Origin of the sequence: Micromonospora sp. WMMD1102 (genome assembly GCF_029626265.1) — a bacterium.
Lineage (GTDB): Bacteria > Actinomycetota > Actinomycetes > Mycobacteriales > Micromonosporaceae > Plantactinospora.
In genome coordinates this window covers 4,806,862-4,863,354 of sequence record NZ_JARUBN010000001.1, presented here as the reverse complement: position 1 = coordinate 4,863,354, position 56,493 = coordinate 4,806,862, and the positions used below count along the sequence as shown (strand labels likewise).

Annotated in this window: 53 protein-coding genes and 2 pseudogenes (2 of these 55 cut by a window edge); 26 read left to right on the top strand and 29 right to left on the bottom strand. The window is 71.8% G+C overall.

The genetic code is table 11. From position 1 onward, the window contains the following. Positions 1-131: the final stretch of an HAD family hydrolase gene (locus tag O7626_RS21755; RefSeq protein ID WP_278062974.1), read on the top strand. 514 nt of this gene lie to the left of the window's left edge; only the last 131 of its 645 coding nucleotides appear in the window; its start codon lies off the left edge, out of view; the stop codon is at positions 129-131. A 266-nt stretch (positions 132-397) separates the two neighbouring features. Next, positions 398-1,348 carry an RIO1 family regulatory kinase/ATPase gene (locus tag O7626_RS21750; protein ID WP_278062973.1) on the top strand — a complete coding sequence of 317 codons (951 nt, stop codon included), beginning with the start codon at positions 398-400 and terminating at the stop codon, positions 1,346-1,348. Between the two features lie 4 nt (positions 1,349-1,352). Here O7626_RS21750 and O7626_RS21745 read toward each other — a convergent pair whose 3' ends face one another. After that, positions 1,353-1,598 carry a DUF2630 family protein gene (locus O7626_RS21745; protein ID WP_278062972.1) on the bottom strand — a complete coding sequence of 82 codons (246 nt, stop codon included), beginning with the start codon at positions 1,596-1,598 and terminating at the stop codon, positions 1,353-1,355. Between the two features lie 292 nt (positions 1,599-1,890). On the opposite strand from O7626_RS21745, the gene O7626_RS21740 reads away from it, so the two are divergent. Both O7626_RS21740 and O7626_RS21735 read left to right on the top strand, forming a co-directional pair. Next, positions 1,891-2,535 (top strand): hypothetical protein, encoded by a 645-nt coding sequence (locus tag O7626_RS21740; RefSeq protein WP_278062971.1) that lies wholly within the window; start codon positions 1,891-1,893, stop codon positions 2,533-2,535. Between the two features lie 6 nt (positions 2,536-2,541). Continuing rightward, entirely contained in the window at positions 2,542-3,498 is a 957-nt protein-coding gene (locus O7626_RS21735; protein ID WP_278062970.1) for a nucleoside-diphosphate kinase, read from the top strand. 34 nt (positions 3,499-3,532) lie between these two features. On the opposite strand, the gene O7626_RS21730 is transcribed toward O7626_RS21735, so the two are convergent. The 5 genes from O7626_RS21730 to O7626_RS21710 all read right to left on the bottom strand — a co-directional run bounded on the left by O7626_RS21730 (position 3,533) and on the right by O7626_RS21710 (position 11,009). Then, a complete protein-coding gene (locus O7626_RS21730; RefSeq protein ID WP_278062969.1) occupies positions 3,533-4,315 on the bottom strand; it encodes a TIGR03089 family protein in 783 nt (260 codons plus the stop codon). A 256-nt stretch (positions 4,316-4,571) separates the two neighbouring features. Beyond that, positions 4,572-7,376, bottom strand: a complete 2,805-nt coding sequence (locus tag O7626_RS21725; protein WP_278062968.1) for an aconitate hydratase — start codon at positions 7,374-7,376, stop codon at positions 4,572-4,574. Between the two features lie 157 nt (positions 7,377-7,533). Further along, entirely contained in the window at positions 7,534-9,153 is a 1,620-nt protein-coding gene (locus O7626_RS21720; RefSeq protein ID WP_278062967.1) for a PfkB family carbohydrate kinase, read from the bottom strand. Between the two features lie 99 nt (positions 9,154-9,252). Then, positions 9,253-10,740 carry a PfkB family carbohydrate kinase gene (locus O7626_RS21715; RefSeq protein ID WP_278062966.1) on the bottom strand — a complete coding sequence of 496 codons (1,488 nt, stop codon included), beginning with the start codon at positions 10,738-10,740 and terminating at the stop codon, positions 9,253-9,255. Between the two features lie 56 nt (positions 10,741-10,796). Further along, entirely contained in the window at positions 10,797-11,009 is a 213-nt protein-coding gene (locus tag O7626_RS21710; RefSeq protein WP_278062965.1) for a hypothetical protein, read from the bottom strand. 54 nt (positions 11,010-11,063) lie between these two features. Here O7626_RS21710 and O7626_RS21705 point away from each other — a divergent pair, with 54 nt between their 5' ends. After that, positions 11,064-11,708, top strand: coding sequence for a hypothetical protein (locus O7626_RS21705; RefSeq protein ID WP_278062964.1), 645 nt, complete (start codon positions 11,064-11,066; stop codon positions 11,706-11,708). Beyond that, positions 11,705-12,394 carry a cellulose-binding protein gene (locus O7626_RS21700; RefSeq protein ID WP_278062963.1) on the top strand — a complete coding sequence of 230 codons (690 nt, stop codon included), beginning with the start codon at positions 11,705-11,707 and terminating at the stop codon, positions 12,392-12,394. Before O7626_RS21705 ends, O7626_RS21700 begins: the two co-directional genes overlap by 4 nt. Before the next feature lie 114 nt (positions 12,395-12,508). Here O7626_RS21700 and O7626_RS21695 read toward each other — a convergent pair. After that, positions 12,509-12,982 (bottom strand): annotated as a pseudogene (locus O7626_RS21695) (NUDIX domain-containing protein); the annotation flags it as partial. Positions 12,983-13,045: 63 nt separating this feature from the next. Beyond that, positions 13,046-13,321, bottom strand: coding sequence for a hypothetical protein (locus O7626_RS21690; RefSeq protein ID WP_278062962.1), 276 nt, complete (start codon positions 13,319-13,321; stop codon positions 13,046-13,048). Between the two features lie 31 nt (positions 13,322-13,352). On the opposite strand from O7626_RS21690, the pseudogene O7626_RS21685 reads away from it, so the two are divergent. Both O7626_RS21685 and O7626_RS21680 read left to right on the top strand, forming a co-directional pair. Continuing rightward, positions 13,353-13,952, top strand: a pseudogene (locus tag O7626_RS21685) (transposase); the annotation flags it as partial. 297 nt (positions 13,953-14,249) lie between these two features. Continuing rightward, a complete protein-coding gene (locus O7626_RS21680) occupies positions 14,250-14,837 on the top strand; it encodes a hypothetical protein (RefSeq protein WP_278062961.1) in 588 nt (195 codons plus the stop codon). A gap of 311 nt (positions 14,838-15,148) precedes the next feature. On the opposite strand, the gene O7626_RS21675 is transcribed toward O7626_RS21680, so the two are convergent. Next, a complete protein-coding gene (locus O7626_RS21675; RefSeq protein ID WP_278062960.1) occupies positions 15,149-16,783 on the bottom strand; it encodes an ABC transporter substrate-binding protein in 1,635 nt (544 codons plus the stop codon). A 265-nt stretch (positions 16,784-17,048) separates the two neighbouring features. Between O7626_RS21675 and O7626_RS21670 the strand changes: the two genes are divergently transcribed. Then, positions 17,049-17,984, top strand: coding sequence for a winged helix-turn-helix domain-containing protein (locus O7626_RS21670; protein WP_278062959.1), 936 nt, complete (start codon positions 17,049-17,051; stop codon positions 17,982-17,984). A 163-nt stretch (positions 17,985-18,147) separates the two neighbouring features. Here O7626_RS21670 and O7626_RS21665 read toward each other — a convergent pair whose 3' ends face one another. From O7626_RS21665 to O7626_RS21655, 3 genes are all read right to left on the bottom strand, one after another. Then, positions 18,148-18,630 (bottom strand): hypothetical protein, encoded by a 483-nt coding sequence (locus O7626_RS21665; RefSeq protein ID WP_278062958.1) that lies wholly within the window; start codon positions 18,628-18,630, stop codon positions 18,148-18,150. Between the two features lie 20 nt (positions 18,631-18,650). Further along, positions 18,651-20,384, bottom strand: a complete 1,734-nt coding sequence (locus O7626_RS21660; RefSeq protein WP_278062957.1) for a RyR domain-containing protein — start codon at positions 20,382-20,384, stop codon at positions 18,651-18,653. A gap of 153 nt (positions 20,385-20,537) precedes the next feature. After that, positions 20,538-22,082 (bottom strand): aminopeptidase P family protein, encoded by a 1,545-nt coding sequence (locus tag O7626_RS21655; protein WP_278062956.1) that lies wholly within the window; start codon positions 22,080-22,082, stop codon positions 20,538-20,540. A 216-nt stretch (positions 22,083-22,298) separates the two neighbouring features. Here O7626_RS21655 and asnB point away from each other — a divergent pair, with 216 nt between their 5' ends. After that, entirely contained in the window at positions 22,299-24,257 is a 1,959-nt protein-coding gene (gene asnB, locus O7626_RS21650; RefSeq protein ID WP_278066253.1) for an asparagine synthase (glutamine-hydrolyzing), read from the top strand. A 98-nt stretch (positions 24,258-24,355) separates the two neighbouring features. On the opposite strand, the gene O7626_RS21645 is transcribed toward asnB, so the two are convergent. Then, positions 24,356-25,417: a lytic polysaccharide monooxygenase gene (locus O7626_RS21645; protein ID WP_278066252.1), complete on the bottom strand. Its 1,062-nt coding sequence runs from the start codon at positions 25,415-25,417 to the stop codon at positions 24,356-24,358. Between the two features lie 453 nt (positions 25,418-25,870). On the opposite strand from O7626_RS21645, the gene O7626_RS21640 reads away from it, so the two are divergent. The 4 genes from O7626_RS21640 (at position 25,871) to O7626_RS21625 (ending at position 29,583) form a co-directional block, all read left to right on the top strand. Continuing rightward, positions 25,871-26,833: a PfkB family carbohydrate kinase gene (locus O7626_RS21640; RefSeq protein ID WP_278062955.1), complete on the top strand. Its 963-nt coding sequence runs from the start codon at positions 25,871-25,873 to the stop codon at positions 26,831-26,833. A gap of 104 nt (positions 26,834-26,937) precedes the next feature. Next, positions 26,938-27,849, top strand: coding sequence for a MerR family transcriptional regulator (locus O7626_RS21635; protein WP_278062954.1), 912 nt, complete (start codon positions 26,938-26,940; stop codon positions 27,847-27,849). 502 nt (positions 27,850-28,351) lie between these two features. Next, positions 28,352-28,687 (top strand): helix-turn-helix transcriptional regulator, encoded by a 336-nt coding sequence (locus O7626_RS21630; RefSeq protein ID WP_278062953.1) that lies wholly within the window; start codon positions 28,352-28,354, stop codon positions 28,685-28,687. Next, entirely contained in the window at positions 28,675-29,583 is a 909-nt protein-coding gene (locus tag O7626_RS21625; RefSeq protein WP_278062952.1) for a hypothetical protein, read from the top strand. Before O7626_RS21630 ends, O7626_RS21625 begins: the two co-directional genes overlap by 13 nt. A gap of 21 nt (positions 29,584-29,604) precedes the next feature. Here O7626_RS21625 and O7626_RS21620 read toward each other — a convergent pair whose 3' ends face one another. Genes O7626_RS21620 through istA form a run of 3 tightly spaced genes read right to left on the bottom strand, consistent with a single transcriptional unit; the run spans position 29,605 to position 32,017 of the window. Then, positions 29,605-29,865 carry a hypothetical protein gene (locus O7626_RS21620; protein WP_278061704.1) on the bottom strand — a complete coding sequence of 87 codons (261 nt, stop codon included), beginning with the start codon at positions 29,863-29,865 and terminating at the stop codon, positions 29,605-29,607. Beyond that, positions 29,865-30,626, bottom strand: a complete 762-nt coding sequence (gene istB / locus O7626_RS21615) for an IS21-like element helper ATPase IstB (protein WP_013289162.1) — start codon at positions 30,624-30,626, stop codon at positions 29,865-29,867. Before istB ends, O7626_RS21620 begins: the two co-directional genes overlap by 1 nt. Beyond that, positions 30,623-32,017 (bottom strand): IS21 family transposase, encoded by a 1,395-nt coding sequence (gene istA, locus O7626_RS21610; RefSeq protein WP_278066157.1) that lies wholly within the window; start codon positions 32,015-32,017, stop codon positions 30,623-30,625. The genes istB and istA overlap by 4 nt, the downstream gene beginning before the upstream one ends. A gap of 327 nt (positions 32,018-32,344) precedes the next feature. On the opposite strand from istA, the gene O7626_RS21605 reads away from it, so the two are divergent. Both O7626_RS21605 and O7626_RS21600 read left to right on the top strand, forming a co-directional pair. Continuing rightward, positions 32,345-33,325 (top strand): hypothetical protein, encoded by a 981-nt coding sequence (locus O7626_RS21605; protein WP_278062951.1) that lies wholly within the window; start codon positions 32,345-32,347, stop codon positions 33,323-33,325. 598 nt (positions 33,326-33,923) lie between these two features. Further along, entirely contained in the window at positions 33,924-34,298 is a 375-nt protein-coding gene (locus O7626_RS21600) for a hypothetical protein (protein ID WP_278062950.1), read from the top strand. Positions 34,299-35,083: 785 nt separating this feature from the next. Here the strand turns inward: O7626_RS21600 and O7626_RS21595 are convergent. Both O7626_RS21595 and O7626_RS21590 read right to left on the bottom strand, forming a co-directional pair. Continuing rightward, entirely contained in the window at positions 35,084-35,914 is an 831-nt protein-coding gene (locus tag O7626_RS21595) for an MBL fold metallo-hydrolase (RefSeq protein WP_278066251.1), read from the bottom strand. Between the two features lie 8 nt (positions 35,915-35,922). Continuing rightward, positions 35,923-36,402 (bottom strand): thioesterase, encoded by a 480-nt coding sequence (locus O7626_RS21590; protein ID WP_278062949.1) that lies wholly within the window; start codon positions 36,400-36,402, stop codon positions 35,923-35,925. A 246-nt stretch (positions 36,403-36,648) separates the two neighbouring features. On the opposite strand from O7626_RS21590, the gene O7626_RS21585 reads away from it, so the two are divergent. Then, positions 36,649-37,455, top strand: a complete 807-nt coding sequence (locus O7626_RS21585; protein WP_278062948.1) for a helix-turn-helix transcriptional regulator — start codon at positions 36,649-36,651, stop codon at positions 37,453-37,455. Next, positions 37,446-37,646 carry a DUF397 domain-containing protein gene (locus O7626_RS21580; protein ID WP_278062947.1) on the top strand — a complete coding sequence of 67 codons (201 nt, stop codon included), beginning with the start codon at positions 37,446-37,448 and terminating at the stop codon, positions 37,644-37,646. Before O7626_RS21585 ends, O7626_RS21580 begins: the two co-directional genes overlap by 10 nt. A gap of 322 nt (positions 37,647-37,968) precedes the next feature. Here O7626_RS21580 and O7626_RS21575 read toward each other — a convergent pair whose 3' ends face one another. The 3 genes from O7626_RS21575 to O7626_RS21565 are packed head-to-tail and all read right to left on the bottom strand — an operon-like array spanning position 37,969 to position 41,502. Continuing rightward, the gene (locus tag O7626_RS21575; protein ID WP_278062946.1) at positions 37,969-40,311 is read right to left on the bottom strand and encodes an FtsX-like permease family protein; all 2,343 of its coding nucleotides are present in this window, start codon (positions 40,309-40,311) and stop codon (positions 37,969-37,971) included. Positions 40,312-40,352: 41 nt separating this feature from the next. Then, a complete protein-coding gene (locus tag O7626_RS21570) occupies positions 40,353-40,877 on the bottom strand; it encodes an ABC transporter ATP-binding protein (RefSeq protein WP_278066250.1) in 525 nt (174 codons plus the stop codon). Positions 40,878-40,914: 37 nt separating this feature from the next. Next, positions 40,915-41,502, bottom strand: coding sequence for a PadR family transcriptional regulator (locus O7626_RS21565; protein WP_278062945.1), 588 nt, complete (start codon positions 41,500-41,502; stop codon positions 40,915-40,917). Positions 41,503-41,637: 135 nt separating this feature from the next. Here O7626_RS21565 and O7626_RS21560 point away from each other — a divergent pair, with 135 nt between their 5' ends. Beyond that, positions 41,638-42,699 (top strand): phosphatase PAP2 family protein, encoded by a 1,062-nt coding sequence (locus O7626_RS21560; protein ID WP_278062944.1) that lies wholly within the window; start codon positions 41,638-41,640, stop codon positions 42,697-42,699. On the opposite strand, the gene O7626_RS21555 is transcribed toward O7626_RS21560, so the two are convergent. The 3 genes from O7626_RS21555 to O7626_RS21545 form a co-directional block, all read right to left on the bottom strand. Next, complete coding sequence (locus tag O7626_RS21555) at positions 42,683-44,068, bottom strand: PH domain-containing protein (protein ID WP_278062943.1); 1,386 nt, start codon at positions 44,066-44,068, stop codon at positions 42,683-42,685. The two genes, O7626_RS21560 and O7626_RS21555, sit on opposite strands and share 17 nt — an antisense overlap. Next, a complete protein-coding gene (locus tag O7626_RS21550) occupies positions 44,065-44,598 on the bottom strand; it encodes a PH domain-containing protein (protein ID WP_278066249.1) in 534 nt (177 codons plus the stop codon). The genes O7626_RS21555 and O7626_RS21550 overlap by 4 nt, the downstream gene beginning before the upstream one ends. Positions 44,599-44,666: 68 nt before the next feature. Beyond that, complete coding sequence (locus O7626_RS21545; protein WP_278062942.1) at positions 44,667-44,924, bottom strand: hypothetical protein; 258 nt, start codon at positions 44,922-44,924, stop codon at positions 44,667-44,669. Positions 44,925-45,211: 287 nt separating this feature from the next. On the opposite strand from O7626_RS21545, the gene O7626_RS21540 reads away from it, so the two are divergent. From O7626_RS21540 to O7626_RS21530, 3 genes are read left to right on the top strand one after another with little or no spacing between them, the layout of a single operon-like run. Continuing rightward, positions 45,212-46,351: a MoxR family ATPase gene (locus tag O7626_RS21540; RefSeq protein WP_278062941.1), complete on the top strand. Its 1,140-nt coding sequence runs from the start codon at positions 45,212-45,214 to the stop codon at positions 46,349-46,351. Beyond that, positions 46,348-47,304 (top strand): DUF58 domain-containing protein, encoded by a 957-nt coding sequence (locus O7626_RS21535; protein WP_278062940.1) that lies wholly within the window; start codon positions 46,348-46,350, stop codon positions 47,302-47,304. The genes O7626_RS21540 and O7626_RS21535 overlap by 4 nt, the downstream gene beginning before the upstream one ends. Further along, positions 47,301-48,251: a VWA domain-containing protein gene (locus O7626_RS21530; RefSeq protein WP_278062939.1), complete on the top strand. Its 951-nt coding sequence runs from the start codon at positions 47,301-47,303 to the stop codon at positions 48,249-48,251. The genes O7626_RS21535 and O7626_RS21530 overlap by 4 nt, the downstream gene beginning before the upstream one ends. Before the next feature lie 112 nt (positions 48,252-48,363). Here the strand turns inward: O7626_RS21530 and O7626_RS21525 are convergent, their stop codons facing one another. The 5 genes from O7626_RS21525 to O7626_RS21505 form a co-directional block, all read right to left on the bottom strand. Then, entirely contained in the window at positions 48,364-48,558 is a 195-nt protein-coding gene (locus O7626_RS21525; RefSeq protein WP_278062938.1) for a hypothetical protein, read from the bottom strand. A 315-nt stretch (positions 48,559-48,873) separates the two neighbouring features. Continuing rightward, entirely contained in the window at positions 48,874-50,106 is a 1,233-nt protein-coding gene (locus O7626_RS21520) for an acyltransferase (protein WP_278062937.1), read from the bottom strand. After that, the gene (locus O7626_RS21515) at positions 50,103-51,026 is read right to left on the bottom strand and encodes an alpha/beta hydrolase (RefSeq protein WP_278062936.1); all 924 of its coding nucleotides are present in this window, start codon (positions 51,024-51,026) and stop codon (positions 50,103-50,105) included. The genes O7626_RS21520 and O7626_RS21515 overlap by 4 nt, the downstream gene beginning before the upstream one ends. Before the next feature lie 158 nt (positions 51,027-51,184). Then, positions 51,185-51,850: a response regulator transcription factor gene (locus O7626_RS21510; protein ID WP_278062935.1), complete on the bottom strand. Its 666-nt coding sequence runs from the start codon at positions 51,848-51,850 to the stop codon at positions 51,185-51,187. Beyond that, entirely contained in the window at positions 51,847-53,169 is a 1,323-nt protein-coding gene (locus O7626_RS21505) for a sensor histidine kinase (protein ID WP_278062934.1), read from the bottom strand. Before O7626_RS21505 ends, O7626_RS21510 begins: the two co-directional genes overlap by 4 nt. A 170-nt stretch (positions 53,170-53,339) precedes the next feature. Here O7626_RS21505 and fabG point away from each other — a divergent pair, with 170 nt between their 5' ends. The 4 genes from fabG to O7626_RS21485 form a co-directional block, all read left to right on the top strand. After that, positions 53,340-54,044 carry a 3-oxoacyl-ACP reductase FabG gene (gene fabG / locus O7626_RS21500; RefSeq protein ID WP_278062933.1) on the top strand — a complete coding sequence of 235 codons (705 nt, stop codon included), beginning with the start codon at positions 53,340-53,342 and terminating at the stop codon, positions 54,042-54,044. 100 nt (positions 54,045-54,144) lie between these two features. Next, positions 54,145-54,918 (top strand): enoyl-ACP reductase FabI, encoded by a 774-nt coding sequence (gene fabI, locus O7626_RS21495; protein WP_278062932.1) that lies wholly within the window; start codon positions 54,145-54,147, stop codon positions 54,916-54,918. A 100-nt stretch (positions 54,919-55,018) separates the two neighbouring features. Further along, complete coding sequence (locus O7626_RS21490; RefSeq protein WP_278062931.1) at positions 55,019-56,047, top strand: ferrochelatase; 1,029 nt, start codon at positions 55,019-55,021, stop codon at positions 56,045-56,047. A 66-nt stretch (positions 56,048-56,113) separates the two neighbouring features. After that, on the top strand, positions 56,114-56,493 hold the 5' end (the start) of the coding sequence (locus O7626_RS21485; protein WP_278062930.1) for an HAD-IIA family hydrolase. It continues 400 nt past the right edge of the window; 380 of the gene's 780 nt are visible here — the first part of the coding sequence; it begins with the start codon at positions 56,114-56,116; its stop codon lies off the right edge, out of view.

Sequence of the window (56,493 nt, the reverse complement as noted above, 5' to 3'; positions counted from 1 at the left end):
GCGGCGCCACGGCGGTCGGGTTGCCCAGCGTCTGGCTGCACCGGGGCCGCCGCTGGATGGAACGCAGGTACGCCCCGACCAGGACCGTGGACGGGTTGATCGCCGCCGTCGCCACGGTGCTCGCCGCCTGAGTCCGGCCCGCCCCGGCGGCTCGGTGCCGCTGCGGGGCACCGGCGGATCGCCTTCGTCGCCGGCCCGTGGCGGTCGGAGCGGTAATTCGGTTGACCGGCGGGTTCGGGACGGACGAGCATTGCGCGTCGGAGGACCGTGCCTGGGCCCCGCTGGTCTTATCGCATTTCCGGGCACCGCCCGGCCGAGCGGAAGGAGGGGTGACTGTGGCTGTCGTTGTGCTGCGCTCCCGCCTGTCTTCTTCCGACTCGACCGAAGGATTCCTCCAATGCCACGCGACTACGACGAATATTCCGGTTCGGCCCGCCCTCGTGGCGGTCGCACCACCCGCCGGTTCGACGACGACGAGCCGCGCTTCCTGAAACGCCACCGGCACGCCACCGCGGCCGCGTTCGACACCAACGCCGACACCGACGTCCCCGACGTCGGGGACCGCTGGTCGAGCTGGGACCAGGCGGTGCACGGGCCGGAGCCGTACCCTGACTGGCTGGTCACCGAGCTGGCCGCCACCGACACCGAGCTGGGTGTGCTGAAGACCGGCAAGGAGGCGGACGTGCACCTGGTCCGCCGGGCCGTGCCGGCGACCGACCGCAGTTGCCTGCTCGCCGCCAAGCGCTACCGCGAGCCCGAACACCGGCTCTTCCACCGGGACGCCGGCTATCTGGAGGGGCGGCGGGTACGCCGGTCCCGGGAGAACCGGGCGATGGCCGGGCGTACCGCGTTCGGCCGGCAGATGATCGCCGGCCAGTGGGCGGCCGCCGAGTTCGCCGCGCTGGGCCGGCTCTGGGAGCTGGGGCGGGACCTGGGCAGCGTCGCCGTGCCGTACCCGGTGCAGCTGGCCGGGACCGAGCTGATGCTCGAGTTCGTCGGCGACCCGGTGCAGGGGGAGGCGGCACCCCGGCTGGCCCAGCTCCGGCCCGACCCGGTGCCGTTGCGGGCGCTCTGGGACCAGCTCGTCGACGCGCTCGTCGTACTGGCCCGGGCCGGGTTGGCGCACGGTGACCTGTCGCCGTACAACCTGCTGGTGCACGGGGAGCGGCTGGTGCTTATCGACCTGCCGCAGGTGGTGGACGTGGTGGCCAACCCGAGCGGACGGGATTTCCTGGCCCGGGACGTACGGGTGGTGGCCGCGTGGTTCGCCTCGCGCGGACTTCCGGGCGAGCTGGTCGACCCGGACGCGTTGACCGGTCAACTGCTCCGGGAGGCGGGAGTGGGCTGACGGTTCACTGGAGGTACTTTTCGACCTCGTTCACGCTACGGGCCCCGGTGGTGTCCGGGTCGTTGCCGGCCTGCCGGGCGGCCCGGCGCCGCCGGAGCAGGTCCCAGCACTGGTCGAGGGACTCCTCCAGCTCCCGGAGCCGGGTCCGGTCCTCGTCGGTCGAGTTCTCCACCTGCTGGGCGTGGTTGCGGAGCCGGTGCTCCTCGTCGACCAGCTCGGTGATCCGGCTCAGAATCGTCCTGTCGTCCATGCCCAAGATCCTGGCACAGCGTCGAACCTGCCGCCCACCATCCTCGCTGACCAGGTCCGACGGCCGACCGGTTGATCCGGGCACCCGGGCCCGGGTCGCGCAGCGGGTGCCGCACCGCGCGTCGTCGGACGGTTACGGATGATGCCATTTGGTCATTCGGCTCCGGCCGGGGTGTCCGTTTGATATGAACTACCAAACTCGGTGCCGGGATGTCTGTAGATCGGGCATTCTCGATGCCGGGAAGGTAGTCCCGTCCTCAGAGGACCAGACCCGGAACGGAAAGAGCCCGCACATGGACCAAGCTACGTTGCCGACATCGCTCCGCGAGGCTGTCACGGTCACCACGGCCGGGGCCACCGGAGTGGCCCGGCTGGTGATCCAGGGTCTGCTCGAGCTGATCGACGATCCCGCCGCGGCGGCCGACGCGACGGACTTCCTGACCGCCCGGCTGCCCGGTTACGCACCGATGTGGCACATCGCCAACGCGGTACGCTCCGCCGAGCCGGCCGAGGAACTGCGCCGGATCCGGGCCGAGCTGGACCACGCGGTGGAGAACACCGTGAAGGCGGCGGTGACCTGGGTCGGCGAGCAGGGCGTCCCGGTCACCTACGCGCCCAGCAGCTCGATCGTCAAGCAGATCCTGGCCCAGCTGCCGGACTCGCTGCGCACCGGCGAGCCGGCGGTGGCGCTGGCCGGAGCCGACGCGATCGGTCCGGACACCGTGCTCAACATCCGGGGTACCCGGGAGCTGGCCGAACAGCTGCCCACCCTGATCGTCACCAGCGCGCTGAAGCTGGTCCCCGGGCCCGTCTTCGCCCGGCTCGGTGCACCGGTCTTCGAGCACATCCCGCTGGACAACTTCGTCGGCGTGGTGCTCGACGGTGAACTGCTCAGCCCGGGAGAGGTCGGCCGGCGAGCCGCGGAACTGCGTGAGTGACAGGCGATGGCCACCCCCGGCGCCCAGGAGATTCCCGCCTTCCTGTCGACGCTTCCCCGGAAGCGGTCCCTCTACGCGGTCGACACGTACTTCCGGGAGAGCTTCGAAGACCTGCTCTCCGTCGGTGCCGGCCGGGTCGAGGAGTTCTGCCACGACCACGCGCTGCTGCTGCTGAAGCCGGACGCCGTGGTCAGCCGCCGGCTCGCCCCGGTGCTGCGCTGGGTGCTGGCGTACGGCTTCAGCATCGTCTGGGCGGCGACCGTGACGATCGACCGGCACGGCGTACGGGCGCTGTGGCAGTACGGGCTGAACGCCGCCAGCCGGGACCGGCGGGACGCCGCCGACCTCTACGTGACGGCGTGCGAGTGCCTGCTCCTCTTGCTCGCCCTGCCCGGCCGCCCCGAGCCGGCCTCGTTGCTGCTCAGCACCGCCAAGGGGCCGGCCGACCCGGTCCGGTGCCGCCCCGGGCAGCTCCGCTACGACGTCGGCAGCTTCAACTACCAGCTCAACCTGGTGCACGCCGCCGACGAGCCGGCCGACCTGCTCCGCGAGTTGGCGGTGCTCTGCAACCACGAGACCCGGGCCGGCCTCTACCGGCGCACCATCGGCGGGTCGACCGGCCCGGTCCCGGACGGCCGGTCGGAGGCGTTCGCCCTGGTCGACCGGCTGGAGGCAGCCACCCCGGAGGTGGACCTCGAACTCGACCGGACGCTCGGCGAGCTGGCCGACGCGGCCGAGGAACGCTGCCGGCGTGCTCCGGGTACCCCGGCCGGCGAGCTGCTGTCGCTTATCGGCCGGATCCGGGCCCGCTGTTCCCGGGACTGGCGGGCGGTGGTGCGGCTGGCCGACTCCAGCGGAGTACCGGTCAGCCGTTGGCAGCGGATCGTCCTCGCCACCCACCTGCTCGACCCGTACGTGCCCGGGGCGACCAGCCTGCTGCCGGACACCTCCACGACGCCCTGACCACGGCACTCTGAGCACGGCCGGCCGAGGGCGGTCACAGCATCCGGGTCACCTGTTCCTCCCGGGTGCGCCGCTCGACGCTGTCCGGGTCGAGGTTCGCGCAGAGCACCACCGAGGCGCCGGCCGCCAGCGGCGCCAGCAGCCACTTCACCGGGTGCTCGTGCTCGGCGGCGTCGACGAGTACCCGGTCGCCGGGGCGCAGGTCGAACAGATCGGTCGCCATCAACCGGGCCAGTCGGCCCCACTCGGCGTAGCTGGTGCCGTCGACACTCGCCGGGTCGTCGGGGTGCAGCGGCACGTACGGCCGCAGGTCGGCGTCGTGGCCGCGTACCTCGGTGAGGTAGTCCCGGTAGCCGGCCGGCGGCGCGGCCAGCGGTGCGGCGTCCGGGGCGAGGCCCAGCACGAACCGGTGCTCCGCCTCGGGTACGTGGTCGAGCCAGTCGCCGATCCGGGGCAGCGCGGCGTACGTGACGTCGAACGGCTCCTCGACTCCCGGGCCGAGCGCGGGTAGCCCGGCGGTGGCGAGGCCGTGGAAGCTCACCGACACCCCGGCCGACCAGGTGCCGAGCAGTACGGCGGCGGTCTGCCAGTGCGGCGGCAGCAGCACCGCGGCCCGGGCACCGATGCCGAGTCCGCAACCGTGCAGCAACAGGTTCGCCGTCCGGGCCACCCAGCCGGCCAGCGCCTCGGCGGAGAGTTCGGTGCGTTCCCCGGTGGCGTCGTCGTAGTAGGTGAGCAGCGGCCGGACCGGCTCCGCCGCCAGTGCGGACGCGAAGAGCGCCGGCACGCGGCCGACTCGGGTCGAACTCTGCCGCATTTCCGGCCTCCTCGTCTCGTACCCGATCCGGTGCCTGCCCGGCCGGGCGCCCGGCCGGCGGGCCGGGCAGTTCCCGGTTGCCAGTGATACCACAGTGTCATCCTGATGCCCTGGTGGTATCACGCTCGTCGGGCATATGCCGTCCGGTCCCGGCTACCGGGCACAGCCCGGCGACCCGGCGCCGGGGCGTCACGCGGTGGGCCGGCCACCCCCGAGTGGGGGATGACCGGCCCGCTGGTGCGCTGGGTGGCGAGGATCAGGCGGTCAGCATCTTGCGCAGCACGTAGCGCAGGATGCCGCCGTGCCGGTAGTAGTCCGCCTCGCCCGGGGTGTCGATCCGGACCACCGCGTCGAGCTCGACCCCGGTGTCCGTGCTGACCCGGACGGTGCGCGGGATCTGGCCGTCGTTCAGCGCGGTCACCCCGCTGATCGAGAACGTCTCGGTGCCGGTCAGCCCCAACGACTCCGCGTCGGTGTCGGCCGGGTACTGCAACGGCAGCACACCCATCCCGATCAGGTTCGACCGGTGGATCCGCTCGTACGACTGGGCGATCACCGCGCCTACCCCGAGCAGCATGGTGCCCTTCGCCGCCCAGTCCCGGGACGAGCCGGAGCCGTACTCGGTGCCGGCCAGGATCACCAGCGGGATGCCCGCCTCCTGGTACGCCACCGAGGCGTCGTAGATCGAGGTCTGCTCGCCGGTCAGGTGGTTGACCGTGAAGCCGCCCTCCACCCCCGGGACGAGCTGGTTGCGCAGCCGGATGTTGGCGAAGGTGCCCCGGATCATCACCTCGTGGTTGCCGCGCCGCGACCCGTAGGAGTTGAACTCGTGCCGGGCCACCCCGTGCGCGGCCAGGTATGTCCCGGCGGGGGAGTCGGCCTTGATCGAGCCGGCCGGCGAGATGTGGTCGGTGGTGACCGAGTTGCCGAGCTTGGCCAGCACCCGGGCGCCGGAGATGTCCCGCACCGGCGTCGGCTCCGGCTCCATCCCCTCGAAGTACGGCGGCTTGCGCACGTAGGTCGACTCGCCGTCCCAGGCGAAGGTGTCGCCCTCCGGGGTCGGCAGCGAACGCCACTGCTCGTCCCCGGCGAAGACGTCGGCGTAGTCCTTGGTGAACATCTCGCTGCGCAGCGCGCTCGCGATCACGTCGTCGATCTCGGCGGAGCTGGGCCAGATGTCCCGCAGGTAGACCGGCTGACCGTCGGCGCCGGTGTCGATCGGCTCGTTCGCCAGGTCGATGTCCATCGTGCCGGCCAGCGCGTACGCCACCACCAGCGGCGGGGACGCCAGGTAGTTCATCTTGACGTCCGGGTTGATCCGGCCCTCGAAGTTCCGGTTGCCGCTCAGCACCGAGACCACCGACAGGTCGTGCGAGTTGACCGCCGCCGAGACCTCCTCGGGCAGCGGGCCGGAGTTGCCGATGCAGGTGGTGCAGCCGTAGCCGACCAGGTGGAAGCCGAGCTTCTCCAGGTAGGGGGTGAGGCCGGCCCGCTCGTAGTAGTCCATCACCACCTTTGAGCCCGGGGCCAGGGTGGTCTTCACCCACGGCTTGCGGGACAGCCCCCGGTCGACGGCGTTGCGGGCCAGCAGGGCCGCCCCGATCATCACCTGCGGGTTGGAGGTGTTGGTGCAGGAGGTGATCGCGGCGATCACCACGGCACCGTGGTCCAGCTCGTATTCCGCGCCGTCGTCGCCGGTGACGCGTACCGGACTGCTGGCCCGGCCCTTCGCGCCGGTGGCCGCCGAGACCAGGTCGCGCGGCGCGTCGGCCGGGTCGTTGACGTCGTTGGCCGGCGGGTCGCTGGCCGGGAAGGACTCCTCGCTCGCCTCGTCGGCCGGGCCGCGTGCGCCGTTGCCGCCGTCACCGACGTAGTCGACGAGGGCGGACCGGAACAGCGTCTTGGCGTTGCCCAGCGGCACCCGGTCCTGCGGGCGCTTCGGGCCGGCCAGCGACGGCTCGATTGTGGAGAGGTCGAGTTCGAGCCGCTCGCTGTAGTCGGGTTCGGCGGCCGGGTCGTGCCACAGGCCCTGTTCCTTGGCGTACGCCTCGACCAGCGCTACCTGCTGCTCCGAGCGCCCGGTCAGCTTCAGGTAGCGGACCGTCTCCTCGTCGATCGGGAAGATCGCCACGGTGGAGCCGTACTCCGGGGACATGTTGCCGATGGTGGCCCGGTTGGCCAACGGCACCGCGCTGACGCCGGGGCCGTAGAACTCGACGAACTTGCCCACCACGCCGTGCTTGCGGAGCATCTCGGTGATGGTCAGCACCAGGTCGGTGGCGGTGGTGCCGGCCGGGGCCTCGCCGTGCAGCTTGAACCCGACGACCCGGGGGATGAGCATGCTGACCGGCTGGCCGAGCATCGCCGCCTCGGCCTCGATGCCGCCGACGCCCCAGCCGAGCACGCCGAGGCCGTTGACCATGGTGGTGTGCGAGTCGGTGCCGACCACGGTGTCCGGGTACGCCTGACCCTCCCGCTCCATGATCGTCCGGGCCAGGTACTCGATGTTGACCTGGTGCACGATGCCGGTGCCGGGCGGCACGACCTTGAACTCGTTGAACGCGTTCTGGCCCCAGCGGAGGAACTGGTAGCGCTCCTTGTTGCGGCCGTACTCCAGCTCGACGTTGCGGACGAAGGCGTCCTGCCGGCCGAAGAGGTCGGCGATCACCGAGTGGTCGATCACCAGCTCGGCCGGAGCCAGCGGGTTGACCTTGGTCGGGTCGCCGCCCAGCTCGCGGACCGCCTCCCGCATGGTGGCCAGGTCGACCACGCAGGGCACCCCGGTGAAGTCCTGCATCAGCACCCGGGCCGGGGTGAACTGGATCTCCACGCTCGGCTCGGCGTCCGGGTCCCAGTCGCCGAGCTGCCGGATGTGCTCGGCGGTGATGTTCGCGCCGTCCTCGGTGCGGAGCAGGTTCTCCAGCAGGATCTTCAGGCTGTACGGCAGGCGCTCGTGCCCGGGTACTGTATTGATCTTGAAAATCTCGTAGCTCGCGTCTGCGACGCGTAGCTGGCTCTTCGCACCGAAGGTGTCGAGGCTCGCCACGTCGTACTCCTTCACGCTGTCTTCGTCCCGGCCCGTACCGCAGTCTTTCCTACCTGTTACCTCGGCAATGGGCTCAGGTAACCCTTACCGACGTCCGTTCGACTCAACAAAACCGTACGTCCGTCTTGCTATAAACGCAAGCCTGTCCGGATCCCGGGACGCCGGCAGCCGGTCAGGACTCGACGGCGCCGAAGCCCTGGGCCCGGATCATCTCGTCGAGCTGGTAGAACGTCCGGCTGATCCCGTTGCGCGGAAACGAGATCGTGTACGGCTCGGCGGCCTGCGGGACGAAGTCGCAGCCCTCCTCGGCCAACACCATCACCCGGTCGAAGCCGTGCCGCCCCTGGAAGAGCCCGACCTCGTGCACCACGTTCTGCCGGGCCAGCCGCCGCCCGTCGCCGGTGAAGTCCTCGGCGGTCAGTACGCAGATCGCGAACCCGCACCGCTCCAGATAGTCGGCGAGTGCCTCGGTCACCTGGCGTCCGCCCCACGACCCGCTCTCGAACGAGTACACCGGCAACTCGAACCGCTCCTCGATGAAACGCTGCACCGCGAGCCACTCCGGATGCGCGCCGTGCGCGATGAAGACCCCGTTGGGCAGCCCGGCACTGCGCCGCTCGCTGGCCAGCGAGCGGATGAACTCCTTGGTCACCTCGGCGAACTGCGCGTGCCCGGCGCTGCCCACGTGCCGCAGCTTGTGCCGGGCCAGCCGCATCCCCAACAGTGAACCCAGCTCGACCTGCAACCTGTCACTCGTCAGTACGGTGAGCAGACCGGCCGCGAAGACGTCGCCGGCACCCGTGGCGTCCTTGACGTCCTCCGGGACGACGACCTGTGCCTGGGCGTAGAAGTCGCTGGTCAGCTTGCCGTTCTCCCGCTGGTAGGACCAGATCCCGGTGGGCAGCTTGACCACCACCACGCCCTGTCCGGCCGCGGTCCGGGAGACCAGCCGGGCGGCCACCGTCTCGTCCGACTCGCCCTCGACATGCCGGCCGAGTTCCCGGAACTCGCGGTAGTTGACCAGCAGATAGTCGCTGAGCCCGAGCAGCGCCTCGATCTCGGCACTGGCCGTCGCACTCCAGACGTGGCCGGGGTCGAAGCAGATCGACGTGCCGGTGCCCGCCTCCCTGACCGCGCGCAGCACCCGGAGCAGCCGACCGGGGGTCCGGTCGTCCAGGAACGAGGTGAGGTGCACCACCCGGGCGCCGGCCAGATAGGCGACCACCCGGGTGAACTCCCGGTCCAGGTGGTCGGCCAGGTATTCGTTCGCGCCGGCGTGGGTGAGCAGGGTCCGGTCACCCTCCTCGGCCAGGGACAGGCAGATCCCGCAGAGGTGCGCGTTGTCCTGGAAGACGAACCGGTGGTCGATGCCGAGCGCCTCGAACTGGGTGACCGTGGAGAGCCCGATCACCGGTACCCGCCCGGCCACCCCGACGTACCCGAGCCGGAGCCCGACCTGGGTCTGCGCGATGGCGAAGATCGCATTGAAGGCCGACCCGCCCAGGCTGAACGTGGTCCCGCCGAGCAGCGTCTCCGGTCGGGCGAAGCCGGCGGCCTCGATCGCCGCATGGATCGTCTCGGCGTCGACCGCACGCTCGGTGCCCGGTTCCACCGGAGGTCCACTCCGTTCGACCAGCCGGGAGATGCGTTCCGTCAGCGGGCGGATCGGCTCGGAGGGCGACGAGCCGGCGCTGACGAGATAGTCGAGATTCAGCGCGCCAATCCCGACGACATCAAGGGCAAAACCCTCCGGATCGGCACGATCGTCAATGCGAATTGAAGAATCTGTCACGTCTGTCACCCCATCGCCGCATCAGGCCCTCGCGCCGCAACATGCGTTCCAGTTCCAGGAACGTGCTGGTGATCCGGCCTAGAGGGAAGTCCATCCGGATCAGGCCCGCGATGTTCGAGAACGTATCGCAGCCCTCCTCGGCCATATCGCGACTCGCCCGAACCCGTAGCGACCCTGGAAGATTCCGGCCTGGTGAACAATGTTCTGGTTCGCCGGGCTCCGGGCGCCCGGACCGCTGCCCTTCGCACTGAGCAGACAGACCGCGAAGCTGCACCGGGCCAGGCTCTGCCGCATCAGCGCAGCCAGGTTGTGCCCGTCGAGATCCGAGGACTTCAACTCGTACGTGGGCAGACCGCAGTTCTGTTCGATGAAAAGGCGTACGACCCTCCACTGCGGATGTTCGTCGTGTGCGATGAACACACCGGGTGGCCCCGGTCCGGTCCCGCCCAGCCGCTCCGTCTTCTGCAGGAAGCCCTTGCTGAGGTCGGGCAGCCCGGGACGCTCCCCGACTGAGTGCCGGTGCAGCTCCTTCTGCCGGGCGAGGCTGAGCCCGACGAAGGCACCGAGTTCGACCTGTAGCCGGCGGGAGGCCAGCGCCGAGAGCACGCCCGCCGCGAAGACGTCCCCGGCTCCGGTGGCGTCCTCCAACTCGGTCTCCCGCACCGGGCGCTGCAACTGGAACCGGGAGGTGAGCACTCCCGCCGGCACCGACCGGAACACCTCGATGACGTCGTACCGCTTGGTGACGAAAACGGTGCAGTCCGAGCCGCACCGGGCCAGCGTCTTGCGGGCGATCTGGTCGTCCGGCTCGCCGTACACGTAGCGGCCGAGCGCCTTGAATTCGCGGTAGTTCACGAAGAGGAGGTCGGTTAGGCGCAGAATTCCCTCGACCGCCGCACTGGGATGTTCGGCCCAGTCGAATCCGGGATCGAAACTGAGGCAGAGTTTCGGATTGAGCCGCTTGGCCAGGGTCAGCACCTCCAGGACCTGAACCGGAGTTTCCTCGTCGAGAAACGACGTGACGTGCACGACGCGCGCCGCGGCGAGATAACGGGCCAACTCGTCAAGGTTCTCCCGGATGAATCCGCACATCTCGAAGTTGGCGCCGGGGTGGGTCAGCATGACCCGGTCGGTGTCGTCGATGTAGGACAGACAGAGTCCGCTGAGCCGGTCCGGCCGCCGGCTGACCCAGCGATGGTCGATCCGCAACTCGGCCATCTGCCGGAGGAAGGAGAGCCCCGGAGCCTCCACCCGGCCGACCACGCCCACGTAGCCGAGCCGGAGACTGACACCCATCTGGGCCAGGGCGAAGATGGTCAGCCAGGCCGACCCGCCCAGCGAGTAACCGAGAGAGGCGACCCCGAGGTGTGCGATCGCGTCGTTGATGACCTCCTCGTCGACCGGCCCCTCGCGATTCCACTCGAACCGAGCGACGGATTCGGTAATCCGCTCCGCCATCCGTTGGGACAGCCGCGACGCGCTCGCGATGTAGTCGACGTTCAGGGCGCCGAAGCCGACGATTTCCGGTGGATCGGGACCGGCCGCGCCGACGCCCGACTGTCCCGCCTCCGGTCGCGGCCCCGCCATCTATCGATAATGTTGATTCGCTTTGCCGCCCGCAAGCAGGTTGGCGGTGCGCGTACCTACTGTGAGCTTTGGGATTTGTTCGGGCTGTCGTCCGGGCCGCCGCCGGTGGAAGTTGCGCCATCGGCCGCCGCCGCGTGCCGTTCCCGCAGCCGGTCCCGGATCTGTTCCGGGCTGTACGCCCGACGCCGCCGCTCGGCCCGGGCCAGCACCACCCCGGTGGCGGCCACCCCGACAACGCTCGCCACGCCGATTACCTTCCACCAACGCATCCGCCTAGGGTAGTCGCCAGGCCGGGAACGGCCCGGCGGACCGAGGTGGGGGCGATGGCCGAGGAGCGCACCGAACTCAGCCTCGACGAGGCGGTCGAGCTGACCCGTACCGGTGACGTCTGGGTCTTCCGGGGGCGCAGCGTGCCGGATCGGGCGATCCAGATCACCACGAACAGTCCGGTGAACCATGTCGGAATGTCCGTGGTCATCGAGGACCTGCCGCCGTTAATGTGGCACGCCGAACTCGGCCGGTCGCTGCCCGACATGTGGTCCGGTGGCCACCACCGGGGCGTGCAGCTGCACGACCTGCGGGACGCGGTCCGGGTCTGGGGAACCCGGTACGGCCAGCGCGGCTGGCTTCGGCAACTCGAACCGACGGCCGACGACGAGATGGAGAACGCGGTGCTGCGTACCATCGCCCGCCTGGACGGGACGCCGTTCCCGTCCACCGCCCAGCTGGCCTGGCGGTGGCTGCGCGGCCGGGCGCCCGCCGTACGCCGCCGGCCGAGTGACAGCACTCTGGAGACGGCGTACTGTGCCGAGGTCGTCGCGGCGACCTACCAGGCGATGGGGCTGCTCCCGGCCGGTCGCCGGCCCAACTGGTACGACCCCGGCCGGTTCTGGAGCGGTGACGACCTGGAGCTTTCCGCCGGACGGCGGCTCGGCGACGAGATCTCGGTGCGGATCCCGGCTCGGTGAGGACCTCCGACCCGACCCGACCGCGTTGGTTCGCGGCGGCACCCTGGATCGTCGTACTGGCCGGTGTGCTGGTGATGACGGTGCTCTTCGCCTTCGCCACCGGCTACCTCACCGGCGACCGGCGCACCTCTGGGGCACCCGATCCGGACTGGCCGTTCGCGCCCGGCTCGACCCCGTCCGCGCTCGCCTCCGGCACCGGCCCGGCGGACCCCGCCGCGTCGCCGACGCCGGGTTCCCGAACCCCGCCACCCAGTTCGGACCGGCCCGGCGGCGACAGGGCGGGGGCGTCGCGTTCCGCGCCGCCGCGCAGCGCGCCGCCGCGAGCCCGGCCGACCACCACCGCGCCGAAGCCGGCCGAGCCCGCGCTGACCGGCCGCTACCGGGTACTTTCCGACTATCGGGACTCGTTCATCGCCGAGGTGCTGGTCCGGAACACCGGCGGCTCGGCCCAGTCCTGGACCGTGGAACTGCGCTTCCCGCGCGAGGTCGACGACCTGCGGGCGGTCTGGGTCGACGGTGCGCCCCGGCCGTGGGTGGACCGCGACGACGGACGGTGGATCTTCCGCAGCGGTGCGCCGCTGGGCGGTGGGCGCTCCGACCCGCTGCGGTTCCAGTTCGAACGCTGGGGTGACGGCGAGCGGCCGATCAGCTGCACCGTCAACGGCCGGGCCTGCGAGATCTGGTAGCCGCCCGGAGCAGGCCGGGATCAGGTGGCCGCTCGGAGCAGGTCCACGGCCACGGCGATCTGACTTCCGACCGCGCTCCGCCCGGGTCAGGGCCGCTCGGCGGAACAGTCTCGGTCAGTGGCGCCACGGCAGGCGTACCGGTGCCGCCGGTGCGCCGCCGGCCAGCAGGGCGGTAAGCAGATCGGCCAGCCCGAACGGCAGGATCCGCTCGTCGGTCGTCGCCAGCTCGGCGGTGCTCCACCAGCGGTGTCCGACCAGGGCGTTCCGCTCGCCCTCTTCCATCCGGCTGGTGTCGACGCGGTGCGCCTGGGCCCGGTGCCAGAAGAAGTCGTCCCGGAAGACACCCTCGGCCCAGCCGAGATCGGCGTAGCCGGCGCAGTACGCCACCGGGCCGCCGAGGGCGTCCGGCCCGACCAGCAGGCCGACCTCCTCGTGCAACTCCCGGACGGCGGCCCGGGGCAGCGACTCACCGTCCCGCACGCCGCCGCCGGGCACCAACCAGCAGTGCCCGCCGGCCGGGTCGGCCGGATCGAGCAGGCAGCGCAGCAACAGGAGCCGGTCCGCGCGGTCGAGCAGCAGCACCCGGGCCGACCGGCGGCGGTACGGTGTCCGGTCCCCGGCGCCGCTTGTCGCGACCCGGTTCTCCGCCGGTCATCGCGATCCGGTGCCGGCGGCCGGCAGTGTGCTGATGTGGTCGAGCACCGAGCGCAGGATCGCGAACGACTCGTCGTCGTCCTCGGTGCCGGTGTGCGGGGCGCGGAACCGGCTGGTCTCCTCGGCGACGTCGGCAAGGTGCCACCAGCTGCGGTACAGCTCCAGCACCTCGTCCTGCGGCGCCACCCCGGTCGCCTTGGCATAGGCGTCGAGCACCGAGCCGTCACCGGGCTCCACCAGCCAGAGGTCGCGTTCGGGCGGCGCGATCCGCACGGTGTCCCAGTCGATCAGCCGCCAGCCGTCGGCGCCGAGCTGGTTCACCGCCGACGAGGCGTTCGGGCAGGCCAAGTACCTGCGGGTGTGGCTGGAAGAGCGGGACGTGTTCCATGTGGTGGCGACCCGGTGCAACGACGACGTGTCGGCCCAGGGGATCGGGCACGGCCGGGTCGACACCATCGTCGCCCAGCTACCGGCCAGGGCCTGGCGTCGTCTGTCCTGTGGGGACGGCGCGCACGGGCCGCGGGTCTACGACTGGGCCAGGGTGCCGATCCGGCCGTGGTGGGCGCCCGGGCGTGGACACTGGCTCCTGGCCCGACGCAGCGTCAGCGACCCGACCGAGATCGCCTACTACATCTGCTACGCGTCGAGGCGGACCACCCTCGCCACGCTGGTCTGGGTAGCGGGGCGACGGTGGCCGGTAGAGGAGTGCTTCAAGCAGGCCAAGCAGGAGGCGGGCCTGGACCACTATCAGGTGCGTACCTGGCGGGGCTGGTACGCCCACATCACCTTGTCGATGCTGGCCCTGGCCTGGCTGGCGGTTATCCGCGCCGAGGACCTAAAGGGGGCAAATCGCCTGACGGTGAGCAACTCATCCCCATCACCGTTCCCGAAGCCCGCAAACTGATCATCAAACTGCGTCAGGACCGCCACGAAACCAACGACCACGTGGTCGCCTGGTCACGCTTCCGCCGTCACCGACAATGGCAAGCCCAGCAAAGCCACTACCGGCGACGACAGCCCCCATAAGTGCCGTTGCAGTACTAGAAGTCGCGCCTGCTGTTCGGCCACGACCGCCGCTGGCTGGACGTCACGAGCGATGAAACCAATCTGTAGGCACGAGGGGATACTGTGCGGCGTCGCTCTCTGGGCGACCGAGGTGGATTCTGCTCGTCGGTGCAAACCGTCATGGAAGGACCAGCTTTTGAATTCCAGGATCAACCGGTGGCGGTCGGGTCATGCGAGGCGGCTGGCCGCCCTCGGGCTCGCCGTCACTGCCGCGATCGGCGCAGGTGCCTTTGCCAGCAACGCAGCGGCAAGCGACCTCAGCGGTACGACCGGCACCGGTGCGGTGGCCGCTACTCCCACGCCGTCCGCGCCACCTTTGCAGTGTGGAGTGTGGACCACTGTTACCCTGACCAAGGTCAGTGGCCCCGCCCGACAGGCGCCAAGCCTGCTGCTGGCGGGATGTGTCCAGCACGTCGGGGACCAGGTCTGGTACGGGATTCGATGGAGAGCCCGCGACTCGTACGATTCCTACATCGGGGTGATCAACCTTACGTACAAGGCGCGACCGTACGACTGCTACGGTTATGCGTTGCCCTTCATGCCTCACGGCCAGTCGATCGGCACGTCTCAGCTGTCCGGAGACGATCTGCCCTGGCCGACCGCGATGGATGCCCATGGTGTCCAGGCCACGACCTGGTTCTCGACGGTGCAGGTGCGGGACGCGAGCGGCACCGTCTGGAAAGGCTCCAAACCGACTGTCTACTCGCCCTGCGTAGAAGCGTGAGCAACGTTCGGTGGGAGACCACCTGATCCCGAGCCGCCCGGCCGACGGTGTGACGCACCGCCGGCCGGGCGGACGCTCCTGGCCGCACACCGCGATCAGAACCTTCCCGAGAGGAGGCTGATCGTCGACTGGCCCCGAGCACTCCGGCAGCTGCCGCACCTACTCGTCCGCCTGGCCGGCGCCTGCCCAACCCGCAAACCCTGCCAAACCTGCAAACACGGTTCCCCACACGGAAACCCCCCTGCCCAATCAAGCCTTGACAAAGCACTCCAAGCGCTCCAGCGCCAGTTGGTTACCTGCCGGGCCACCGGTCAGCCGGTCACCTCGATTTTCAGCAGGTCGACCTGGCCCCGCGGGTTCAGCTCGACGTTGCCGACCCGGGTCGAGTGGCCGAAGTTGTTCTGCCCGAACCGCAGCGGGATCACCGGCATCTCCCGGGCCAGGATCTGCTCCGCCTCCTGGTACTTCTTGATCGCCTCCTCCTGGTTCGGCGCCCGCTCACCCTCGGAGACAAGCCGGTCGAAGTCGGCGTTGCTGAACCCGTAGTAGTTCGACGACCCGTCGGTGGTGTAGATCGGACCCAGGTAGTTCTGCATCGACGGGTAGTCCATCGACCAGCCCATCCGGAACATCCCGACCGGGGTCTTCGCCTCCACCTTGTTCAGCAGGTCGGCGAAGCGTGCCTCCGGGGTGCTGGTGCAGTCCACGCCGAGGTTGTTGGAGAGCTGGTTGCAGGTCGCCTCCACCCAGTCCTTGTGGCCGCCGTCGCCGTTGTAGGAGATCTGCAACTTCGCCGGCCCGCCGGCCGCCTGGTACGCCGCCTTCGCCTTCGCCGGGTCGAACTGGCACGCCTCGCCGCAGGTGTCCGGCCGGGCACCTGCGAGCAGCGGGGAGACGAAGGACCTGGCCGAGGTCTGCGAGTCCTTGAAGACGGTCTTCACGATCTCGTCCCGGTCGATCGCCATCGAGATCGCCTTGCGTACCTCCGCCTTCGCGAACTCGGGCTGGAAGGTGGGGAAGGCGAGGAACTGGAACGACGACAACGGACTTCTCTTGAACCGGTCGCCCAGGTCGCCGGGTGCGGTGCCCAGCGCCTCGGTCGGCACCTGCCGGGTCACGTCGTTGTTGCCGGCGAGCAGGTCCGCGTAGTCGGCGCTGAGCGCCTGGTAGATCTGGAAGGCCACGCCGCCGACCTTCGGCTTCGGACCGGGGTGCGCGTCGTACCGCTCGACCTCGATCCGGCTGTCGTGCTGCCAGCTGCCCTTCATCTTGAACGGGCCGTTGCCGATCGGCGCCTCCTCGAAGCCCTCCTGCAGCACCCCGTCCGAGGCCCACGCGGCGTTCGGCAGCGGCGCGAAGACGTGGTAGCCGAGCACCGACTCGAACTCGGCGAACGACCCGGAGAGGGTGATGGTGAAGGTGAGGTCGTCCACCTTCTGCAGGCCGGTCAGCTTCTTCGCCTTCGGCTCCGGCGCCGTCTGCGGTCCCTCGCCGTCCGGGTCGGTCGATTGGACGTCGTCGAAGCCCTGGATCTGGCCGAAGAAGTACGACCCGCCGTTGCCGTTCGGACCGTACGCGGCGTGGTTCCAGGCGTTGATGTAGCTGTCGGCGGTTACCGGCTCACCATTGTGGAAGGTGTACCCGCTCTTCAGCTTTACCGTCCACAGTGTGTTGTCCGTCGACTCGATCGACTCGGCGGCCACCTCGACCGGCTTCCTGTCCTCGTCGAACTCCACCAGCGGGGTGTAGAGCGCGGCCAGTACCTGCGCCCCGGCGCTCTCGGTGGCGTTCGAGGGTATCAGGTGCTGCGGCTCGGCGATCCCGATCCGCACCACCGCGTCGGCGTCCGGGGCGCTCGCCTCCTCGCCGCCGCCACTGCATCCCGTCGCGGCGAGTACGGCGGCCATCGCCGCCGCGCTCCAGCTGATCCGTCTGGACACCGGCATGAAGCCTCCTTCGTATCGGCGCCGCACCGCGAGCCCCCGGGCGGCGTACGCCGGGCACGACGGTGGTCCATCCGTCCGTCCGGCCGGGCCAGACCGTCACCGGCCGGCTCCTGCCTCCCAGTTACGAGCCGATCAGCCCGTCCGGGCAATGCTTTTGACTGGGTCCAAACCGTCCGGAGAGTCGACAACTGGGCGGCGGGGCGACCGCGTCTGGTGAGCAGACAGCAGTCGGGCCGGACCGCCCGGCCGAGGCCTGGAGGTGGTGATGATCCGGATCTGGTTGGGCCCCGAGGACATCGCCCGGACCCGGATCGCTCCCGCCCCGCTGCCGCTGTACGAGGTGGTCGTCAGCCTGGCCGGCGCCCCGGCCGGCGACGCACCGGACCCGGTGGCCGGCCCGGATCTGGCCGGCTGGCTGCGCGAACTGGCCGAGTCGACCGGCGCCGGCCCGGCCGGCGTGGCTGGACCGGCTGGTTCGGCCGAGCTGCTCGCCCCGCTCTCCGAGGACCGGACCCTGGAGGGAGCCCTCGCCTGGCTGCTCACCACCTCGGCGGGCCGGGGGCGGAGCCTGGCGGCGGCCGTCCGGGGCTACTACGAGCGGCGGATCGGCACCGAACTTGCCGCCTGGGAGTCGGTGGTCCGGCTCGACGTCAACGAGCGCAGCCGGGCCCTGGCCACCGGTGGGGTGCAGGCACTGCTGGCGATGTTCGACCCGTGGGCGGTGTGGCGCAACCCGGTGCTCTCGGTGACCTCCGCGGTCGACCTGGACCTGCGGCCCAACGGCACCGGCCTGTTGCTGGTGCCGTCGGTCTTCGCCCGGCGGCCCTGGGTCGGCACCCGGCCGGACTCGGTCGTGCTGGGCTATCCGGTGCGCCGGCCGCGCACCCCGGGAAGCCGTGCGCCGGGCCACCGGCCGGTGCCGGCGTACGCGCTCGCCGCCACCGCCGCCACCGGCGATCCGTTGACCGCGCTGCTCGGGCGCTCCCGGGCCGCGGTCCTCCGGGCCGCCCTGGTCGGCGCGAACACCACCGACCTGGCCCGGCGGGCCGGCATCAGCACCCCGTCCGCGTCCCAGCACGCCAGCGTGCTCCGCGACGCCGGGCTGCTGCGCACCACCCGGCACGGCAAGGCCGCCCACCACACCCTCACTCCGCTGGCCCGCGCGCTGCTCAGCAGCTACGACGCGGTCACCCGGCACTGACGCGGCCACGATCGCCCGCATTAACCAGCCGGCGTGGCTGACCACCGCCGCCCGCCACTTGTCCAGGACCTGGTCGAAGCCGTTCCGCCCGGTGCTGCCGCGCTGGTTCCCGTCCGGCATCGGCTGGCGGAAGACGTCGGTCACGCCGGTGTCGAACGCCCGGTCACTGCCGCTGCGCCCCGGACGGCCAGAGTACGGTGACCGGCAGTTGGTGTTCGTGGGCGGCTCGGACCACGTCCGCGGTGTCGCCCACGTCCGCCGACGGGTGGCCGTCCCAGATCGCGAAGAGCCGCTCGCAGCGGCGGAGCATCTCCAGGCTCGCCGCCAGGTACGCCTCCCGCCCCGAACACGGGAACGGCATGTACGACACCGAGGTGGCCCCGCGCAGCAACTCGTCGAAGTCGCGCAGGTTGTGCTCCCGTACCGCCCGTTGCCGGTAGTCCAGGGCCGGGATCACCGCCTCGTAGCTCCCGCCGCAGGCGAGTACCGCCCGGGCGAAGAGCTGGTCGGCACCGTCGGCGAGGCAGGTGATCCCGTGCAGCTCCGGCCCGGCGTACGGGCGCAGCTCCTCGGTGAGCCGGGCGTAGACCAGTTCCGCCGTGCCGTCGGCGAGCATCACGTGCCCAGTGACACCGATCCGGGTCATCGAGCACCGTCCGTTCGTCGTTACGCGTGCCCGACGCGGACGATCCGGAAGCCCGCGTCGGCCAGGATGACCGGGAGTTCCCGGACCGCCTCGTGGTTACGCTCCCGGAGATCTTCCCGTAGATCCTCCCAGGGGCTCAATGCCGGATGGAGGCGCCGCTCGTCGTCCCGGTCCGGCGCGTACCGCCACCCGCTCGCCACCTGCTCCGCCAGCCAACGCTGGTGTTCCAGGACGGCGAGTCGTTCGATCTCGGGCTCCTTCAGGGCGTGCTCGTCAGCCGGACCGACCCGGGGCGACAGGGCGCAGCCCAGCTCGCGCAGCTTCCGGCCGATGTCCTTGGCCTGGGCGCGGTTCGCCCGGCGCAGCGACTCCGGCAACTCCTCCCAGGGCACCAGCGCCGGATTGCCGCCGGGCCGCTCGCCGTGCCGGCGCCGGGCCACCACGTAACTCTCGTGGATCACCCGGGCCAGCCGCTCCACCAGGTCGTCCCCGATCAGCGCCGGATCGCAGGCGGCGTGCACCACGCCGTAGAGCCGGAGCGCACCGGAGAGGTCGTCGAGGATGCCGAGGCCGTGCCCGCTGCCGAACGCCTCCCGCAGGTTCGCCAGCCGGTCCAGCCGGACCACCATCGAGCCGGGGCCGCCGTGCCAGAGCTGCTCGGCGGTGAGTGCCGTCTTCAGCGCCCGCTCCTCGTCGTCGTAGCAGATGAAGACCCTGTCCGGCGGGAGCGGGAATCCGGCTCGGGGCAGCTGGTCGAGCAGCTCGCCGAGGCCGCCGTCGAGCGGGACGATCCGGCAGACCCGGGACAGGAACGGGTAGCGGTGGGTCAGCTGGGCCGCCGCCTCGGTGGCCGCCTCGTCGACGAGTACCAGCGGCACCCGCCGGGCGCCGTGCGGGTCGCGTACCCGCCAGCGGCGGGCCAGTTCGACGAGTACCGCCCGGCCGAAGGCGGTGGCGCCGAGCACCACCACCCGGGGCGGCCGACCGTCGACGGCGGTCAGCGGGTCCTCGGCGAAGAGTTTCCGGGCGGCCAGGTCGTCGATGTTGAAGAAGTCCAGCCGGGCGCCGGGGTGCCGGGCCAACCCGAGGTGCCGGGCCTGTAGGGCGAGGCAGAGTTCCGGGTCGGCGATCTGGGCGTAGACGGCCAGCGGGGAACGGCCGTGCCGGGCCGCGGCCAGCCCGATCGCCGCGTTGGTGGCGCTGTCGTCGGTACACGCGTAGACCGCCCTGGCCCGCCCGATGCCGGCGCCGCGCAGCACGGCCGGATCCCGGGCCGCCCGCGCCACCTGCCCGGAGCCGGCCGGGGTGGTGTCGTCGGAGCGGACTGCCACCACCCGGTGTCCGGCGGCCTGGAGCCGGCGGGCCAGGGTGTCCGCGACCAAGCCGTCGCCGCAGACGATGACGTGTCCGCGGGCGTTTCGGTCGCGCAGCCGGCGCAGTTCGGTGGCGAAGAGCAGCCGGCACGCCTCCACCACGGCGTACGCGGTGACGGCCGGCGCCGCGAACCGGGCGAAGTCCAGCAGCGGCGGGAACGGCCCGCCCTCGTCCAGCGGGGGTGACCCGAGCACGAAGAGCTGTAGGTCGTAGTAGAAAAGGTCGAACGGGTCGGTCCCGTAGCCGCCGACCCGGTCGATGTGCTGGTAGAGCCCGATGTAGCCACAGACGAAGGCGACCGCGCCGGCGAGCGCGAAGATCGGCCGGAGCACACTCCTGGTCGGTACGCGGGACGGCTCGCCGAGGCTGTGTCCGGGCACACCACACCTCTCCTGCTCCTCCGGTGTGACGACGCAGCGCCATCGTACCGTCGCGGTCTGCCGACAGCGAACGTGAAAACGATCGAGGCGAACAACGTGAAGACGATCGAGGTGAACGTGGGACGGTCGAGCGGCGTCGCCGTACCGGCCGGGTCAGCCCGGCAGCCGGAACCCGGCCTCCCGCTGCTCGGCCAGCCACGCCTCGACCTCGTCGGCCGCCCGGGGCAGCCCGGCCGAGAGGTTTACCGCGCCGTCGGCCGTCACCAGTACGTCGTCCTCGATCCGGATGCCGATCCCGCGCAGCTCCGCCGGCACCAGGTCGTCCTCGGGCTGGAAATAGAGCCCCGGTTCGACGGTCAGCACGTAGCCCTCGCCGAGGGTGCCCTCCCGGTAGTTCTCCTTGCGGGCGTTGGCGCAGTCGTGCACGTCGAGCCCGAGCATGTGCCCGAAGCCGTGCAGCGTCCACCGGCGGTAGACCGTCGAGGTCTCGTCCATCGCCTCGTCCACGCTCACCGGCAGCAGCCCCAGCTCGGCCAGCCCTTCGGCGAGCACCCGCATGCAGGTCCGGTGCACGTCCTTGAAGGTCACGCCGGGGCGGACGAAGTCGATGCCGGCCTGCTGGGCGGCGTACACGATGTCGTAGACCTGGCGTTGCAGCGGCGAGAAGGTGCCGGAGACCGGCAGCACCCGGGTCACGTCGGCGGTGTAGAGGTTGCGCCCCTCCACCCCCATGTCCATCAGCAGCAGCTCACCCGGGCGGGTGATGCCGGTGTTGTGGATCCAGTGCAGGATCGTGGCGTGCTCGCCGGCCCCGACGATCGAGTTGTAGCCGACGTCGTAGCCGTCGTGCCGGGCCCGCAGCCCGAAGATCCCCTCCAGCAGCCGCTCGCTGACCGCCCGGTCGGCCGGCAGCACCCGGGCGACGTCCTCGAAGCCGCGTACGGTGGCGTCGACCGCCTCCTGGAGCTGGGCGATCTCCCACTCGTCCTTGACCAGCTTCTGCTCGCTGAGCAGCGCGGCGAGTTCGCGGTCCCGGCCGAGCCGCTCGGCGCCGTCGGCCTTTCCGCCCTCCGCCGCCCCGCCCTGCCCGGTCCCGCCCTGCGGCGGGTCGTACGGCCGCACCGCGCCGTCCACCGACGGGTCCAGCCCGCGCAGCACCCGGGTCCGCCCCGGGGCGCAGTCGGCCAGCGCGGCCGGCAGCTCGGACAGCGGCGCGGTCTCGATGCCCAGCTCGGTCGCCTTCTCGGTCAGGGTGTGCCGGCGGCCGACCCACAGCTCGCCGTTTCGGCTGCGGAAGAACTCGTCGCCGTCCCGGGACGAGCGGGGCCGCATGTAGAGCACCGCGTCGTGGCCGGAGCCGTTCGGGCGCATCACCAGCACGCTGTCCGGTTCGTGGTCGCCGGTCAGGTAGACGAAGTCGCTGCCGGGGCGGAACCGGTGCGCGGTGTCGTTGGCGCGTACCTTCTCCGGGCCGGTCGGGATCACCAGGGTCTCGCCGGGCAGCGCGGCGGAGAGCGCCGAGCGCCGCTTGGCGTGGTTGGGGACCTCGGGGCGGGGGCCGACCGGCAGGGTGCTGTCCCGCCAGCCCTGCCGCATGAACTCGAGGAACTTCTCCGGAAAGTCCGGGTCGTGCGACTCCGTCCGGGCCGTCTCCACCTCTGCCGGCTCCGCCGTGATGTCGGTGCGCTCGTCTGACATCGCCGTTCCTTCCTCGTCCGGCCCCGTTCCCGCCGTGGCCGGAGTCGGCGGGCGGGCGGGGGAGCGCCTCGGCACCCCGTCGGCCGGCGACCCGGTCCCTCGTCCGGCTGACCTGGTCTGTGCTTCTGGCGTGCTCCGACCGTACCGTGCCCGGACCGGTCGGTCTCGGTGGCGGTGCCGGCACAGCGGACCGGTACGCGTGGAAAGATGACCGCCATGTGCGGACTCCTGGCCTTCTTCAGCGCGCACGGCAACGCCGGCGCACACCGAGACGCCCTGGCCGGTGCGTTGGAATGCCTGCACCACCGGGGACCGGACGAGACCGGGGTAGAGGTGATCACCACCCCGGACGGGTACACCGACGCCGTCTTCGCGCACAAGCGGCTCTCGATCATCGACGTGGCCTCCAGCCACGAGCCGCTGCCGTACGCGGGCGGCCGATACCTGCTGACCTTCAACGGTGAGATCTACAACTACATCGAGCTGCGCGAGGAGCTGGCCCGGGACTACGGCGCCCAGTTCGCCACCGCCGGTGACGGCGAGGTGATCGTCGCCGGCTTCCACTACTGGGGCGAGCAGGTGCTCACCCGGCTGCGCGGGATGTTCGCCTTCGTGATCTGGGACCGGCAGCAGCGCCGCGCCTTCGGCGCCCGGGACTACTTCGGGATCAAGCCGCTGCACTACCTCCAGACCCGGGACGGGGTCTACCTCGCCTCCGAGAAGAAGGCGCTGCTGCCGTTCGCACCGGCGGCGCACGCCGGGGACGCCGGGGTGGACACCGCCAACCTGTCGCACTACCTGACGTTGCAGTACGTCCCCGAGCCCGGGACCCTGCACCAGGGCATCAACCGGATCGGCTCGGGGGAGTACCTGACCTGGACGCCGGGCCGGCAGATCGAGGTGCGCCGCTGGTACCGGCCGGTGTTCCGGCCCGCCCCGGTGCAGGAGCCGCAGAAGCTCTACGACCGGATCCGGGAGACGCTGCGGGAGAGCGTCCGGATGCACATGCGGGCCGACGTGCCGGTCGGCTGCTTCCTCTCCAGCGGCATCGACTCGACCGCCGTGGTGGCGCTGGCCCGGGAGTTCAACCCGAACATCCTCACCTTCACCGTCGGCTACGACGTCCCCGGCTACTCGGAGATCGAGGTGGCCCAGGACTCGGCCCGGCACCTCGGGGTGACCACCATCCCGACCAAGATCGGTCCGCAGGACATGATGGAGGCGCTGCCGAAGATCGTCTGGCATCTGGACGACCCGGTCGCCGACCCGGCCCTGGTGCCGCTCTACTTCGTGGCGAAGAAGGCCGCCGAGCACGTCACGGTGGTGCTCTCCGGCGAGGGCGCCGACGAGTTCTTCGGCGGGTACACGATCTATCGGGAGCCGCTCTCGCTCGGCACGGTCAACGGGCTGCCGGGCGGGGTGCAGAAGGGGCTGCGCGCGGTCTCCAAGGCGATCCCGCAGGGGGTCAAGGGCAAGAGCTTCCTGGAACGCGGCACCACCCCGATCGAGGAGCGCTACTACGGCAACGCCCGGATGTTCACCGAGGAGGAGAAGGAGAAGCTGCTCCGCCGGTACGACCCCGGGGTGCGCTACACCGACGTCACCGCGCCGATCTACGCCGAGTGCACCGAGCTGGACGACGTGACCAAGATGCAGTACGTCGACCTCTACACCTGGCTGCGCGGCGACATCCTGGTCAAGGCGGACCGGATCTCGATGGCGCACTCGCTGGAGGTGCGGGTGCCGTTCCTGGACCGGGAGGTCTTCGAGGTGGCCGCCGGTATCCCGGTGGACCTGAAACTGCCGCCCCGCTCCGACGCCACGAAATACGCGATGCGGCAGGCGTTGCAGGGCGTGGTGCCGCCGGCCATCGTCAACCGGCGCAAGCTCGGCTTCCCCACCCCGACCCGGGTCTGGCTGGCCGGCGAGATGTACGACTGGGCCCGGCACATCTTCTCGATCTCCGGCGCCGGTGAGCTGCTCGACCTGTCGTACGCGCTGCGCCTGCTCGAGGAGCACCGGCGGGGCGAGGCCGACCACTCCCGCAAGATCTGGACCGTACTCATCTTCTGTGTCTGGCACGCGATCTTCGTGGCCCGCACCCTGGACCCCGGCATCCAGCGCAACCAGTCGGCGTTGCTGACCAAGCCGGTGGTCGGCTCGATGGTGCGCTGACCACCCCGACAATGCGCTGACCTGCGGAGAAGTCCCCGAGGCGGCGAACGGGCCCGGCGCCACCGGCGCCGGGCCCGTTCACTTGTCCGCTGTACTGGTTACGGGCTGGTGCAGGTGAGCGTCGGGGCGGAGCTGTTGTTGCCGCTGCCCACGAAGCCGAAGCTGGCACTCGCCCCCGGAGCGATGCTGCCGTTGTGCGCCACGTTGCGGACGCTCACCGAACTGCCGCTCTGGGTGTGCGTGCCGTTCCACAGGCTGCCGATGCTCTCGCCGTTCGCCCAGGTCCAGCCGGCGGTCCAGCCGCTGATCGCGGCGGTGCCGCTGTTCCGGACGGTCACCTCGGCCTGGAAGCCGCCGCTCCAGCTACCGGTCGAGCGGTAGGTCGCGGTGCAGGCGCCGGTGCCCGGGTTGCTGGTCGGCGGGTTGGTCGGGTTGCCGGTCGGCGGGTTGGTGGGGTTGGTGGTGGGCGGGTTGGTCGGGTTGCCGGTGCCCGGGCCGACCCCGGTGACCTCGCCGTTGCCGCCGTCGAAGACCACGTCGGAGCAGCCGAAGAAGTTCTCCTGGCTGTCCGAGCGGACCCAGCGGGAGTAGATGATGTGCCGGCCGCTCTTACCGCTCGGCAGCCGCCCGCTGAAGTAGTAGTGGCCCTCGTTGGAGCCGACCGCGCCGCTCTGCGGCGGGTTGGTCACGGTCAGGAACGGGGTGGCCTCCAGGTCGCCCCAGGCCAGCGCCTTGGTCGGGCTGAAGCCGTCCCGGGTCACGTAGAAGTAGAACGTGCCCGGGTGGTGGGCCCAGTTGCTGTACTTGAAGTTGAAGTTGCCACCGGCGGTCAGGTGGGTCAGCGGCCAGTCGTTCCGGGCCAGGTTGTAGCCGCTGAAGCTGGTGTTGCCACCGCTGCACAGCTGCCCGTCCGCGACGAAGCCGGTGGTCCGACCGCCCGCGTCCGAGCGCAGCACGCTGAACCAGTTGTAGAGCGAGTTGGCCCCGCTCTGCGCCACCGCGGCCGCACAGGCCGGGTTGTTCGGCCTGATGTCACCCTGCTGGCTGAGCCCGTCCTTCCAGCAGAGGAAGGTACGGCTGCCCGGCGCCATGGCGGCACCGTGCGCGACGACCGGGGTGGGGTTGACCACCGTGATGACACCGGCGGTGAGCGCGGCCACGGCGCCGAGCACCGCGATCCTGCGAAGACGTTTCACCGAGTTCTCCTTCTGGGGGCACTGCCGCAGCCGTTGACCGACGCTGCGGACGAACTGCGGGGGACCCGTGGGACGACGGGCGCCCGCTTCCGGGACTGGTTGCGATATCGCCGGTCCGCCCCGCCAGAGGTGGTGGGCTGGAATCTGCTGAGGGCAGACGGGCGACACGGCGCACAGTCCGATCACGGATGTGTGCCCTTCGCGTGGCCCCTTGCCGGCACCCGGCACAGCGCGTCAGCCCCCGCACTGGCTCGGTACCGGCAATCGCATCACGGAACCCGGCCCGGTGGCAATAGGAATCTCTCGATGAAACGTTTCCGGTCGAGATCGGCCCGACGTCCGGGGCGGATCGCGGATGTGCCAGGGTCAGGGGGAACACACCGGGACGCGGCCGGTGCGGCGGGGCGGGAGGCTCGGATGGGATACGCGGTGGTGCTGGGCGAGGCCCTGGTCGACCTGCTCGACGGCGAGTACGACGGGCAGCCCGTCTACCGGCAGGCGATCGGCGGGGCGCCGCTGAACGTGGCCGTCGGGGCGGCCCGGCTCGGCGCCGAGGTGGAGTTCGTCGGCTCGCTCGGCGACGACGTACTCGCCGGGCGGATCACCGAGTTCCTCACCGTCGCCGGGGTCGGCCGGCGGGGCGTCCGGGTGCACCCGGTGCCGACCGCGCTGGCCGTGGCCACCTTCGCCGGGGCGGAACCGGACTTCCGGTTCTACGGGGAGCCGCTCTCCTACGGGCTGCTCGGGCCGGACGATCTCGACGTACCCCTGGTCGAGGGCGCCTCGGTGCTCTACGCCGGCTCGATCGTGCTGCTCTGCCCGCCGGTGCTGGCCGCCGCCCGGCTGGCCTGGACGTCCGCCACCGGCCTGCGGGTCTTCGACCCGAACGTGCGGCCCCGGCTGCTCCCGGACCGGGCCGCGGTGGCCGGGCTGCGGGACGTGGTCGCCGAGTTCGTCGCCTCCGCCGACCTGGTCAAGCTGAGCGTCGCCGACGCCGAGGTGCTCTACGGTGAGACCGACCCGGCGGCCACCGCCGGGCGGCTGCACGATCTCGGCGCCGGCGCCGGCGCCGGCGCCGGCGCCGGCGCCGTCGTGGTCACCCTAGGCTCGCGCGGCGCGCTGGTCTCGACCGCAGCCGGCGGAACTCCGGTACGCCTGCCGGCGCCCGTGGTCGACGCCGTCGACGCCACCGGTGCCGGCGACTCGGTGATGGCGGCCCTGATCGCCGACCTGCTCGCCGACGGGGTCCCGGCGGACCCGGCCGGCTGGTCCGAGCGGGTCGGCTACGCGCTCCGGGTCGCCGGGCTGGTCTGCGAGTCGCCCGGCGGCGCGGTCTCGATGCCGACCCGCGCCCAGGTCGCCCGCCGCTTCCCCGACTGAACCGTCCGTCGTGCTGCGGGGCGGTGTGTACGGGTTGCACCTTCCGTAGCGGCATGTGTTCCAGTGGACCTACGTCCCGATTCCTTGCCGAAAGGTCCCTGCCCATGCATCCGTCTCTCAGGCCACCCCGCCAGGTCAAGATCGGTGACGCGGCGGCCTTCGCCGGCAGCACGCCACGGGCGATTCGCCATTACCACGAGATCGGCCTGCTCCCCGAGCCTGAGCGGGGCGCTGACGACCGCCGCCGCTACGGGTACGAGGACATGATCCGCCTGCTCTGGATCCGCAAGATGGCCGACGCCGGGATCGCCCTGGACGACATCCGTGACGCCTTCACCACCGGCGCGGCTTCCGCCGGTGCGCGCTCCGGCCAGGAGGACAGCGGCGACGGTATCGCGGGCATCCTGGAGCGGTTGGAGGAAAGCCTCGCCGAGCAGGAGGCGGAGTTGCGGCGGCAACGGACCGCCGTGCAGCGGATGCGCACCGAAGGCAGCCGGATGGGCCTGCTCTCCGACTTCGTCACCGAACGCCTCAAGAACCTGCCCGAAGGCTCGCTGCGTCAGGCGGACCTGGACACTCTGCTGGTCACCGAGCGGATCTTCGGCCCGCTCGGCGCGGCCGTCCAGGCCACCCGCTTCGTCGCGCTGGCCACGCATCCCGACCTGCGGAAGGAATCCGACCGCGTCGATGCCGCCGAGGAGGCACTCGACGACAGCGTCGCCGTCGACGATCCACGGGTGGCTCAGGTCGCAGCCGAGCGGCACGCCTTCGAAAGCGCCCTGCAAACCGTCATCGAGGAGTCCGGCCTGGACAAGGACGACGACGCCCTCTTCGACGCCTGGGACACTCTGCACCCTGCCACCGCCAACCACGGCGAGGACGGGGCCGACCTCGGCTCTGGCAGGCGGGAGATGAGCGTACTCGAAGCCGTCGGCAAGATGCCCTACGACTTCTCTCCAGCCCGCCTGCGCTGTATAGAACTGTCCGTAGAGCTGTTCAGCCAGGGTCCGGTATAGGCGCCCAACGCGCGGAACCGGCGACGTAGCCGATCGCGCAGCCGATCCGGCGGCGGTGGCCGCAACGGCACCCTGTCGCCGACAACCGGCGGAGATGACCGCATGTAGGTAGGCTACCGACCGCTGTCAATGCAGAGCTTTCCGGAGTCGGCTGGCCGGGACGAGATCGGGGTTAAGGCCCCGGAGGCCTCGCATGATTACCCGGACACTCGCAACGTTCGGGCGGGCGCGACAGATTGGCTGTCGCGTCCATCCGAAGGGTGCGGATGATCAAGGCTCTGACCAGCGGTCCGCAAGGTAGGTCCGGACGCTGGCGGGCCGAAGTGTCCGGACCTACTTCGCGGTTTCCCGACGCGAGTCACCGGCGTCGGTAGCCTCATGGGTCCCGGTGTATGGGATATGACCCGTCACCCATCCCGCTCAGGCATCCGACGACATAGTCGTAGCATTCACGGGTGGGGCTATGTAGCGGAAGCATGCTGCCCTATGTAGGATAAGCGCCGTGACTCCACCGATACGAATCACCACCACGCTGGTGAGGGTCCTCGAGGTTTTCCTCGACGATCCCACGGTCGAGCGTTACGGGCTCGACGTTATGCGCGTCACCGGCTACCCGAGTGGCACCATCTACCCCATCCTCACCCGGTTGCTGGGCGCCGGATGGCTGGATGCGCACTGGGAGGACATCGATCCGGTGTCGGCAGGCCGGCCGGCTCGGCGCTGGTTCCGGCTCACCCCGGACGGCGTGCAGAGCGCCCGTGCGCAGCTGGCGGCATATCGGCAGCGGCACGCGCCGCAGCGCGGCACGGTGAATTTGAGGCCGACATGGGAGTCCTGACCCGCATCATCCACGTCTGCCTGCGGCTGGCGGTCCGCCGCTGGCCGGCTGACCTGCGTGCCGACCTGTCCCGGGATTGGTTCGCTGAGCTGGCAATGCTCGAACAGGCACCTGGGACCGCGTGGCAACGGCTGAGGTTCGCGGTGAGCCTGGCCGCCGGTCCGCGGGCGCACGACGAGGACGGCGTGCCGCGTAGCCGTTGGGAGTGGTGGCGCGTTCCCGGTCCGGCGCTGCGCGTCTCGATGGGGCTGCTGCTGGCCGCTGGGTTCGGCGTCGGGGTCTGGACGGCGGTGCAGATGCTGCTCAACACCGTGCTGCTTGACATCGGCCGGTTCCCCGACGAACACGGGTACCTGGGGGTCCCTCTTCTGACCGCGGTCGTCACCTCGGGTTACGGTGCGGTCGCGGGCCGGTGGCTGGGCGGGCATGCCGCCACGCAGACCGGCTGGGCTCGGATCTGGGGACGGGCCGGCCTCGTGGTCGCCTCTCTCGGTGTCGCCCTTCTCGGATGGCAGCGCGCAGGCGGTGACACGCTCACCTTGATACCCATCGGCGGCGGCGCGATCACGGTACTGGTCTGGGCGCTGGCGACATTCGTGGTGGTCGTTGTCACGTCCCGTCGCGTTGCGGCCGGGCAGTCCCGCCGGAGCTGGGTGTGGGCGCTGGCCGGAGCGCCGGTGGCGGCCGGGCTCGCCTCGACGGTCGCGATGTTGCTGCTCGCCCTTGATGGCGCCGTCAGTGGACCGATGCCGTGGTGGATCACGTCGACCACATGTTGGCTGCTGCCATGGACGGTGTGTGCGGTGTCGTTCGGGTGGGCCGCCGTCCGGACGCGGCCCACCGGCGCGGCTACGAGCGGGCCGACTGTCGGGGTACTCGTTGGAGTGCAGAGGTGAGTACGGCTGATCTTGCAGAGGTCAGGTGTCGTGGTGGACGCCTTGTTCGTCACGGTGGGTTGCGTCTTGCAGGCGCAGGCGTGTGAGGCCGAGCATGTCGATCAGCCATCCGGGTCCGCCGGTGATGCCGCGGGCGCGTAGGAGGGTGTCGACCTCGTGGTGGGTCGCCGGCCCGGTGTTGGCGAGGAAGTCCTCGCAGATCTGGAGCAGGAGTTGTAGCAGGTCGCGGTGGTGGGTGTCGCCGGTGGCCGCGGGGTCGTTCGGGGTGGCCGGGGTGGGCATTAGGCGACGTTCTCGATGGCGGTGAGGCGGTTCTTGAGTCGGTAGCTGGGGCCGTTGATCGGGACGACGTCGCAGTGGTGCAGGAGTCGGTCGAGGATGGCGGTGGCCAGGACCTCGTCGCCGAAGACCTGGCCCCATTCGCCGAAGCCCTTGTTCGAGGTGAGCAGGGTGGAGCCTTTCTCGTAGCGTTTGGAGATCACCTGGAAGACGAGGTTGGCCTCGGGCCGTTCGAGGGGTTGGTAGCCCACTTCGTCGATGACCAGGACGGTGGGGCGTAGGTAGGTTTGCAGCTTGCGGGCGAGTCGGCCGATCGCGTCGGCGGCGGTGAGGTGGCGGACCATGTCGTCGAGGGTGGTGAAGTAGACGGTGAATCCGGCTCGGCAGGCGGCGACCGCGAGGGACACGGCGATGTGGGTCTTGCCGACGCCGGGTGGGCCGAGGAGAGCGACGTTGGCTTTGGCCTGCACGAACGCGAGGGTCGCGAGGTCACGAACTTTGCGGGGGTCCAGGTCGGGTTGGAAGCTGAAGTCGTAGTCGTCGAGGGTTTTGTGGTGCGGCAGTTTCGACAGGCGCAGCCCGGCGCGGAAGCGGCGTTCGTCGCGGACGGCGAGTTCCTCTTCCAGTACGAGGTCGAGGAACTCCAGGTAGCCCATGGCCTCGGTGTCGGCTCGGCCGGTGAGTTCCCGCAGCGTCTTGGCCAGGTGAGGCAGGCCGAGCTTGGTGGCGCTGGCGTGGATGCGGTTGGTGACCAGCTCACTCACTTCGAGGCGTCCTTCAGGTGTGGGCGGTGGGTAAACGGGCTGGCGGCAGCGATCTGCTCATAGACCGACAGCGGCCGGGCCTCGACGGCGATCTGGGCGGCGGCGGCCCGGTTGAGTAGGGCTTGCAGCGGTCCCTGGCCGCCGTTGTGGCGGGCCGGTCGGCGTGTGGTCGACTGCCCGCCGTCGGGGTCGCCGGTGGTGACGGCACGGGTGTGCCCGTCGGGAAGACCGTCCCAGTGGGTTTCGTCGACGACGCGGGCGCCGCGGCCGACGGCCCGCTGGTGCGTGGCCAGCAGCGTGGCGCCGTCCAGGCCGTCGACGGTGGCGTGGATGGCGATGGTGGCGGCGGTCGCCCGGATCTCCACGAGCTGGCGGTGGCGGACCCGCCGGGCCGGCACGGAGTAGAGGTTGCCGGCGTAGGCGACCAGGCAGTCCTTGCCAACGTGCCGCAGATGCCGGTCGGCGACCACATACGCCCTGGCCGGGATCGGTCGCAGCGCGGCGTGGTCCCGGACCGCCCGCACGCCGATGATCTCACCGTGGGTGCGGTGCCGCACGGCCCGCCGCTGCGGAACCCAGGCCACGAACGTGGCGTCGAGCTCGGCCAGCGACGAGAACGCCCGCCCGGCCAGGACATGATCACGGACGATGGTGACCTGCCGTTCGACCCGCCCTTTGCCAGTCGGCCGGTAGGCGGCCAGCACATCGATGTCGAAGTCGTAGTGCCCGGCGAAGGCGACCGCTTCCGGGTGCAGCGGCACCGCCAGGCCCGGAGCGACGTGCCGGCGGACCACGGTCTTGGTCCGGTCGTAGACGATCGCACCGGGAACCCCGCCGAAGTGCGCGAACGCCCGCCGGTGACACTCCCAGAACGCGGCCAGGTCCTGGCTGGTGGTGAAGCAGCAGAACGGATCCCGCGAGTACGACAGCACCATGTGGAACGAGTACACCTTCGGGATCCCGACGTGAGCCAGGATGTCGCCTTCGTCGCCCCAGTCCACCTGGGCCTGCGCACCCGGAACGACCTCGAACCGCCGATGCAGCCCGGCCAGCTGATCCGGGCTGATCCCCAACTCCGCCGCGATCCGCGGACGGGCCTGCTGCAGATACAACTTCACCCGCTGGTAGTTACCGGTGAACCCGTACTGCTCGACCAGACGTTCATGGATCACCGTGCCCTTGAGCAGCAACTCCGCCCGCAACCACGCATCGACCACATGCGCGAACACATCGATCAGCTGCCCACGAGCCGGCCTCGCCGCAACCGGCGGCACCACCTCGCCGCCACCAGCAGCCAGGTACTTCTTCACCGTCCGCCAGTTCAGGCCCGTCTCACGAGCGATCTCCGAAACATTCGCACCAGCCTCGTGCAACGCCCGGAACCGACGCACATCCAGCCACCGCTGTTCATCCAACGCCCCCACCGCCAGCCGCCCCACGCCGGTCCGATCACGACCCGAGCAGCCTCACCCTCAGTCACCCGCTGACGACGGACAAACGGTGCGCACCTCTGCAAGATCAGCTGTACGTAGCTCTGCACTCCAGGCCGTACCCCGACAGGGCCGACCGTGGTGCCGGTCGCTGGTGCGGTGGAGTCTTTGGCCGGTGAGCCGGCCGGTGCCGGTCCGGCGGCGTCCACTGGGACGCCGACGCCCGAGCGGACGTCGGGGCGGGTCGAAGCCTCGGCATCGGCCGGCGGCACGGCGTCGACCTGGCGTTTGACCACGGCGCAGCTGGTGGTGACGGTGGCAGCGGCGGGCGCGGCGGTGCTGTGGTCGATCGGCCTGGTCCTGCTGCAACCGTTGAGCGAGCCGGCGGTCGGATCGCTGGGCGAGAACAACACGTACTGGGCAAGGGAGCTACGCTGGGACGCCATCGTGGCGATCGTGCTCGCGGTCGTCGTCTGCGCCCACGCGCAGCGGCGAGTCACCGGGCCGGCCCTGCTCGGCGGGCTCGCCTGGCTCGCGGTCGACATCGGGCTCGACCGGGCCGAGTTGTCCCACGGCACCATCCCGCTGGCGATTGCCGCGGCAGCGGTGGCGGTCGCCGGCTGCTACCAGGGTATCGCCTGCCGAGGTACGCCCAGCCGTGCCGGGCTGCTCGTCGTGGCGGCTGTCGCCGCCGTGCTGTCCGGCGTCGGCATGCTGACCGAGTCGCCAACCGACACCGAGCCGGCACTCAACCCCGGCAGCGCCGCGGCAAGCGGCACGCTGGCGCTCATCGCGATCGGCGCCGCCCTCAGCGCCGCGCCCCGACTCTCCCAGGCTCGATACGTGATCGGTGCCGTCGCCGTCGCGATCGCCGCCACCGCTCCCTGGCTGCTGCGCAACGGGTATCCCCAACCCACCTCGGCGCGGCTGCTGGTCGCGTTCGCCTTCACCGGGCTGTTGACGCTCAGCGTCGTGGCGGTGGCCTGGCGGCGCCCGGATACGCCGCGGCAATGGCTGCGGTACCCGGCCGTGACCGCCACTGCCCTGCTCGTGTTTCCGCTAGTGCTCATGCCCGCCGTGATCGCACTCATGATCGTCGGCGTCTGTGGCTTCTTCACCGCACTGGCCGGCAACCCACCAATCAACTCGGCCGACTCGGATGTGGTCATCGCGATTCCGGGGATCCTGACCGGTCTCGTCCTCGGATCGCTGCTGGTCCTTGGCGAGCCAGGGCGTGGCGGCGACGGCCGACCACACCGCCGACAATAGACGAACGGGCGGCGCCCAGCCTACGAATCGTGACCGACGGACACCGTGTGCCACCTAACTCGAACTCGTGCCGCCGCCCGCGCCACGTGCGAGAGCCGAGTTCGCGGCCGGTCCGCCCGTGGGCGTGGGAAAGTCCGGGCATGACGGCTCTTCGAACTTGAGCGGGGTTCGTGTCGGTCGAGGCCCGGATGTGGAGGGCTCGCAGCTCATCGTTGATCATCTGAGTATCTAGTTCGGATGGTCAAGTGGACGGCGGCACCGTGGAGAGCCGTATGCGGGGCCAACTCGCACGTACGGTTCGGCGAGCGGCCTGGGGAAACGGACCGGGAGCAATCCCGGCACCGCGCCTCAGGCCGACTCGACCCTTTTGTTTGGTGTTCGGCGCGGACCTGCTCGCAGCTGTCTTGATCCTCCAGCACCGCCATCAGGTCGGGCCTCCTCGTAATCGCCGTGGTCGCGAAGCACCATCTGCCTCGGGACTCTGGCCATTTCATTGTCGTGCACCCGACTCAGGCTGCGTCGAGGGTTGCGTGATGCACAAGGATGGCGCCTCTATGGTCTAGCGCTGATGGCCATTCCTAGTTGCCAGGAGGCTGCATTGGAAAGGAAGAAGCCCGAAGAAAACGCGCCTATACCGCCGAATGGACCTGTAGTGCCACCCCCGATCGTCCAGGTTCCGCGGCAACCCCGCTCACTATCGTTCGCGGTATCCTCGACAACAAAGGCTCTAATTGCGTCTCCGATCGTCGTCTTACTTGCAACAGCGACCCGACTGATCGTTATCGCCAACTACGACGCGGCGACGGCTATTGCCATCGCCTCGACAACTGGTGCCGTTGGATCGGTAATGGGTACTGTGATACCCCTCCTTCCCACCCTCTTCCCGCTGCTATTCCTGTTGCTCATTTTATACCGCAAGTTCATGGCGGCGATCCTTGCTGGCGCAGCAACCGCTCTGGGTTCGGGACTATGAATCCAGCCTGGGGTCTGTCCCTGCGGCCTGGCGAGCAATTTTGGCAGCCGTCGAGTCGCCCGCAGGGGTGGTAGTGGTCGTGTCTGACTGGCGCCTTCAAACCGTGTTCTACGTCGCAATTGCGGTACTGCTTGCTCATAGGGGCGCCCGAAGGTGGCGTGGATCGCAGGAGACTAAGCCGACCTTTTGGGCGAGGTGCGGTTATCGCATACTGCCATTATTCATGGCGGGATTGGCCTGGGATTGGCCCTCTTCTCCGTTTCTTTCGTGGATCGGATGTACGAATCTCCAAGTGAACCGGAAGGAATACCTGAGCTGCTTAGGCAGCCTTGGCTTCCGCCTGAGGAGATCGCCGTCAACAAGGGTAATTTGCGAGTAGGATACACCTTGTCACACAAAGATGGATGGCATGTGTTCTTGGAAGAACAAACCCGCACGATCCTCTATGTAAAGGTTGGCGAAGTTAAGAGCAGAAAGGTTTGCAGGTTGGGCGTCAAACTCCAGGCGAAAAATCCACCCGTGATCCGGTTGGGGCCACCGATAGCTGAAGGAGTGAGGGAATGCCCGAAGGGGGATCCGGTCACACGGATTCGTAACCTTGACGCTCGGTAGAGGGCAGTCCAAGGTTGCCACGACCCTGACCGGGTCGCCGTCCAGCCGGCAGCTACGCGAGCATGCCGAGAACCGCCAGATCGTCAGCCTGCTCGACGCCACCGGCTGGCCTGACAGGATCCCAAGCTCATCGAGCCACGCCTGACAAGGCAGATCGAGACAAGAGCGCGAGGCTAGGCGTCGCCGCGCAGCTCGGCGTAGCCGCGCCGGACGGCGGCGAGGCCGGCCTCCGGGCCGAACGGCGTGCGCTGGGCGACCCGCTCGGCCGGGGCCCGGTCGGCGTCCCCGTTGCGGATCAGCCAGCTCATCGTGGCCAGGTCGTCGTGCTGGACCCGGACGAACTCGGTGTCGACCACCGTGCCGTGCCCGGGGACGACCACCGTGCCCGGGGTGAGGCAGCCGAGCAGCGCGGTCACCGTCTCCACCCACTCCAGCGGGAACGCGTCCTCGAAGGCCGGCGGGCCGCTCTGCTCGATCAGGTCACCGGCGACCAGCACATCCGCGTCCGGCACCTGCACCACCAGGTCACCCTCGGTGTGCCCCCGGCCCAGGTGACGCAGCAGCACCGTCCGGCCGCCGACGTCCAGGGTGGCCTCGCGGCGTACCGGGTGGTTGGGGGCGAAGATCGTGGTCCGGGCCAGCTCGGCGGCGAGCCCGGGATCGGCGGGCAGCACCTCGTCGTACGCCTGCCGGCGCACCAGGGCGGGTTCGTCGCGCAGCAGCCGGACGGTCTCGTCGTGGGCGTAGATCGACACCGGTCCGGCGGCGGCCAGGGTGGCGTTGCCGAAGCAGTGGTCGAAGTGGTGGTGCGTGTTCACCACGGCCAGCGGGGCGGCGGTGAGCGTCCGGACGGCGGCGAGCAGTTCGGTGGCCTGGCCGGCGGTGGAGAGGGTGTCCACCACCAGTGCGCCGCCCTCGCCGACCACCAGGGTCACGTTGACGTCGAGCAGCGGCTGGCGCAGCACGTACACCCGGTCGGCGACCTCGGTGAAGGCGAGGCCCACGGTCGCGGTCACGCCGTTTCCTGCGCCCGCGCCACGAACCGCTGCCGGTCCACCAGCACCCGCTCCACCCGGCCCTCGGCCACCGTCGTCGCGCCCTCGGTGACGGCCACCTCGAAGAGCAGCCGCCGCCCGTCCACCTTGGCCAGCCGGGCCTGCGCCACGGCGGTCCGGCCGACCGGGGTCGGCACCCGGTGGTCGAGTTCCACCCGCATCCCGACCGTGGTCATCCCGGCCGGCAGCCGGCTCGCGGTGGCGGCGACGGTGGCCGCCTCGGCCAGCGCCAGCACCCGGGGCGTACCCAGCACCGGGACGTCGCCGGAGCCGACCGCCTGCGCGGTGTCGAGGTCGGTGACGGTCAGCTCGACCCGGGCGGTCAGGCCCGGCGGAAGAACGCTCTGCGGCTGCGGGGAGACCGCGCTGACCTGCGGTTGCGTCGACGCGTCCGACGCTGACTCCGGCGCCCGCTCGGCCGGGTGTTCCTGATCCATGGGGCAAAGGGTAGATGTTCCGCGCACCGCCGTTGCCGACACGGGGCGACACGCCGGACAGCTGTCGGATAGTCCGCAGCCGGCCCGGCTTCCCGGACGGTCGGGACCGTACGTGACCAGGTGGTTTTCGTACCGTGACGAGCCCGCTACCCTCGGGCCCTGGTCGGCATCGATCGAAGGGCGCGGGTGCCACCGCGTGGCACGGAGGCGAGGACACGTCACGGGCTGACAGACGGGAGAGACGACGTGGGACGGTCGGCGGCACTTGCCATCTACGCCGAGGAACTGCGCCGGGCGCGGGCCGGCGCGGAGTTGTCGCAGCAGGCTCTGAGCGAGCGGATCAGGTATTCCGCGGCGCTCGTCGCCAAGATCGAGCTGTGCGAGCGGCGGCCGAGCCGGGACTTCACGCTCCGCTGCGAGCAGGTGTTGCAGACCGGCGGGCTGCTGGAGCGGATCCTCCGGGCGGCCGGTCAGGAGGCGGCGCTGCTGCCCTGGTTCCAGCAGTGGGCCGCCATGGAGCAGGAGGCGGTGATCCTGCGCTGCTACGAGCCGGTGGTGGTGCCGGGCCTGTTGCAGACCGAGGAGTACGCCCGCGCCGTGCTGGCCGGCGGCGCGCTGCTCACCCCGGAGGAGGTGGCCGAGCAGGTGCTGGCCCGGCTGGACCGGCAGCAGGTGCTCTCCCGGGAGCCGGCGCCGCACCTCTTCGCGGTGCTGGACGAGGGGGTGCTGCACCGGGCGGTCGGCGGGCCGGCGGTGATGCGCGAGCAGTTGCTGGCGATCGTCCGGGTCTGCGCCGAGCATCCCCGGGTCCGCGTGCAGGTCGTGCCGGCCTCGGCCGGCGCGTACGCTGGGCTGAACGGGCCATTCACCATCGCCACTCCGTCGGAGGGCGACGACGTCGCCTTCCTGGACAACTCCCGTCGGGGCATCATCCTCGACCAGCCGGAGGACGTCGGCGCGCTGCACCGGGCGTGGGAGGCGATCCGCAGCGTGGCCCTGCCGCACGAGCAGTCGATCGAGTTGATTTCAGAGGTGGCGGAGCGATGGAGCTGACCGGGGCGCGGTGGCGCAGGAGCAGCCGGAGCAACGGTACGGGTGGCAACTGCGTGGAGGTCGCCGGCAACCTGCCCGGGGTGGTGGGGGTGCGGGACAGCAAGGACCCGGCCGGGCCGGTGCTGCGCTTCGACCCGTACGCCTGGCGGGTCTTCGTCGGCGCGGTCCCGCCGCCCCGCCGACCGGAGTGACCCGGCCGGTGTCCGGGGTCGAACCGTCCCGGACACCGACTGCCGCTGCCGCTGATCGCCTCGCCCGCCCGGTCGGTCGTCCGCAGACCTGGACACCAGAGGCGCTACGACCGACCGGTTACGCCTCTGGCGTCCAGGTGAGCGCGGCCGGGCCGGCCGCCGTTGTGGTGGGCGCACGAGCGGGGCAGCTCGACAGTCTCCGCGCCGGACGTTCGTCGGCCGGCGTCGGCCGCGTTGGCTGGCGTTGCCGCGGTCGGCTGGCGTTGGCCGGCCGGCCGGCCCCGCCTGGCGGCGGCAGTGCCCGAGCGCCTTGCCTGCCCGGTCAGGGGCGGCGGAGCTGCTCGGCGGTGATCCGCTGGGTCAGCCAGGCCGGTACGGCGATCAGCACCAGCCCGACCGCCAGCGCACCGCTGGCCAGCCAGAGCGTCGGGGCGACCCAGTCGAGGACCCGGCCCTGGTCGACGTCGGAGAGTCCGGCCAGCACGAGCGCGATGGTGACCGTCGCCAGGCTGGCCAGGCCAAGCCCGATCGCCAGCGGCAGGGTGTTGAACCCGACCTCGCCGGCGGTGATGGTGCCCGGTCCGGTGCCGACCACGGCCAGCGTGGCGTTGTCCCGGCGCCGCTCCACGGTCCGGTCCACGGCGGCGACGGCGAACGCCCCGACGCCGAGCACGAAGCTCAGCACCAGCCCGGTGACCAGCAGCGTCACCAGCAGTTCGGCGTCGAAGCCGTGCCGGCCGCCGAGGTCGCCCTGTAGGTAGCGGGTCGGCACCTGGGTGGCGAGCACCTGGGCGGCCCGGTCGGCGGCGGCCGGATCGTCCGCCACCAGGTGCACCGAGTCCGACGGCGGCACATCCAGCGCGGCGGCAACCGGTGCCTGCCGGGTCAACAGGATCACCCCGCTCATCCCCACGTCGAACCGCATCGTCAGGTGCAGCATCGGTTCGGGTGCCGGGATTCGGGTGCCGTTGCCGAGGACCAGCTCGGCGCCCGGGTCCGGCAGCGGGGTGCCGCCGAAGGCGGTGTCGTGCACCAGCCGGTACGTCCGGCCGTCCACGCAGGACTCCCCGGCGGCGAGCTCGAACATCCCGGTCAGGTCCGCGCAGTCGCCGACGATCGCCCAGCCCCGTTCGCCGGCGACGGTCACCGGGATGCTGGTCAGGTCGACGACCTGCACGCCGGGCACCTGCCGCAGCTCGGCCGCCGGCAGTGGACCCGGCCCGAGGATCTGGTGCATCCGGCGCCCGCCCGGGTCGTTCGTCGGGCTCAGGTTCTGGTCGTAGGCGACCAGGGCGATGCCGAGCGAGCCCATCCCGGCCACGTAGATCATCACGGCGAAGGCGGCGACCAGCCGGGGAGCCACCCCGGGGGAGTGCCGCAGCCGGGCGGTGGCGAGTTCCAGCCAGACCGGTGTGCCCGGCAGCCGGGCCAGCAGGGTGGCGGCGGCGTAACCGAGGGTGGGCAGGGCGAGTGGCAGGGCCAGGCCGGTGAACAGCATCGAGGCGGCGAAGAGCAGCGCGTCGGCCTGGTCGGGTTCGGCCCGGCCGGACCAGCCGGCCAGCAGCGCCCCGCCGAGCCCGCTCAGCAGCGGGAGCAGCCGCCACAGCCCGGGGCGGCGGTGCGGCGCGTCCCGGCGTACCGCCAGCGGGTTCACCCGGGCCGGTCGGGTGGCGAGCACGCCGATGACCACCGCGTACGCCACGGTCACCGCGACCATCCCGACGACCAGCGGGACCGGCACGGCGAGGTCGGCGGCGTACCAGTGCAGCCGGCCGATCCGCCAGCCCTCCGACAGTGGGGCGAGGACCGCGAAGCCGGCCAGCCCGAGCAGCGCCCCGCCGAGGGTGACCACCCCGGTCTCCACGGCGTTGACCAGGGTCGCCTGCCGGGCCGAGACGCCGAGCAGGCGCAGCGCGGCGATCCGGCGGTCCCGGGTGGAGGCGGAGAGCCGGGCGCAGGTGGCCAGGAAGACGCCGAACGGCACCAGCACGAAGAGCCCGAAGGCGCCGGCCAGGATCCGGGCCGGGGTGAAGACGTCCGGCCCGGAGGTGAGGTCGCCGAGGGCGTAGCCGAGCGGATGCCCGAAGCCGGTGACCGGCCAGTGCTCGTCGAGCATCCGGTCGGTCTCCGCCGGTGCCGCCGGTGGTGCGCCGACGTAGGCCAGCAGTTCGTCCGGGGCGAGCAGCCCGGCAGGGCCGATCGTGCCGATCACCCGCTGCGGCAGCCGCCCGGCGGCCCGCGGGTCGGTGCCGAGCAGGTCACGCAAGGCCGGCGAGACCACCATCTCCCCAGGCGCGGGCAGTGCGGCCACCCCGGGCGGGCGTGGACTGGTCGCGGTGGCACCGACCACGGCGGTACGCCGGAGCACCCGGCCACCGACCGCGTCGGAGATGTCGTAGATCCGCAGCGTCGACGGGGTGGCCGGCTTTTCCTCGCGTACCGGGGTCCGGGCCTCGGCCCGCTCGTGCTGGGCACCGGCCACCGAGACCGTGGCCAGCGACCCGAGCACCAGCAGTACGCCGAGCGCCGCCCCGGACGACATCAGCGCGGTACGCAGCAGCCCGCCCCGCCCGGAGCCGACCGACAGCCGCAGCCCGAGCCAGCTCCACCGCCAGAGCCCGGCCAACGCCCCACCCGTCCGGTCCCGCCGGTCCGGCCCGGTCACGCGGCCACCCGCCCGTCGCGAAGAAATACGGTCCGGCCCGGTCACGCGGCCACCCGCCCGTCGCGGAGGAATACAGTCCGGTCCGCGTACGCCGCCACCCGGGCCTCGTGGGTGACCATCACCACGGCGCTGCCCTCCTGGCGGGCCAGCCCGGTGAGCGCGTCCAGCACCACCTCGCCGGCCGCACTGTCCAGCGCGCCGGTCGGCTCGTCGGCGAAGATCACCGAGGGTCGGTGGGCCAGCGCACGGGCGACGGCGGCCCGCTGCGCCTCGCCGCCGGAGACCTGTCCCGGGCGGCGGTCGGCCAGCTCGGCGACGGCCAGCTGCCCGAGCAGTTCGGCGGCCCGGCGCCGGGCCTCGGCCCGGGGCGTGCCGAGCAGCCGGAGCGGCAGTGCGACGTTCTGCCCCAGGGAGAGTTCCGGCACCAGGTCGCCGAACTGGAGCACGAAGCCGAACGAGCGGAGCCGGAGCCGGCTGCGCCGGCTGTCGGAAAGGTTGTCGATGCGCTGCGCGTCGAGGCGTACCTCGCCGTGCTCGGGGCGGAGGATGCCGGCGAGTACGTGCAGCAGGGTCGACTGGTCATGCTGCTGCTGTCGGTGAGGGTCATCGGTCGGTCTCCTTCTCCGCGTGGTCGACCTCCACCTCGTCGACGTCCGTGTCGTCGACGTGGGCTACCAGCGCGGCCAGCCGGGCGAGCCGGGCGACGGCACCGTCGATCCACTTGAGATCGGCGTCGAGGTGGTACATCTCGAAGTCGGCGTCGAGCTGGGTCAGCAGGTCGCCGGCCTGCCGCTGGGCGCGCAACTCGCGCATCCGGGCCAGGTGCGCCTGGCGCTGCCGGTCGAGCATCGGCTCGGCCGGCCGGCCGCTGGAGAGCGCGATGAGCACCTTGGCGAAGAGCACCCGCCGGCTGGCGGTCACCTCCGGCACCTCCGGCTCGTCGAGCCAGCGGTCGAGTTCGCCGACGCCCGCCTCGGTGATGGCGTACACCCGGCGGTCCGGGCCGACCCCGCTGGCCACTCCGGCGAGGTCGATCAGCCCGTCCCGGTCCAGCCGGCCGAGGGTGGCGTAGACCTGGGCGGACTTCAGTGGACGGCTGGTGCCGAACCACTCGTCGTAGCGGCGGCGCAGCACGTAGCCGTGCTGGGACCGCGGTTCGAGCAGGCCGAGCAGGATTCGGGATACCGACATGGCCGGGAAGACTAGCAACCGAGTTACTAGGCTAGCAAGCGAGTTGCTAGTGCGGTACCTGCCGCGCCGTACGGCGGCCCTGCGGTGGTGTCCCTCCGGGCGTTCGTCGTACCCGCGCCGTTAACCTGGACGGCGATGCTCGTTACCGCTCCCGCCACCCCGCCCACGCCCCCGCCGGCCGCGCCCGAGGGCCGGCACCGCCGGATCGTCGCCATGTCGATCTGGACGGTGGCCTTCGTCGCCGGCTGGCTGCTGATCGGCCTGCCCACCGACCCGCTGTACGCCTTCGCCTGGCTCTGGGCCGCCACCATCGCCTGGCGCAGTGACCGGCCCTGGCGCACCCACCTGGGCTTCGCCCGGGACTGGCTTCCGGTGGTCGTGCTCCTCGCCCTCTACAACCTCTCCCGGGGGTTCGCGGACAACGGGGCGACACCGCACGCCTACGAGCTGATCGCCGCCGACCGCTGGATGTTCGGCTGGGCGATGGACGGCCAGGTGCCGACGGTCTGGCTGCAACAGCACCTCTACGACCCGGACGGCATCCACTGGTGGGACGTCGGGGTGAGCTGGGTCTACTTCTCGCACTTCGTGGTCACCCTGGCCGCCGCGGTGGTGCTCTGGCTGCGCTCCCGACCCCGCTGGGCGGCGTTCATGCGGCGCTGGGGCTTCCTCTGCGCCAGCGGTCTGGTCACCTACTTCGTCTACCCGGCCGCGCCGCCCTGGTGGGCCGCCCACTACGGGATGCTGGAGGAGGTCGCCCGGATCTCCACCCGGGGCTGGCGGGAGTTCGGCATGCACGGCGCCGGCAACCTGCTCAACGCCGGCCAGATCGCCTCCAACCCGGTCGCCGCGATGCCGTCGCTGCACACCGCCTGGGCACTCTTCGTGGTGGTCTTCTTCCTCGGCGCGACCCGGCGACGCTGGTGGCCGCTGCTGCTCTGCTATCCGCTGGCGATGACCTTCACCCTGGTCTACGCGGGCGAGCACTACGTGATCGACGTACTTGTCGGCTGGGCGTACGTCGGGTTGACGTTCCTGGCCGTCGGGCTCGCCGAGCGCTGGTGGGCGGCGCGCAAGGCCCGCCGTCAGCCCGTCGGGAGCGTGTCGGAAGCCATGACGGGTGCCGACCCCGAGCCGCCGGTGGGACCGGAGGCGCCGGAGCCGGCGCCGCAGCGGTCGGTCAGCGCGGGGCGCTGAGCCGGGCGGACCGGGCCCGGGCGGTCAACTCCGCCGCCAAGGCCCACGCCTCGTGCAGGTCCCGGTCCCGGGCGGCTGCGGCCGGCCCGCCGGCCGTGTCCGCGTAGACGGTGGCCAGCCGCAGCCGTCGCTGGAGCGGACCCTGCACCACCCGGACGCTCTGGATCCGGGCGTACGGCACGACAAGCAGTTCCCGAGTCAGCAGGCCGGAGCGGACCGCGAAGACCCGGGCGGAGAGCCCGGCGCCGAGCGCGGTACGGGCCAGCGGGTGCACCCAGCGGGCTCGGGCCGGCGGCGGGGTGAGGGTGCCGGTGATGGACACCCCGGGCAGCACCTCCGACATGATCATCTGAGCGGTGGCCAGGTCGCCGGCCGGCAGCAACCGGTCCGGGGTACTGCGGTTGTCGATCTCACCGGCGGCGATGCCGGCCACTGACAGTCGCATCCGCAGCCAGCCCTTCATCCGCCAGAGCAGCGGCCAGGTGACCCCGATCGCCTGGAGCCGGTCCAGCGGTACGGTCTGGGCCCGGGTCTCCAGCAGCCCGTGCCGGACCCGCAGCGCGGCGTCGTCGCGGGCCAGCCGGAAACTCCAGTCGTCGAGCACCCGCCGGATCGGCTGGAGCACCACCCCGGCCATCGCGGTGAGGGTGCTGGCGACCGCGATGAACGACCAGGAGTCCTCGGTGAAGAACTGGACCAGCACGAAGGCGAGGCCGAACGGCAGGAAGAACGCCTGTGGGGTGAGCAGCTGGCTGACCAGCAGGTCGCGGTTGGACACCGCGTGCAGCGGCCGGCCGGTCGGCGGCTCGACGGCGCCGGCCAGCCCGCCGACGCCTGGTGCCCCGGTCGGGACGGGCCGCCCCGGCTCCGGCGCTCCGGGCCGGCCGGGAGCTGCCGTGCCCGCCCCGGTGCCGGGCGCCCGGCCGGCCAGCGCCAGCAGTCGTTCCCGCAGCGTCACCGCGTCGGCCACCGTGACGTACGCCAGCGGCGCCTCCGTCTTCCCGCCGCCGACCACCTCCAGGCGCAGCTCGGCGAGCCCGCTGAGTTGGGCCAGCAGCGGCCGGACCACCTCCACGGACTGCAACCGCTCCAACGGGATCGCCCGGGTACGCCGCCACAGCAGCCCCTCGTGGATCCGCAGCTCCCGCCCCACCACGTGGTAGCCGGTGTTGTACCAACTGACCACCGACAGCGCCAGCGCACCGAGCAGCAGCACCACCACCAGCAGGGTGAAGACGCCTAGGCCGACCCGGGACAGCGTCGACCAGGAGAGCGCGGCGACGATCACCGCCAGCGACTTCGCCCCGTGCAGCAGCGGGCTCAGCGGATGCAGTCGCTTGCGGGGTTCGGCGACCTCCTCGACCGTCACAGGCCCTCCGCCCGGTCCTCGCCGAGCGCGGTGAGCCGGTCACGCAGCCGGGACGCCTCGGCCGGGCGCAGGCCGGGCACCCGCGCGTCGCTGGCGGCGGCGGCGGTGTGCAGTTGCACGGTGGCCAGGTCGAAGGCGCGCTCCAGCGGCCCGGCGGTGACGTCGACGAACTGCATCCGGGCGTACGGCACGATCGACAGCCGCCGGACCAGCAGGCCGTGCCGGACCAGCAGGTCGTTGTCGCGTTCGGCGTACCCCCAGGCCCGGACGGCCCGGACGATGACCGCCAGCCGCCATAGGGTGAGCGCGACCACCAGGCCGAGGGCGAGGCCGAAGAGCCAGTGGCCGGTGAGGGCCAGCCCGATCACGGCGCCGGCGGCGAGGACCAGCATCCCGATCCCGAGCCGCAGCGCCTCCACCTTGACCAGGTCGGCCGAGACCGGCTGCCAGCGCACGGTCTCCGGCCACGGCTCCAGCGGATCTGTCGGTCCGGCCGGAGGATGCCCGGCCGCGGACCCTCCGGTCGTCACCTCGCCGGTCGACACCGGCTCGCCCCGGTCGGCCGGCCCGTGCGTGTCCCGCTCGTCGCCTCGCTCGCTCACGTGTCGAGCGTAGGCGATCCCTCGGCGGGTGTTACCTCCCGAAGGAACCCGCGCGCGCCGAGGAAGTCGCCGAGCGTGTGCCGGTGCTCGGCGCAGGCCAGCCAGGTCTTGCGCCGTTCCGGAGTGTGCAGCCGGGGATTGTTCCAGTGCAACGCCCAGACGGCCGCCGCCCGGCAGCCCCGCGCCGAACAGATCCGGGCCTGGTCGTCGACCGGGGGTGGGGCGCTGCTTTCGGCTGTGGACACGTCAGTCACGGCGGCGAGTCTACGGCGCCGGTGGACGGAGCAGGAGAAAAGAGATCGCCGGGCAGCCACGGGGGGAGCCGCCCGGCGATCCGCTGCATCGTACCCGGAGAAAACCCCCCTATGTCTACCCACCCTCGACCGTTTGCCGGATTGCGCACCTCCCGCAGCCGCAGACGCGCCGGATGAAACCGCAAATCCGGTTCTCCTTCGCCGCCTCTCAGCCGGACGTGCGACGCTTGGGGTCGTCGGCCCGCGCCGACCCCCCGACTGATCCGTGAACCTGCTGTGGAGGACCGGTGGCCCAGCCGACGACGCCCGACACCCCGACCCCGCCCGACGTCGGCGGTGCCGTCCCGACCCTGGGCAGCACCCCGGCCGAGGACGCGACCCTGCTCGAACGCGCCCTCTTCGAGGTCAAGCGGGTCATCGTCGGGCAGGACCGGATGGTGGAGCGGATGTTCGTCGCCCTGCTGGCCCGCGGGCACTGCCTGCTCGAAGGGGTGCCCGGGGTGGCGAAGACGCTCGCGGTGGAGACTTTGGCCCGGGTCGTCGGCGGTACCTTCGCCCGGGTGCAGTTCACTCCGGACCTGGTCCCCGCCGACATCGTCGGCACCCGGATCTACCGGCAGTCGAGCGAGAAGTTCGACGTCGAACTCGGCCCCGTTTTCGTGAACTTCCTGCTCGCCGACGAGATCAACCGGGCACCGGCCAAGGTGCAGTCGGCGCTGCTGGAGGTGATGTCCGAGCAGCAAGTGTCGATCGGCGGGCAGACCCACCGGGTGCCGAACCCGTTCCTGGTGATGGCGACGCAGAACCCGATCGAGCAGGAGGGCGTCTATCCGCTGCCCGAGGCGCAACGGGACCGCTTCCTGATGAAGATCATCGTCGGCTACCCCACCGACGCGGAGGAACGCGAGATCGTCTACCGGATGGGGGTCAGTGCCCCCGAGCCGTCCTCGATCTTCACCCCGCTCGAACTCGTGGGGCTGCAACAGAAGGCCGACCAGGTGTTCGTGCACAACGCCCTGGTCGACTACGCCGTACGCCTGGTGCTGGCCACCCGTGCCCCGGCCGAACACGGGATGCCGGACGTCGCCCAGCTCATCCAGTACGGTGCCAGCCCGCGCGCCTCGCTCGGCATCGTCCGGGCCACCCGGGCGCTCGCCCTGATGCGCGGCCGGGACTACGCGCTGCCGCAGGACGTCCAGGACATCGCCCCGGACATCCTCCGGCACCGGCTGGTGCTCAGCTACGACGCGCTGGCCGACAACATCCCCGCCGACCACGTCGTCGACCGGGTGATGTCCACCATCCCGCTGCCCTCCGTCGCGCCCCGGCAGAACGCCAGTTCGGCCCCGCCGCCCGGTCCCGGGCTCGGCCCGGCGTCCGGGATTCCGGCGTCCGGCCCGGCGTGGCCCGGGCACCCGCAGGCATGATGCCGGCCACCGAGAACAGCCCGGCCCGGGCCGAGGCGGTGCTCTCCCGGTTGCAGCTGCTGGTCACCCGCAAACTCGACGGACTGCTCCAGGGCGACTACCTCGGGCTGCTGCCGGGGCCGGGCACCGAGGCGGGGGAGTCCCGGGAATACCGCCCCGGCGACGACGTACGCCGGATGGACTGGCCGGTGACGGCCCGGACGACCGTGCCGCACGTCCGGCGTACGGTGGCCGACCGGGAGTTGGAGACCTGGCTGGCGGTGGACCTCTCGGCCAGCCTCGACTTCGGCACCGGCCGCTGGCTCAAGCGGGAACTCGTGATCGCGGCGGCGGCGGCGGTCACCCACCTGACCGTGCGCGGCGGCAACCGGATCGGCGCGGTGATCGGCACCGGCCCACCCCGGGACGGCCGGACGACCTCGCCCGGCGCCCCGCCCGGGGTGCTGCGGCTGCCGGCCCGGCCGGGGCGGAAGGAGGCGCAGGGATTGCTCCGGACCATCGCCGGCACGCCGACCCGACCCGGGCGTACCGACCTCGGCCTGCTTGTTGACGCGCTCAACCGCCCGCCCCGGCGGCGCGGCATGGCGGTGGTGATCTCCGACTTCCTCGCCCCGCCGGCACAGTGGGGCCGGCCGGTACGCAAGCTCCGGGTCCGGCACGAGGTGCTCGCCGTCGAGGTCGTCGACCCGCGCGAGCTGGAACTGCCGGACGTCGGCGTGCTGCCCGTCGTCGACCCCGAAACCGGTGAACTGCACGAGGTGCAGACCGCCGACCCGAAACTGCGGCGACGTTACGCCGCCGCGGCGGCCGCCCAGCGCGGTGCCATCGCCCACGAGCTGCGGGCCGCCGGAGCGGCGCACCTGCGGCTGCGGACCGACTCCGACTGGCTGCTGGACATGGTGCGCTTCGTCGCAGCGCAGCGGCACGCCCGTACCCGGGGGACGACACGATGATCCGTTTTCTGCAACCGTGGTGGCTGCTGGCGGTACTTCCGGTACTGCTGCTCGCCGGGGCGTACATCTGGCGGCAGATGCACCGCCGCACGTACGCGATGCGGTTCACGAACGTCGAACTGCTGCGCACCCTGGTGCCGAAGGGGATCGGCTGGCGCCGACACGCCGCGGCCGGGGTCTTCCTGCTCAGCCTGCTGATCCTGGCCACCGGGATGGCCCGGCCGGCGATCGACACCAAGGAGCCGCTGGAGCGCGCCACCATCATGCTGGCGATCGACGTGTCGCTGTCGATGGAGGCCGACGACGTGGCGCCGAACCGGCTGGAGGCGGCCCAGGAGGCGGCCAAGCAGTTCGTCGACGAGCTGCCGCCGACCTACAACCTCGGGCTGGTCGCCTTCGCCAAGTCAGCGAACGTGCTGGTGCCGCCCGGCAAGGATCGGCCGGCGGTCGTGCAGGCCATCGACGGCCTGGTGCTGGCCGAGGCGACCGCGACCGGCGAGGCCGTCTTCACCTGCCTGGAGGCGATCCGTTCGGTGCCGGCGGACGGTGCCCAGGGCATCCCGCCGGCCCGGATCGTGCTGCTCTCCGACGGCTACCGCACCTCGGGGCGGTCGATCGAGGAGGCCGGCGCGGCGGCGCAGGCGGCGAACGTGCCGGTCTCGACGATCGCGTTCGGCACCGACTCCGGCGCGGTCGACATCGGCGGCCAGCTACAGCGGGTACCGGTGGACCGGCTGGCCCTGGCCGAACTCGCCGAGACGACCCAGGGGTACTTCTACGAGGCGGCCTCGGTCAGCGAGTTGAAGCAGGTCTACCAGGACATGGGCAGCTCGATCGGGTTCCGGACCGAGGCCCGGGAGATCACCCAGTGGTACGCCGGGATCGCGCTGCTCTTCGCGCTCTGCGCGGCGGGCCTGAGTCTGCTCTGGACGTCCCGCCTGGTGTGAGCGCCCATGGTGGGCGGCTGTGCGGACGTACCCGGTCGGTGCCGGTTACGGCCCGGCCGGGCACGTGCGGATGGGCGGAACGGCGGGTGCGCCGGTCTGGCGGAGATCTCCGTCACGGGGTCGCGCGGACCAGCATGAAGACCACCACGACCCAGGCGGCGGCGAGGGTGAAGCCCAGCGGGGCGACGTAACGCTGCATGATTGTGCCTCCGGGTGGCGACTGGAGACGTGCCGGGCCGGCGTGCGGCGGGGACGTCTCGGGGATCAGTGGACGCGCACACGAAGTCGTGACCGGAAAGCTCCACACGCCTCGGCTCGGTGACAGCCAGCGGATTCGCACAGCCGGCTCGGCGCACCGGCGACTGCCGGGGCGGGACCGGGATGCGGTGTGGAGCGGAACTGGGTCAGTCGGCGGGAAACGTCACGGCTCAGGCGGACTGACCAAGGACCCGGCCACGACTGGGAGGATCGCTATCTCGCACAGCGATCACCTCCGTCTTGTCGGCCGGACCTGGAACACGAGTAATCGTACACCCGGGGGACCCGGCGGCCGCAGTCGGCCATCCGGGTCCCCCGGTGTCGGCTCCCCGACCGGGGATGGTCCGCCAAGACGCTCCGTCGGTCACCGTCCGTGCTGCCGCCTCGCCGGTCGGTCGCGGCCGGTCCGTCCCACCAGCACCGCCAGCACCAGGACCAGCAGCGGCAGCCAGGCCAGCCGGGCGGCGACCCAGCCGGCTCCGTCCGGTGCGGTGTGCAGTCCGGGTACGGCGTCCGCGCCGGCCAGCCGGGCCAGGAGCGCGACCAGGGCGGTCACCCCGAGCAGGGTGCTCTGGTGCCACAGGTAGACGCCCATCGCCACCCTGTTGAGCCGGTCCACCGGCGCCCACCGGCCCGGCCGGGCCAGCAGGCGGCCGAGTGCCGGCCGGACCAGCAGCGCCACCCCGATCTGGGCCAGCGCCAGGCAGACCGCGAAGAGCGACGGCGGGTCGAGATTGGACATCCCGTCCCCGGGGACCCCGACCGCGCTCACCGGATAGCCGGCCCAGCCAAGCACCGCCATCCCGGCGGCACCGCCGAGCAGCAGCCCGACCGCGACCCGCCGGCCGCCGAGCCGGCCGTCGGCGAGGGCCATCCCGAGCAGGTACGGCAGCAGCCAGCCGGCCAGCACCGCCACCGGCACCCGCCACACCCCGTCCCCGGGCAGCGGCACCGGCCAGCCCCCGTCGACCCGCCCGACCAGATCGCTCAGCGTGACCAACACCACTGCGGGTACGGCCAGCCGGACCGGCCCGTACCGGTCCAGGGCCCGGGACAGCGGTCCGGTCGCCGCGATCAACGCCACCAGCGGCAGCAGGAACCACAGTGGACTGACCACCAGCGTGGCGGCGGTGCGCAGGGTCCCTGCCGGAGTGCCGAGCAGGGCGGCCACGGCCAGCACCGCCAGCCAGCCGCCGAGCAGCAGCGACACCGGTCGTCCCAATTTGCCCAGCCGCCGGCCCAGCCATCCGGCCGGGTCGAGTCCCCGGGCGGCGGCCGAGCGCAGCGACCCGGCCGAGGCGTACCCGCTGACGAAGAAGAAGAGCCCGAGCGTCTGGAACAGCCAGGTCGCCGGTGCCAACGCCGGCATCGCGGCCAGCGGGCTGGCGGTGCGCAGCGCCCCGTCGGCACCGAGCACCAGGGCGGTGACCAGCCAGTGCCCGAGCACCACCCCGCCGATCGCGTACGCCCGCAGCCCGTCGACGCCCCGGTCCCGCCCCGCGCCGTCCGGGCGGGCAGGCAGCCGGGACGGCGTCGGCGTGCTCCGCCCCGGCGGCACCGCCGCGCCGTCGGTCTGTCGTCGGTCCAGCAGGCTCATCGGCCGCTCACCGCCGTCTCGTCGACCCGCCCGGTCGCGCCGAGCGTGACCAGGGCGGTCGCGCGCAGTGTCGTGCTGCCCGGCACCAGGTATCCGTCGTGCCCGGTCACCCCCGCCACCGGCAGCGGCCGGGCGCCGAACCCGGGGCTGGCCGGCCGGACGCCGTGCCCGAAGCCGAACACCCGCACCGGCGGCAGCCGGCGGATCCAGTCGTCCGGCGCCTCGGCGGCCCAGACCCGGGCACCGGTGCCCAACTCGGCCGCCCGGTCCACGCCCGTCCCGATCCCGGCCAGCGTCACCAGGTCGGTGACCTGCGGCGGCAGCTCGGCCGCGGCCAGCCCGAGCACCAGCGCGCCGTAGCTGTGCCCGACCAGCGTCACCGTCGCGTCGGGCCGGTGCCGGGCCAGCGTCCGGGTCAGCTCGACCAGAGCGGCCGCGCCGGCGCGGGCGTGCTCCGTGCGGGCCGCCGCCCGGCCCAGCCCGTCCGGCGTGTCGTAGCCGAGCCAGGCCAGCACCGCCACCCGGGCGTCGGGCCGGAGGGCGCGGATCTCGTCGTGCAGGACGCGGGCCTGGACGGCCGGGGCGCGTCGGCGTACCCCGCCCAGACCGCGGTCGAAGTCCCGCAGCGTGCTGTCCACCCCGGGCACGACCACCGCGATCCGGTCGGCGCTGCCGAGGTCGCCGAGCACCTCCACGGCCAGGCCGTCGCCGTGCGGGTCGAAGGCGAGGAAGGACCGGCCGGCGGCGACCCAGTCGGCGTACGGGCCGCCGGCCGAGCGCATCGCCGCCGCCACCGTCGGGTACGCCGCCACGAACCCGGCCGGGGACACCGCCTCGGCGGCCCGGGCCGGTGGCGGCACCATCAGCCCCAGCGCGAGCAGTCCGGCCACTCCTGTCCGTACCGTCGGTCGCCACCGCATGCCGTTCTCCCTCCGGTCGCTTCTCCGAGCCGAGAATGCGTTCCGGAAGGGGGCCGGCGCGTCACGCCGTGGGACGGCTTCCCCCGGAGTACCAGGGGACTATCCGAGCGCTACCGGAGGACGAGCGACCGACGGTGCTTCAGCCCGCGGACCGGCTCCTAGTCCCCGGCGGTGACCAAGCCGGACTCGTACGCGACCACCACCGCCTGGGCCCGGTCGCGCAGGTCGAGCTTGTTCAGAATCCGCCCGACGTGGGTCTTCACGGTCTGCTCGGCGACCACCAGCTCGGCGGCGATCTCGCCGTTCGAGCGGCCCCGGGCGATCAGCCGGAGCACTTCGGTCTCCCGGGGGGTGAGCCCGGCCAGACTGACCGGGCGGGGCCGGTCCCGGCCGGGCCGGGCGGCGAACTCGGCGATCAGCCGGCGGGTCACCGTCGGGGCGAGCAGCGCCTCACCGGCCGCCACCACCCGGACCGCGTGCACCAGGTCGGCGGCCGGGGCGTCCTTGAGCAGGAAGCCGCTGGCGCCGGCCCGCAGCGCCTCGTAGACGTAGTCGTCCAGGTCGAAGGTGGTCAGCACGAGCACCCGGGGCCGGTCGGCCTCCGGTCGGCCGCCGAGGAGCTGCCGGGTCGCGGCCAGGCCGTCCAGCACCGGCATCCGGATGTCCATCAGCACCACGTCCGGGTCGAGTCGCCGGGCGGCGGTGACCGCCTCGGCGCCGTTCGCCGCGTCGCCGACCACCAGCAGGTCGGGCTGGGCCGCCAGCAGTGCTCCGAACCCCTGCCGGACCATCGCCTGGTCGTCCGCCACGAGTACCCGGATCATCCGTCCAGCTTGCCGTCCCGCTCGGACCGGTCCGCTGCCGGGGTCTCCTCCTCCGGACGGTAGGGCAGGTAGGCGGTCACCGCGTACCCGTGGTCGTCGGTGGGGCCGGCCCGCAGCCGGCCGCCGAGCAGCCGGGCCCGCTCCCGCATCCCGGTCAGCCCGTGCCCGGCCTGGCCGGCGGCGTCGCCCGCCGGGCCGGTGCCGGGTCCGGGCGGGTCGTTCCAGATCCCGATGGCCAGCCCCCGGTCGTCCGCGTCCACCGACACCCGCACGGCCGTCCCGGGCGCGTGCCGGGCCGCGTTGGCCAGGGCCTCCTGGACGATCCGGTACGCGGCCAGCCCGACCGCCTCCGGCACCGTCCGGAGGTGCTCCGGCTCCGGACCGGTGGCGACCGTCACCGCCATCCCGGCCCGGCGGGCCGCCTCGACCAGCTCCGGTACGTCGACCAGCCCCGGCTGCGGCGCCGTCTCCGGTGCCGAGGCCGCCTCGCTGCGCAGCACGCCGAGCAGTCGGCGCATGTCGGCCAGCGCCTCCCGGGCCGACCCGGCGATCGCGGTGAACTCGTCCCGGGCCGGCTCGGGCAGCCCGGTCAGCCGGTACGGCGCGGTCTCCGCCTGCACCGCGATCATCGACATGTGGTGCGCGACCACGTCGTGCATCTCCCGGGCGATCCGGGTCCGTTCCTCCAGCACCGCCCGGCGGGCCTGCTCCAGCTCGCTGCGTTCGGCGACCTCGGCGAGGGCCTGCTGGCTCTGCCGGCGCCGTCGCACCTGGTCACCGACGATCAGGATCGCCAGGAAGAGCAGCAGCACCCCGTGCGCGTTCGCCTGCGACGGCACGCACAGATAGGCCGGCAGCACGCTGAGCACCGCCGCCCAGGCGGAGACCCCCAGGCTGGTCCGGGCGGCCAGCACGAGCAGCACGAAGAGGAAGGCGACGATCTGCACCGGGCTCCACGGCCAGGACTCGTCCGGCCGCGCGTCGAGGACGCCGAAGAAGAGCATGGGGTAGCCGATCCGCCAGCCGAGCAGTGGGCGGAACGGGGCCAGCACCGCCGGCAGCACCCCGCCGACCCCGAGCAGGATCGCCAGCAGGTCCGGCAGCTTCCGGGTGTCGGTCAGGTACTGGATGCCGGCGATGGTGATGCCGACCAGGGCGAAGACCAGGATCGGCGCCACCACCGGCCGGGCGGCCCGCATCCGGCGCCGCCACCTGCCGGGCGGACCGTCCGGGACGGCCGGTGGGTAGTCCGCCCCGACCAGCAGCCGGAGCAGGTCGTCGCGGCCGAGGCGCAGTGCCGCGGCGGTGCCGTTCTCCATCAGGGGGAGGGTACGGCCGCCGGGCGGCGACCGTCGTCACCCCGTGGCGCTATCCGGCCCGTAGTACCCCGGTAGCACGCAGCGCGGCCGGCACCCCGGGTTACGGATTACCCGGCGGTAGCGCCTAGTCTCCAACCCGCACGTCCGTACCGTCGAGGAGGAGGACACCCGTGGCCCGTACCGTGCTGGTGACCGGGGGCAACCGGGGGATCGGCCTGGCCATCGCGCAGGCCTTCGCCAAGCAGGGCGACCGGGTGGCGGTCACCCACCGGGGCAGCAACCCGCCCGCCGACCTGTTCGGGGTCCGGTGCGACATCACCGACAGTGACCAGGTCGACGAGGCGTTCTCGGCTGTCGAGGCGGAGTTGGGCCCGGTCGAGGTGCTGGTCTGCAACGCCGGGATCACCGACGACACGCTGTTGCTGCGGATGTCGGAGGAGCAGTTCACACGGGTCCTCGACGCCAACCTGACCGGCGCGTTCCGGTGCGCCAAGCGGGCCTCCGGCAAGATGCTCCGGGCCAGGTGGGGCCGCATGATCTTCGTCTCCTCGGTGGTCGGTCTCTCCGGCGGCGCCGGCCAGGTGAACTACGCGGCGAGCAAGGCCGGCCTGGTCGGGGTGGCCCGGTCGATCACCCGGGAGCTGGGCGGCCGGAACATCACCGCCAACGTGGTGGCGCCGGGGTTCATCGACACCGACATGACGGCGGTGCTCTCCGACGAGCGCAAGGCGGAGATCCGCAAGTCGATCCCGGCCGGCCGGATGGCCAGCCCGGACGAGGTGGCCGGGGTGGTGGCCTGGCTGGCCTCGGACGCCGCCGGCTACGTCTCCGGGGCGGTCGTCCCGGTCGACGGCGGCCTCGGCATGGGCCACTGACCGGGCACCGACTGGCACAATCGCCCAGGCGCCGTGATCGGCCGGGACGGACCCGGACCGGCCGCGGGACGCGGGGGACCACGAGGGTATGGAGGATCTTGTGTCTGGACTGCTGGCCGGCAAGCGGCTGCTCGTCACCGGGGTCATCACCGACCAGTCGATCGCGTTCTCGGTGGCGAAGCTCGCCCAGGAGAACGGCGCGACGGTGGTGCTCACCGGCTTCGGCCGGATGTCGCTGGTCGAGCGGATCGCCAAGCGGCTGCCCGAACCCGCGCCGGTGATCGAGCTGGACGTCACCGACGCCGACCAGTTGGCCAGCCTGGCGGACCGGGTCCGTGAGCACGTCGACGGGCTGGACGGCGTGGTCCACTCGATCGGCTTCGCGCCGGCGAGCTGTCTGGGCGGCGGCTTCCTGGACGCGCCGTGGGAGGACGTGGCGACCGCGGTGCAGGTCTCGACGTACTCCTACAAGTCGCTCGCGGTGGCCGCGCTGCCGCTGATGAGCGCGGGCGGCGCCGTGGTCGGACTCACCTTCGACGCCACCAAGGCCTGGCCGGTGTACGACTGGATGGGCGTGGCCAAGGCCGGGCTGGAGTCCGCCTCCCGCTACCTCGCGTTGCACCTCGGCGCGAAGGGCATCCGCAGCAACCTGGTCTCGGCCGGGCCGCTGCGCACCATGGCCGCGAAGTCGATCCCGGGCTTCGAACGCTTCGAGGAGGCCTGGGGCGAGCGGGCCCCGCTGGGCTGGTCGCTCACCGACCAGGAGCCGGCGGCCCGGGCCTGCCTGGCCCTGCTCTCCGACTGGTTCCCGGCCACCACGGGTGAGATCGTGCACGTCGACGGCGGCTACCACGCGCTCGGCGCGGCCATCTGAGCACGGCCCCCCGTCCGGCCGAGCACGGCCCCGTCCGGCTGGCGCAGCCGGTGGGCGGGGCCGGGCCCGGCGGTCCGGCGGCGGCGGGAACAATAGGGGCATGTCCTACGACGCCGTTGTGTTGATCTCGTTCGGTGGGCCGGAACGGCCCGAGGACGTCCTCCCGTTCCTGGCCAACGTCACCCGGGGGCGGAACGTGCCGCCGGACCGGCTGGCCGAGGTCGCCGAGCACTACCAGCACTTCGGCGGCGTGTCGCCGATCAACCAGCAGTGCCGGGAGCTGCTCGCCGCGATCCGCGCCGACTTCGCCGCGCACGGGCTCGACCTTCCGGTCTACTGGGGCAACCGCAACTGGCACCCGATGCTCGCCGACGCCGTGGCCCAGCTCCGCGACGACGGGATCACCTCCGCCCTCGGCTTCGTCACCAGCGCGTACGGCGGCTACTCCTCCTGCCGGCAGTACCTGGAGGACATCGCGACCGCCCGCGCGGCGGTGGGGCCGGGGGCGCCCCGGATCGACAAGCTGCGGCAGTACTGGGACCATCCCGGATTCGTCGACCCGCACGCCGACGCGGTGGCGGGCGCGCTGGCCACCCTCGACCCGGCCCGGCGGGACAGCACCCGGCTGGTCTTCACCGCCCACTCGATCCCGGTCTCGATGGCCGCCACCGCCGGCCCGCAGGGCGGTCGGTACGAGGCACAGTTGCGCGAGACCGCCGCACTGGTGGCCGACCGGGCGGCTCCCGGCCTGCCGTACGACCTGGTCTGGCAGAGCCGCTCCGGCCCGCCGCAGGTGCCGTGGCTGGAGCCGGACGTCAACGACCACCTGCGCACCCTGGCGGCCGACGGGGTCACCTCGGTGGTGGTCAGCCCGATCGGCTTCGTCTCCGACCACCTCGAAGTGGTCTGGGACCTGGACACCGAGGCGGCGGGTACGGCCAAGCAGCTCGGTCTCGACTTCGTCCGGGCCGGTACCCCGGGCACCGACCCGAGGTTCGTGTCGATGGTCCGGGATCTGGTGACGGAGCGGCTTAACCCGGCCGACACGCCCACGCGACGCCGGCTGGGTACGCTGCCCGCCTGGGACACCTGCCCGACCGGTTGCTGCCAGCCGGCCCGGCGCCCCTGACCCCGCCCGCGCAAGGAGAGCCATGAACGAGAGCAGCCCGTACCCCGCCCGTCGTGGCGGCCCGGCATGAACGATCGGAAGCCGGTGGAGTGCTGGCTGACCGACATGGACGGGGTGCTGGTGCACGAGGGGCAGCCGGTGCCCGGTGCCCCGGAGTTCGTCCGCGCGCTGCGTGCCTCGGGCAAGCCGTTCCTGGTCCTCACCAACAACTCGATCTACACCGCCCGGGATCTCCAGGCCCGGCTGAACCGGATGGGCTTCGACGTCCCCGAGCACGCGATCTGGACCGCCGCGCTGGCCACCGCGCAGTTCCTGGCCGACCAGCGCCCCGGCGGCACGGCATACGTGATCGGGGAGGCCGGGCTGACCACCGCGATGCACGCGGTCGGCTACGTGCTCACCGACTTCGCCCCGGACTACGTGGTGCTGGGCGAGACCCGGACGTA

Excerpts from the sequence above, each read along its gene's own strand:
- asnB (WP_278066253.1), top strand. The coding sequence starts at position 22,299 with ATGTGCGGACTCCTGGCCTTCTTCAGCGCGCACGGCAACGCCGGCGCA.
- O7626_RS21710 (WP_278062965.1), bottom strand. The coding sequence starts at position 11,009 with ATGCGTTGGTGGAAGGTAATCGGCGTGGCGAGCGTTGTCGGGGTGGCC.
- O7626_RS21745 (WP_278062972.1), bottom strand. The coding sequence starts at position 1,598 with ATGGACGACAGGACGATTCTGAGCCGGATCACCGAGCTGGTCGACGAG.
- O7626_RS21665 (WP_278062958.1), bottom strand. The coding sequence starts at position 18,630 with ATGACCCGGATCGGTGTCACTGGGCACGTGATGCTCGCCGACGGCACG.
- O7626_RS21640 (WP_278062955.1), top strand. The coding sequence starts at position 25,871 with ATGGGATACGCGGTGGTGCTGGGCGAGGCCCTGGTCGACCTGCTCGAC.
- O7626_RS21705 (WP_278062964.1), top strand. The coding sequence starts at position 11,064 with ATGGCCGAGGAGCGCACCGAACTCAGCCTCGACGAGGCGGTCGAGCTG.
- O7626_RS21675 (WP_278062960.1), bottom strand. The coding sequence starts at position 16,783 with ATGCCGGTGTCCAGACGGATCAGCTGGAGCGCGGCGGCGATGGCCGCC.
- O7626_RS21750 (WP_278062973.1), top strand. The coding sequence starts at position 398 with ATGCCACGCGACTACGACGAATATTCCGGTTCGGCCCGCCCTCGTGGC.
- O7626_RS21580 (WP_278062947.1), top strand. The coding sequence starts at position 37,446 with ATGGAGCTGACCGGGGCGCGGTGGCGCAGGAGCAGCCGGAGCAACGGT.
- O7626_RS21590 (WP_278062949.1), bottom strand. The coding sequence starts at position 36,402 with ATGGATCAGGAACACCCGGCCGAGCGGGCGCCGGAGTCAGCGTCGGAC.
- O7626_RS21565 (WP_278062945.1), bottom strand. The coding sequence starts at position 41,502 with ATGTCGGTATCCCGAATCCTGCTCGGCCTGCTCGAACCGCGGTCCCAG.
- O7626_RS21635 (WP_278062954.1), top strand. The coding sequence starts at position 26,938 with ATGCATCCGTCTCTCAGGCCACCCCGCCAGGTCAAGATCGGTGACGCG.
- O7626_RS21510 (WP_278062935.1), bottom strand. The coding sequence starts at position 51,850 with ATGATCCGGGTACTCGTGGCGGACGACCAGGCGATGGTCCGGCAGGGG.
- O7626_RS21620 (WP_278061704.1), bottom strand. The coding sequence starts at position 29,865 with ATGCCCACCCCGGCCACCCCGAACGACCCCGCGGCCACCGGCGACACC.
- O7626_RS21730 (WP_278062969.1), bottom strand. The coding sequence starts at position 4,315 with ATGCGGCAGAGTTCGACCCGAGTCGGCCGCGTGCCGGCGCTCTTCGCG.
- O7626_RS21655 (WP_278062956.1), bottom strand. The coding sequence starts at position 22,082 with ATGTCAGACGAGCGCACCGACATCACGGCGGAGCCGGCAGAGGTGGAG.
- O7626_RS21490 (WP_278062931.1), top strand. The coding sequence starts at position 55,019 with ATGTCCTACGACGCCGTTGTGTTGATCTCGTTCGGTGGGCCGGAACGG.
- O7626_RS21505 (WP_278062934.1), bottom strand. The coding sequence starts at position 53,169 with ATGGAGAACGGCACCGCCGCGGCACTGCGCCTCGGCCGCGACGACCTG.
- O7626_RS21560 (WP_278062944.1), top strand. The coding sequence starts at position 41,638 with ATGCTCGTTACCGCTCCCGCCACCCCGCCCACGCCCCCGCCGGCCGCG.
- O7626_RS21535 (WP_278062940.1), top strand. The coding sequence starts at position 46,348 with ATGATGCCGGCCACCGAGAACAGCCCGGCCCGGGCCGAGGCGGTGCTC.
- O7626_RS21735 (WP_278062970.1), top strand. The coding sequence starts at position 2,542 with ATGGCCACCCCCGGCGCCCAGGAGATTCCCGCCTTCCTGTCGACGCTT.
- O7626_RS21740 (WP_278062971.1), top strand. The coding sequence starts at position 1,891 with ATGGACCAAGCTACGTTGCCGACATCGCTCCGCGAGGCTGTCACGGTC.
- O7626_RS21715 (WP_278062966.1), bottom strand. The coding sequence starts at position 10,740 with ATGGCGGGGCCGCGACCGGAGGCGGGACAGTCGGGCGTCGGCGCGGCC.
- O7626_RS21625 (WP_278062952.1), top strand. The coding sequence starts at position 28,675 with ATGGGAGTCCTGACCCGCATCATCCACGTCTGCCTGCGGCTGGCGGTC.
- O7626_RS21530 (WP_278062939.1), top strand. The coding sequence starts at position 47,301 with ATGATCCGTTTTCTGCAACCGTGGTGGCTGCTGGCGGTACTTCCGGTA.
- O7626_RS21515 (WP_278062936.1), bottom strand. The coding sequence starts at position 51,026 with ATGCGGTGGCGACCGACGGTACGGACAGGAGTGGCCGGACTGCTCGCG.
- O7626_RS21670 (WP_278062959.1), top strand. The coding sequence starts at position 17,049 with ATGATCCGGATCTGGTTGGGCCCCGAGGACATCGCCCGGACCCGGATC.
- O7626_RS21520 (WP_278062937.1), bottom strand. The coding sequence starts at position 50,106 with ATGAGCCTGCTGGACCGACGACAGACCGACGGCGCGGCGGTGCCGCCG.